The 53,761-nt window shown below is 65.6% G+C and carries 53 protein-coding genes; 26 read left to right on the top strand and 27 right to left on the bottom strand.

The window, feature by feature from the left end:
• The coding region (locus WBB14_RS28745; RefSeq protein ID WP_424242769.1) for an Ig-like domain-containing protein at positions 1-1,907 on the top strand (1,907 nt) is incomplete at its 5' end.
• A 44-nt stretch (positions 1,908-1,951) separates the two neighbouring features.
• On the opposite strand, the gene WBB14_RS28740 is transcribed toward WBB14_RS28745, so the two are convergent.
• The 6 genes from WBB14_RS28740 to WBB14_RS28715 form a co-directional block, all read right to left on the bottom strand.
• Entirely contained in the window at positions 1,952-2,488 is a 537-nt protein-coding gene (locus WBB14_RS28740) for a peroxiredoxin (protein ID WP_207467568.1), read from the bottom strand.
• 100 nt (positions 2,489-2,588) lie between these two features.
• Positions 2,589-3,959: an adenylate cyclase gene (locus tag WBB14_RS28735; RefSeq protein WP_424242768.1), complete on the bottom strand. Its 1,371-nt coding sequence runs from the start codon at positions 3,957-3,959 to the stop codon at positions 2,589-2,591.
• A 31-nt stretch (positions 3,960-3,990) separates the two neighbouring features.
• Positions 3,991-4,155 (bottom strand): hypothetical protein, encoded by a 165-nt coding sequence (locus WBB14_RS28730; protein ID WP_013393510.1) that lies wholly within the window; start codon positions 4,153-4,155, stop codon positions 3,991-3,993.
• 230 nt (positions 4,156-4,385) lie between these two features.
• Positions 4,386-4,793: a DoxX family protein gene (locus WBB14_RS28725; RefSeq protein WP_424242767.1), complete on the bottom strand. Its 408-nt coding sequence runs from the start codon at positions 4,791-4,793 to the stop codon at positions 4,386-4,388.
• 167 nt (positions 4,794-4,960) lie between these two features.
• Positions 4,961-6,349 carry an ATP-dependent RNA helicase DbpA gene (gene dbpA, locus WBB14_RS28720; protein ID WP_424242766.1) on the bottom strand — a complete coding sequence of 463 codons (1,389 nt, stop codon included), beginning with the start codon at positions 6,347-6,349 and terminating at the stop codon, positions 4,961-4,963.
• A 198-nt stretch (positions 6,350-6,547) separates the two neighbouring features.
• Positions 6,548-7,306: an IclR family transcriptional regulator gene (locus tag WBB14_RS28715; RefSeq protein WP_424242765.1), complete on the bottom strand. Its 759-nt coding sequence runs from the start codon at positions 7,304-7,306 to the stop codon at positions 6,548-6,550.
• 160 nt (positions 7,307-7,466) lie between these two features.
• On the opposite strand from WBB14_RS28715, the gene xsc reads away from it, so the two are divergent.
• The 12 genes from xsc (at position 7,467) to WBB14_RS28655 (ending at position 21,464) form a co-directional block, all read left to right on the top strand.
• The gene (xsc, locus tag WBB14_RS28710) at positions 7,467-9,278 is read left to right on the top strand and encodes a sulfoacetaldehyde acetyltransferase (protein WP_424242764.1); all 1,812 of its coding nucleotides are present in this window, start codon (positions 7,467-7,469) and stop codon (positions 9,276-9,278) included.
• Between the two features lie 83 nt (positions 9,279-9,361).
• Positions 9,362-10,282, top strand: a complete 921-nt coding sequence (locus WBB14_RS28705) for a bifunctional enoyl-CoA hydratase/phosphate acetyltransferase (protein ID WP_424242763.1) — start codon at positions 9,362-9,364, stop codon at positions 10,280-10,282.
• Positions 10,283-10,417: 135 nt separating this feature from the next.
• On the top strand, positions 10,418-11,995 hold the full coding sequence (locus WBB14_RS28700; protein ID WP_424242762.1) for an ABC transporter substrate-binding protein: 1,578 nt from the start codon (positions 10,418-10,420) through the stop codon (positions 11,993-11,995).
• 12 nt (positions 11,996-12,007) lie between these two features.
• Positions 12,008-12,976: an ABC transporter permease gene (locus tag WBB14_RS28695; RefSeq protein ID WP_424242761.1), complete on the top strand. Its 969-nt coding sequence runs from the start codon at positions 12,008-12,010 to the stop codon at positions 12,974-12,976.
• Positions 12,973-13,875 carry an ABC transporter permease gene (locus WBB14_RS28690; RefSeq protein ID WP_424242760.1) on the top strand — a complete coding sequence of 301 codons (903 nt, stop codon included), beginning with the start codon at positions 12,973-12,975 and terminating at the stop codon, positions 13,873-13,875. The genes WBB14_RS28695 and WBB14_RS28690 overlap by 4 nt, the downstream gene beginning before the upstream one ends.
• A complete protein-coding gene (locus tag WBB14_RS28685; protein WP_424242759.1) occupies positions 13,872-14,861 on the top strand; it encodes an ABC transporter ATP-binding protein in 990 nt (329 codons plus the stop codon). Before WBB14_RS28690 ends, WBB14_RS28685 begins: the two co-directional genes overlap by 4 nt.
• Positions 14,858-15,880, top strand: a complete 1,023-nt coding sequence (locus WBB14_RS28680) for an ABC transporter ATP-binding protein (protein ID WP_424242758.1) — start codon at positions 14,858-14,860, stop codon at positions 15,878-15,880. Before WBB14_RS28685 ends, WBB14_RS28680 begins: the two co-directional genes overlap by 4 nt.
• 28 nt (positions 15,881-15,908) lie before the next feature.
• Positions 15,909-17,564, top strand: coding sequence for an amidohydrolase (locus WBB14_RS28675; protein WP_424242757.1), 1,656 nt, complete (start codon positions 15,909-15,911; stop codon positions 17,562-17,564).
• Between the two features lies 1 nt (position 17,565).
• Complete coding sequence (locus WBB14_RS28670) at positions 17,566-18,543, top strand: CobW family GTP-binding protein (protein ID WP_424242756.1); 978 nt, start codon at positions 17,566-17,568, stop codon at positions 18,541-18,543.
• A 150-nt stretch (positions 18,544-18,693) separates the two neighbouring features.
• Positions 18,694-19,434 (top strand): SDR family oxidoreductase, encoded by a 741-nt coding sequence (locus WBB14_RS28665; RefSeq protein WP_424242755.1) that lies wholly within the window; start codon positions 18,694-18,696, stop codon positions 19,432-19,434.
• 187 nt (positions 19,435-19,621) lie between these two features.
• Positions 19,622-20,014 (top strand): nuclear transport factor 2 family protein, encoded by a 393-nt coding sequence (locus WBB14_RS28660; RefSeq protein ID WP_424242754.1) that lies wholly within the window; start codon positions 19,622-19,624, stop codon positions 20,012-20,014.
• A gap of 46 nt (positions 20,015-20,060) precedes the next feature.
• Positions 20,061-21,464 carry an NAD(P)/FAD-dependent oxidoreductase gene (locus tag WBB14_RS28655; protein ID WP_424242753.1) on the top strand — a complete coding sequence of 468 codons (1,404 nt, stop codon included), beginning with the start codon at positions 20,061-20,063 and terminating at the stop codon, positions 21,462-21,464.
• Here WBB14_RS28655 and WBB14_RS28650 read toward each other — a convergent pair.
• The 7 genes from WBB14_RS28650 to WBB14_RS28620 all read right to left on the bottom strand — a co-directional run bounded on the left by WBB14_RS28650 (position 21,444) and on the right by WBB14_RS28620 (position 28,992).
• Positions 21,444-23,021 carry a PLP-dependent aminotransferase family protein gene (locus WBB14_RS28650; RefSeq protein WP_424242752.1) on the bottom strand — a complete coding sequence of 526 codons (1,578 nt, stop codon included), beginning with the start codon at positions 23,019-23,021 and terminating at the stop codon, positions 21,444-21,446. The two genes, WBB14_RS28655 and WBB14_RS28650, sit on opposite strands and share 21 nt — an antisense overlap.
• 107 nt (positions 23,022-23,128) lie before the next feature.
• Complete coding sequence (locus WBB14_RS28645; RefSeq protein ID WP_424242751.1) at positions 23,129-23,956, bottom strand: ABC transporter permease subunit; 828 nt, start codon at positions 23,954-23,956, stop codon at positions 23,129-23,131.
• A complete protein-coding gene (locus tag WBB14_RS28640; protein ID WP_332013829.1) occupies positions 23,949-24,782 on the bottom strand; it encodes a taurine ABC transporter ATP-binding protein in 834 nt (277 codons plus the stop codon). Before WBB14_RS28640 ends, WBB14_RS28645 begins: the two co-directional genes overlap by 8 nt.
• Positions 24,783-24,872: 90 nt before the next feature.
• The gene (gene tauA / locus WBB14_RS28635; protein ID WP_424242750.1) at positions 24,873-25,901 is read right to left on the bottom strand and encodes a taurine ABC transporter substrate-binding protein; all 1,029 of its coding nucleotides are present in this window, start codon (positions 25,899-25,901) and stop codon (positions 24,873-24,875) included.
• A gap of 377 nt (positions 25,902-26,278) precedes the next feature.
• Positions 26,279-26,824, bottom strand: coding sequence for a GTP cyclohydrolase I FolE (folE, locus tag WBB14_RS28630; protein WP_042793382.1), 546 nt, complete (start codon positions 26,822-26,824; stop codon positions 26,279-26,281).
• Positions 26,825-26,929: 105 nt separating this feature from the next.
• A complete protein-coding gene (locus WBB14_RS28625) occupies positions 26,930-27,577 on the bottom strand; it encodes a response regulator (RefSeq protein ID WP_424242749.1) in 648 nt (215 codons plus the stop codon).
• Entirely contained in the window at positions 27,574-28,992 is a 1,419-nt protein-coding gene (locus WBB14_RS28620) for a cache domain-containing protein (protein ID WP_424242748.1), read from the bottom strand. The genes WBB14_RS28625 and WBB14_RS28620 overlap by 4 nt, the downstream gene beginning before the upstream one ends.
• Positions 28,993-29,305: 313 nt before the next feature.
• On the opposite strand from WBB14_RS28620, the gene WBB14_RS28615 reads away from it, so the two are divergent.
• From WBB14_RS28615 to WBB14_RS28590, 6 genes are all read left to right on the top strand, one after another.
• Complete coding sequence (locus tag WBB14_RS28615) at positions 29,306-31,387, top strand: carbon starvation CstA family protein (protein ID WP_424242747.1); 2,082 nt, start codon at positions 29,306-29,308, stop codon at positions 31,385-31,387.
• 20 nt (positions 31,388-31,407) lie between these two features.
• Positions 31,408-31,620, top strand: a complete 213-nt coding sequence (locus WBB14_RS28610; RefSeq protein ID WP_013393534.1) for a YbdD/YjiX family protein — start codon at positions 31,408-31,410, stop codon at positions 31,618-31,620.
• Positions 31,621-31,954: 334 nt separating this feature from the next.
• A complete protein-coding gene (locus tag WBB14_RS28605; protein WP_424242746.1) occupies positions 31,955-32,632 on the top strand; it encodes a calcium-binding protein in 678 nt (225 codons plus the stop codon).
• Positions 32,633-32,668: 36 nt separating this feature from the next.
• Positions 32,669-33,163, top strand: a complete 495-nt coding sequence (locus tag WBB14_RS28600; protein WP_424242745.1) for a hypothetical protein — start codon at positions 32,669-32,671, stop codon at positions 33,161-33,163.
• A 114-nt stretch (positions 33,164-33,277) separates the two neighbouring features.
• Positions 33,278-33,553 (top strand): hypothetical protein, encoded by a 276-nt coding sequence (locus WBB14_RS28595; RefSeq protein WP_424242744.1) that lies wholly within the window; start codon positions 33,278-33,280, stop codon positions 33,551-33,553.
• Positions 33,550-34,317, top strand: coding sequence for a TolC family protein (locus WBB14_RS28590; RefSeq protein WP_424242743.1), 768 nt, complete (start codon positions 33,550-33,552; stop codon positions 34,315-34,317). Before WBB14_RS28595 ends, WBB14_RS28590 begins: the two co-directional genes overlap by 4 nt.
• A 46-nt stretch (positions 34,318-34,363) precedes the next feature.
• Here the strand turns inward: WBB14_RS28590 and WBB14_RS28585 are convergent, their stop codons facing one another.
• Entirely contained in the window at positions 34,364-35,539 is a 1,176-nt protein-coding gene (locus tag WBB14_RS28585) for an MFS transporter (RefSeq protein ID WP_424242742.1), read from the bottom strand.
• Between the two features lie 225 nt (positions 35,540-35,764).
• Here WBB14_RS28585 and WBB14_RS28580 point away from each other — a divergent pair, with 225 nt between their 5' ends.
• From WBB14_RS28580 to WBB14_RS28565, 4 genes are all read left to right on the top strand, one after another.
• Positions 35,765-36,316 carry a DNA starvation/stationary phase protection protein gene (locus WBB14_RS28580; protein ID WP_332016052.1) on the top strand — a complete coding sequence of 184 codons (552 nt, stop codon included), beginning with the start codon at positions 35,765-35,767 and terminating at the stop codon, positions 36,314-36,316.
• A gap of 211 nt (positions 36,317-36,527) precedes the next feature.
• Positions 36,528-37,055, top strand: coding sequence for a sigma-70 family RNA polymerase sigma factor (locus tag WBB14_RS28575; RefSeq protein ID WP_424242741.1), 528 nt, complete (start codon positions 36,528-36,530; stop codon positions 37,053-37,055).
• A gap of 7 nt (positions 37,056-37,062) precedes the next feature.
• Positions 37,063-38,025, top strand: coding sequence for a FecR domain-containing protein (locus WBB14_RS28570; RefSeq protein ID WP_424242740.1), 963 nt, complete (start codon positions 37,063-37,065; stop codon positions 38,023-38,025).
• A 190-nt stretch (positions 38,026-38,215) separates the two neighbouring features.
• Positions 38,216-40,561 carry a TonB-dependent siderophore receptor gene (locus WBB14_RS28565; protein ID WP_424242739.1) on the top strand — a complete coding sequence of 782 codons (2,346 nt, stop codon included), beginning with the start codon at positions 38,216-38,218 and terminating at the stop codon, positions 40,559-40,561.
• 42 nt (positions 40,562-40,603) lie between these two features.
• Here WBB14_RS28565 and WBB14_RS28560 read toward each other — a convergent pair whose 3' ends face one another.
• The 7 genes from WBB14_RS28560 to WBB14_RS28530 all read right to left on the bottom strand — a co-directional run bounded on the left by WBB14_RS28560 (position 40,604) and on the right by WBB14_RS28530 (position 46,744).
• Positions 40,604-41,104, bottom strand: a complete 501-nt coding sequence (locus WBB14_RS28560) for a hypothetical protein (RefSeq protein WP_424242738.1) — start codon at positions 41,102-41,104, stop codon at positions 40,604-40,606.
• 149 nt (positions 41,105-41,253) lie between these two features.
• Positions 41,254-42,186: a carbon-nitrogen hydrolase family protein gene (locus WBB14_RS28555; RefSeq protein WP_424242737.1), complete on the bottom strand. Its 933-nt coding sequence runs from the start codon at positions 42,184-42,186 to the stop codon at positions 41,254-41,256.
• On the bottom strand, positions 42,183-42,854 hold the full coding sequence (locus WBB14_RS28550) for an ABC transporter ATP-binding protein (protein WP_424242736.1): 672 nt from the start codon (positions 42,852-42,854) through the stop codon (positions 42,183-42,185). The genes WBB14_RS28555 and WBB14_RS28550 overlap by 4 nt, the downstream gene beginning before the upstream one ends.
• A complete protein-coding gene (locus WBB14_RS28545; RefSeq protein ID WP_424242735.1) occupies positions 42,851-43,600 on the bottom strand; it encodes an ABC transporter ATP-binding protein in 750 nt (249 codons plus the stop codon). Before WBB14_RS28545 ends, WBB14_RS28550 begins: the two co-directional genes overlap by 4 nt.
• On the bottom strand, positions 43,597-44,547 hold the full coding sequence (locus tag WBB14_RS28540; protein WP_424242734.1) for a branched-chain amino acid ABC transporter permease: 951 nt from the start codon (positions 44,545-44,547) through the stop codon (positions 43,597-43,599). Before WBB14_RS28540 ends, WBB14_RS28545 begins: the two co-directional genes overlap by 4 nt.
• A 2-nt stretch (positions 44,548-44,549) precedes the next feature.
• On the bottom strand, positions 44,550-45,449 hold the full coding sequence (locus WBB14_RS28535; protein WP_424242733.1) for a branched-chain amino acid ABC transporter permease: 900 nt from the start codon (positions 45,447-45,449) through the stop codon (positions 44,550-44,552).
• 11 nt (positions 45,450-45,460) lie between these two features.
• Positions 45,461-46,744, bottom strand: coding sequence for an ABC transporter substrate-binding protein (locus WBB14_RS28530; protein WP_424242732.1), 1,284 nt, complete (start codon positions 46,742-46,744; stop codon positions 45,461-45,463).
• 365 nt (positions 46,745-47,109) lie between these two features.
• Here WBB14_RS28530 and WBB14_RS28525 point away from each other — a divergent pair, with 365 nt between their 5' ends.
• Entirely contained in the window at positions 47,110-47,847 is a 738-nt protein-coding gene (locus WBB14_RS28525) for a TrmB family transcriptional regulator (RefSeq protein ID WP_424242731.1), read from the top strand.
• A gap of 54 nt (positions 47,848-47,901) precedes the next feature.
• Here the strand turns inward: WBB14_RS28525 and msrA are convergent, their stop codons facing one another.
• The 5 genes from msrA to WBB14_RS28500 are packed head-to-tail and all read right to left on the bottom strand — an operon-like array spanning position 47,902 to position 51,014.
• The gene (msrA, locus tag WBB14_RS28520; RefSeq protein ID WP_424242730.1) at positions 47,902-48,606 is read right to left on the bottom strand and encodes a peptide-methionine (S)-S-oxide reductase MsrA; all 705 of its coding nucleotides are present in this window, start codon (positions 48,604-48,606) and stop codon (positions 47,902-47,904) included.
• 44 nt (positions 48,607-48,650) lie between these two features.
• Positions 48,651-49,151 (bottom strand): peptide-methionine (R)-S-oxide reductase MsrB, encoded by a 501-nt coding sequence (msrB, locus tag WBB14_RS28515; protein WP_424242729.1) that lies wholly within the window; start codon positions 49,149-49,151, stop codon positions 48,651-48,653.
• Positions 49,152-49,185: 34 nt separating this feature from the next.
• Positions 49,186-49,545 carry a pentapeptide MXKDX repeat protein gene (locus WBB14_RS28510; RefSeq protein ID WP_424242728.1) on the bottom strand — a complete coding sequence of 120 codons (360 nt, stop codon included), beginning with the start codon at positions 49,543-49,545 and terminating at the stop codon, positions 49,186-49,188.
• A gap of 34 nt (positions 49,546-49,579) precedes the next feature.
• A complete protein-coding gene (locus WBB14_RS28505; protein ID WP_424242727.1) occupies positions 49,580-50,371 on the bottom strand; it encodes a molybdopterin-dependent oxidoreductase in 792 nt (263 codons plus the stop codon).
• Between the two features lie 10 nt (positions 50,372-50,381).
• A complete protein-coding gene (locus tag WBB14_RS28500; protein ID WP_424242726.1) occupies positions 50,382-51,014 on the bottom strand; it encodes a cytochrome b/b6 domain-containing protein in 633 nt (210 codons plus the stop codon).
• Between the two features lie 149 nt (positions 51,015-51,163).
• Here WBB14_RS28500 and WBB14_RS28495 point away from each other — a divergent pair, with 149 nt between their 5' ends.
• Positions 51,164-51,892, top strand: a complete 729-nt coding sequence (locus WBB14_RS28495; RefSeq protein ID WP_332013708.1) for a response regulator transcription factor — start codon at positions 51,164-51,166, stop codon at positions 51,890-51,892.
• Positions 51,889-53,361 carry a sensor histidine kinase gene (locus WBB14_RS28490; protein ID WP_424242725.1) on the top strand — a complete coding sequence of 491 codons (1,473 nt, stop codon included), beginning with the start codon at positions 51,889-51,891 and terminating at the stop codon, positions 53,359-53,361. Before WBB14_RS28495 ends, WBB14_RS28490 begins: the two co-directional genes overlap by 4 nt.
• 25 nt (positions 53,362-53,386) lie before the next feature.
• On the opposite strand, the gene WBB14_RS28485 is transcribed toward WBB14_RS28490, so the two are convergent.
• Positions 53,387-53,761: PEP-utilizing enzyme (locus tag WBB14_RS28485; RefSeq protein ID WP_424242724.1), on the bottom strand; the 375-nt coding region annotated here is incomplete at its 5' end.

Raw genomic sequence — 53,761 nt, 5'->3', positions numbered from 1 at the left:
AGGCCGACCTGCTCCGCGCGCGCGTGGTAGCGCTTAGCCCGAGCAAGACCACGGGGCTGGCCAATGGTACGGACACCGTGACTTTGATGGCGACGGTCGCGGATGCCCGAGGCAATCCGGTGGGGGCTGGCGTTGCCGTCGACTGGAGCAGCAGCGCGGGTGTGCTCGCCAGGGTTGTCAGCGTCACGGACGCCAACAGCCAGGCCACGATCGTGCTGACCGCGCCGGCTTCGGCGGGCGCCGCGACCGTCACCGCCAAATGCGCGGCAACGGCCTCAGCAAAGGGTATAAGGGGCGATCCAGGCAAGACCGCCGCCATTGCCTTCATGGCTGACCCGTCCAGCGCCCGCGTGGTCGAGTTCGGCCCGAGCAAACACACGGCGCTGGCTGACGGCCTGGATACCGTGATCTTGAGGGCATGGGTCGTGGACGCTCAAGGCAATCTGGTAGGCCCGGGCGTCGCGGTCAACTGGACCACCAACCTGGGCACCCTCGTCGCGCCGATCAGCAAGACCGATGCCAACAGCCAGGCCACGGTCGTATTGACCGCGCCGACCGCAGTCGGCACGGCGACCGTCGGCGCCCGGGCTGCGGCCGGCGATGCCGGTCAGACCGCCGCGATAGTCTTCACGGCCGACCTCTCCAGCGCCCGCGTGGTCGCGCTCAGTCCGGGCGAGACCGATGGTGTTGCCAATGGCGCGGATGCGGTGATCCTCACGGCCACGGTCGCGGATGCCAAGGGCAATCCGGTAGGCGCAGGGGTCGAGGTCAATTGGAGTTCCAACCTGGGCAAGCTAGCTGCCAAGGTCAGCAAGACCGATCCCAACAGCCAAGCCTCGGTCGTATTGACCGCGCCCACTACCGCTGGCACGACGACCATCACCGCCCGGGCCGCGGGTGGCGATCCAGGCAAGACTTTCCCGATAGTCTTTGCGGCCGACGCTTCCAGTGCCCGCGTGGTTGAACTCGTGCAAAGCAAGGCCAATGGCATAGCCGACGGCGCAGACACGGTGAGCTTTACGGCCACACTGCAGGACCGATACGGCAATCCGATGATCTCGTGGGACCGTAATGGCAAGCCCAAGCTTGTCGGCGTGACCGTCAATTGGACAGCGTCCGGTGGCGCGCTGGCCGCGGCCGCCAGCAGCACCGACGCGAGCGGCAAGGCTACGATGGTACTGACCGCGCCGAAGGTTGCCGGCAGGGTGAATGTCACCGCCGCGGGCGCAGCGGGGGATGCGGGCAAGACTGCCAGCGTGACCTTTTCAGGCGGTGCGTCCAGCGTCCGCGTGGGCAGCTCCTCCGCCAGCAAGACCAGCATCGTGGCCAACTCCCGCGATGCGGCGATACTCACGGCGCTGGTGCAGGACGGCAATGGCAGTTCCGCAGGCGCGGGCCAGATCGTCAACTGGAGCACCGACCTCGGCACTTTGGATGTGTCATCTAGCAAAACCAACGCCGACGGGGCGGCCACGGTTGTACTGACGGCAGGGAAGGTGGCGGGGCAGGCCTCGGTGATAGCCAGGGCCGGGGCGGGTGATACAGGCAATAGCGTCAAGGTGAGGCTGATCGCCGATCCGATAACCGCTCGCATCGCCTCCTTCGCCAGCAGCAAGACCTCCGCTCCGGCCGACGGCAAGACAAAGCTCACCCTCACGGCGACCGTGAAGGACATCAACGGCAATCTGGAGGGGGCTGGCATCACCGTCAACTGGCGGGCCACCGCCGGCACGCTTGTAGCGCCTACCAGCAGCACCAATGACTACGGTGTTGCCACGATGGAGCTGCGCGCGCCAAGCGCGGCCGGCACTGTCGAACTGAGCGCGCGGGCAGTTGGGGTGGACAAGGGTAAGATCGTACGCGTGGAATTCCTTCCCGCGAAATCGAAATCCGTGCCGCCGCCATAAGCGGCCCAGAACCAGGCTTGCGGTGGCGCAGGCCGCGGCGGCGCCTACTGCCTGGCCTTCCAGTCGCGCAAGGCGCGCATGGTGTTGGCCACGTGGGAATCCGGGTTCATGTCGGTGTATTCGTACAGGATCTTGCCCTGCGGCGAGATCACGTAGGAAATGCGTTGCGCGTATTCCGGGCGCTTGTCGTGGACGGCGTCATAGGCCTTCATGATCTTGCCGTCGCCGTCGGCCGCCACCGCGAATTTGCCGCGGCACTCGCTGACCGAGAACTTGTTCAAGGTGTCGATGTTGTCGGTCGACACGCCGATGACGGTGGCGCCCAGGGACTTGTATTCGTCCGTGGCTTCGGCGAAGTTGTGCGCTTCTATCGTGCAGCCCTGGGTGAATGCGGCGGGAAAGAAATACAGGACCACCGGGCCTTGCTTGAGCGCTTCGCTCAACGAGAACGTGTAGACCTTGCCGCCCAGCGAAGCCTGGGTGCTGAATTCCGGCGCCGGGGCGCCCACGTCCAGCGCGGCCTGGGCCGTAGGGCCGGCCAGCAGGCCGCAGAGCAGTAACCAGGGGGCAATGCGCTTCATCGGAATCTCCAGGAATCTCAAGGGCTTCGTGGCAACAAGTCTACTGTAGCCCTGTGGGGGGCCAGGGTCCAGCACGCGGCCAGGCGGGGGGAGCGCGGCCCTAGTCGCGTCCGGGGCCGCCGCGGCCGTTTCCATCGCCGCGCGGTTGATCGCGCTGTTGTTGCTGACGCGCTTGCTGCTGAGCTTGCTGATCGCGCTGTTGTTGCTGACGCGCTTGCTGCTGAGCTTGCTGATCGCGCTGTTGTTGTTGACGCGCTTGCTGCTGAGCTTGCTGATCGCGCTGTTGTTGCTGACGCGCTTGCTGCTGAGCCTGCTGGTCGCGCTGTTGTTGCTGACGCGCTTGCTGCTGGACCTGCTGGTCGCGTTGCTGCTGCTGGCGCGCCTGCTGCTGGGCTTGCTGATCGCGTTGCTGTTGCTCACGTGTCTGCTGCTGAGCCTGTTGGTCGCGTTGCTGCTGCTGACGCGTCTGCTGCTGCTGCTGCTGCTGACGCGTCTGCTGCTGCTGCTGCTGCTGCTGCTGCTGCTGCTCGCGCGCCTGTTGAGCCTGCGGCGGCTGAGAGCGGCCTTGCTGCCCGGGCGTCATATCGCGTCCGCGCTGCATATCCCCGCGATCCGGGCTGTTGCGGTCGCCGCCGCTACGGTTGTCGCGCCCGTTGTTGTCCCGGCCGTCGCGTCCATTCCCCGGACGCTGGCCTTCAGGCGGCCTGCCGTTGGATTGATGGTCCACGTACGCCTGGGGCGGGCGGCCCTTGTTCTGGTCGTAGAACTGCGCCCGGTTGTTGCCGGCGTCGCGCGCATAGCCGCGCTGCATGTCGGTCTGCTGGGAATGCCGGTCCTTGCGCGCGGCCAGTTCACGCGGGTCCGCGTCGCGCCGGATGCCTGACGGGCCGCCGTGGTAGCTGACGCGGCGGTTGTCGACGTTGTTCACGACCACCGTGTGGTTGTAGACATTGGTCACGCGCGTGATGTTCACGTTCGTGACGGAGCGGTTGTAGTAGAAGCGGTCGCGTTTCCAGTAGCCGCCCACATAGCCCAGGCCCGTGTAGCCGAAGCCGTAGTTGATGCCGCCATAGAAGCCCACGTGAGGGCCCCAGTACCCTGCGTTCCAGAGGTAGATGCCGTTCACGAAGCCCCAGTATCCCGGGGTCCAGAGGGCGCCGGGATAGGGCGCCAGCACCCACGCGCCGGGCACCCAGAAGAAGCCGTAGCGGTTGCGGCTCCAGTAGCCAGGCACCCACATGTAGCCGTCCGCCGGCGCGGCCGGCTGCACGTAAACGGGCAACGCAGGCGGCGGTTCGGGACTGCGATCCACCAGCGCCAGATTGGCGTTGGCCGGATCGCCATCGTCGTAGACGGGCGCGGCGGGGGCGGGTGGCGGCGCATAGGTCTGCGCCGCGGCGCTGGCACAGGCGGCCAGCAGGACGGCCGCGACCAGGGGGCGCGGGCGGAGGATCCGGGAGTAGGTGTTCATGGTCTTTTCCTTTGCGCAATAGGCGCGCGGATCAATAGCCACGATAGTAGTAATGGGGGGCTGGATATGCCGGGTAGTAATAATGCGGCGTGTAATACACCGGCGCCGGGCGGTAGTACGCCGGCCTTGCCGGCACCACCACGCATCCAGTCAAAGCGCTGGACATGGCCAGCATCAGCAACAGACTCTTCTTCATTTGCGGCTCCTGCCGAGCGCCTGGCGTGGCTCACGCCTTTGTTGCGCTCGTCAGGATTAGGCCACAGGGCAGGCCCCAGGGTTCTGCGCTGTAATCGTTCCGAAACAGCTTTCCGGTGACGGATGTTTGCGCCTGCGTGACCGTCGATGTCGTTCGTATCAATCTCCGCGCAAATGAAGAGGGGCCGCCTCGGCGACCCCTGTGTACTGCGTATCGCCGTGTTACGGCTGTTAGTTCCAGCGGCCGCCGTTGCCGGCAAGGCTGAAGCGGCCGGCGCCCATGAAGGCGATGGCCAGGGCGGTGAACAGGAACATGCCTTGCAGTTCCAGCGCCCAGCCGCCGTTGTTGGTCATGCTGCTGATCTGGCCGGAGTGGGCCAGCAGGATGGCGACCAACATGTTGATGGCGATCAGCAGGCCGCCCAGGCGGGTGTAGATGCCGACAATGAGCAGGACGGGCGCGAGGATTTCGCCGACGTAGGCGCCATAGGCGAGGAAGCCCGGCAGGCCATGCGAGGACAGCATCCCGCTGATGCCGCCGACGCCGCCGCCGGTCAGTTTGAACAGGCCATGCAGCAGAATCAGAATACCGAGGGTCAGGCGCAGGATCAGCTTGCCGGTGTCGTCGGATTTGATCATGGTGAGTTTCTCTTCTATTGGTTGAAAGGGGACCGCGGCCGTTGGAACAGGTCGCGAGCCTTTGGTTCCGCGCCCTGGTCGCCGCGGGCAAGGCGGCAGGCAGGGTAGGCCGCGCCATTATTGCAAAACCCGAGCAAAATCATCAAGTTTTTGTCGCCCAACGACACTCAGAACTCTTCCAGATAGCGCATGCGGAAGCGCCGGCCCTTGATATTGCTGTTGGACAGGCGTGAGAACGCCTGTTTGGCGATCTGGCGGTCCAGCGCGACGTAGGAGTTGAACTCGGTGATGTTGATCTTGCCGACCTGCTCGAATGTCAGGCCGCCATCGCCGGTCAGGGCGCCCAGCAGGTCGCCGGGACGCAGCTTGTCCTTCTTGCCGCCCTGGATGCACAGGGTGATCATGGGCGCGCGCAGCGGGCGGTCCGCCTTGGGCCGCAGCGTTTTGATGTCGCCCCACACCAGCGGCGCGCCCTGGTACTGCTCGATCAGGTTGGCCCAGCGCATTTCCTCTGGCGAGCACAGGCTCAGCGCCAGGCCCTTTTGTTCGCCGCGGCCGCTGCGGCCGATGCGGTGCACGTGGACCTCGGTGTCCTTGGTCACGTCCACATTGATGACGGCGCCCAGGTTCTGGATGTCCAGGCCGCGCGCGGCCACGTCGGTGGCCACCAGCACGGCGCAGCTGCGGTTGGCGAACTGGATCAGGATCTCGTCGCGTTCGCGCTGTTCGAGGTCGCCGTTGAGCGCCTGGGCGCTGATGCCCTCGGCCTGCAGGCGTTCGACCAGGTCGTGGCTGCGGATCTTGGTGTTGCAGAAGGCCAGCGTGGACTCGGGGCGGAAATGCGCCAGCAGGCGCGTCACGGCGTCTAGGCGGTCCTTTTCATCGATCTCGTAGAAGATCTGCTCGATGCGGCTGGCGTCATGCTGCGCCTCGACCTTGACCTCGGCGGGATTGCGCAGGAAGCGGGCGCTGAGCTTGCGGATGTTGTCGGGGTAAGTGGCCGAGAACAGCAGGGTCTGGCGCTTGGTCGGACAGTGCGAGGCAATGGCCACGATATCGTCATAGAAACCCATGTCGACCATGCGGTCGGCCTCGTCCAGCACCAGGGTGTTCAGGCCGGACAGGTCCAGGCTGCCGCGTTCCAGGTGGTCCTGGATGCGTCCGGGCGTGCCCACCACCAGGTGGGTGCCGCGCGCCAGCGATTCGGCCTGGGGGCGGGCGGCGGCGCCGCCGCAAAGGGTCAGGATCTTGATGTTGGCGATCTGGCGCGCCAGCCGGCGCAGTTCCTGCGCAACCTGGTCAGCCAATTCGCGCGTGGGGCACACCAGCAGCGCCTGCGGCGTCAAGCGCGTGGGATCGAGCTTTTGCAGCACGCCCAGGCCGAAGGCCGCGGTCTTGCCGCTGCCGGTCTTGGCTTGCGCAATGATGTCGCGGCCCTCCAGGATCAGCGGCAGGCTTTGCGCCTGGATGGGCGTCATCTGCTCGAAACCCAGGCTCTTCAGATTGTCGAGCAGGGCGGGCAGCAGGGGGAGGGAAGTAAAGGAGGTATCGGTCACGATGGAAAAGTCGCTTTCTGCCCGGCGGCGGCCTGGCGGCAAAAGGAAGGGGCGGGGCGGAAAACCGCGTATGCCCGAGAGTGTAATGCCTGCGGCTGTTTGCCATCGAAATTAGGGCCAAAGCACGATGCCCCAAGCCGGGCTGCGCGCGGCGATTTGTGCCGCATGAACAGGCCGGCGCAGCCGGGGAACAGGGAGCTAGGTCTCGGACTCATAGGTGCCGGCGAGCGCCTGGGCGGCCTCCTGCATGCGGGGCAGCCAGGCGCGCGCGCCCTCGATCGACAGCCGCGCCACCGGCGCGTGCAAGGCCACGGCGGCAATGGCGCGCGTGCCGTGCAGGATGGGCACCGCCATGCAGACGATGCCCAGCAGGAATTCCTCGCGGTCGAAGCTGGCGCCTTCCTTCTTGATGGCGCGCAGCTCCTGTTCCAGGGCGGCCACGTCGCACAGCGTGTTGGGCGTGTAGCGCGGCAGCGGCGCCGCGGCCAGCAGGCGCTCGCGCGCCTCGCGCCGCATATGGGCCAGGAACAGCTTGCCGCTGGCCGAGCAATGCAGCGGCACGCGCGAGCCCGATTGCAGGTTCACGCGCAGCGGCCAGGCGGTTTCGACGCGGTCCAGGTAGATGACCTCGTCGCCGTCCAGCATGGTGCAGTTGCAGGTTTCGCCGATCTCGTCGACCAGGCTGTCCAGGATGCGGTGGCGTTCGCCGCGCAGGGGCGAATTCAGCAGGGTGTCGCGCGCCAGCGCGCTCAGGCGCGGGCCGCTGACATAGCTCTTGCCGGCGGGTTCGCGCAGCAGCATGCCGGCGTCCACCAGCCGCGACAGGATGCGCAGCACCGAGGGCTTGGGCAAGCCCGTGGCGTCCGTCAGCGCGGCCAGCGATACCGGCTGCCCGGAGCGGGCGACCTGTTCCAGCAGGGTCAGCGCGCGCAGCGCTGCGGAGGATTCGTCTTTCATCTTTCAATAATTGAAGATTCGGCGGCTTGCTGCCCATCCTCGCACGGATTTTGCAGAAAATGAAACGCCGCGGGCTGGGAACGGCCAGGTTTCTGCTGCAGTATCGGATCATGCCGGCCCAGATGCAATCCGACACCGCCGGCCTGCCAGGAGAGAGACCATGAGCAGCAAGCAACACATGACCCCCAGCGAAGCGTTTGTCGAAACGCTGGTCGCCCAGGGCGTCAAGGACGTATTCGGCATCGTCGGCTCGGCCTTCATGGACGCGCTGGACTTGTTTCCGGCGGCAGGCATCCGCTTCGTGCCCACGGTGCACGAACAGGGCGCCGCGCACATGGCCGACGGCTATTCGCGCGTCACCGGCCGCCACGGCGTGTGCATTGCGCAGAACGGCCCGGGCATCACCAACTTCGTGACCGGCGTGGCGGCCGCCTACTGGGCCCACAGCCCGGTCGTGGCGATCACGCCCGAAACCGGCACTGCGGGCATGGGGCTGGGCGGCTTCCAGGAAACGGAGCAGCTGCCCATCTTTTCGCGCATCACCAAGTACCAGGCCCACGTGAACCGGCCCGACCGCATGGCCGAGTTCACGGCCAAGGCCTTCGACAATGCGCTGGCCGAACGCGGTCCCACGCAGCTGAACATTCCGCGCGACTACTTCTATGGCGAGATCGACGTGGCCATCCCGGAGCCGCGCCGCATCCGCCGCGGTCCGGGCTCGGAAGAGGATCTGGAGGCGGCGGCGCAGATGCTGGCGCAGGCCAAGTTCCCGGTCATCGTGGCGGGCGGCGGCGTGCTGTTCTCGGACGGCCAGGCCGAATGCGTGGCGCTGGCCGAATTGCTGGGCGCGCCGGTGGTCACCAGCTACCTGCATAACGACGCCTTCCCGGCCAGCCACCCGCTGTGGTGCGGCCCGCTGGGCTATCAGGGCGCCAAGGCGGGCATGAAACTGCTGTCGCAGGCCGACGTGGTGCTGGCGCTGGGCACGCGCCTGGGCCCCTTCGGTACCTTGCCGCAGCACGGGCTGGACTACTGGCCGCAGGGCGCGCGCATCATCCAGGTGGACGCCGACCACCGCATGCTGGGTCTGGTGCGGCCGGTGTCGGTCGGCATCTGCGGCGATGCCAAGCCGGCCGCCGCGGCGCTGACCGCCAGGCTGCAAGGGCGCGAGGTCGCGTGCGTGGCCACCAAGGCGGGGCGCGGCGAGCAGATCGCGGCGCAGAAGGCCGAATGGGAAAAGGAACTGGACAGCTGGTCGCACGAACGCGACGACTGGAGCCTGGACATCATCGAGCACGGCGGCGGCCGCATGCATCCGCGGCGCATGCTGCGCGAGCTGGAACGCGCCATGCCCCAGCACGTGATGGTGTCCACCGACATCGGCAATATCTGCTCGGTGTCCAACAGCTACCTGCGTTTTGACGAGCCGAACTCCATGCTCGCCGCCATGAGCTTCGGCAATTGCGGCTACGCCTTGCCGGCGCTGATCGGCGCCAAGCTCGGCAGGCCCGACCGGCCCGCCGTGGCCTACGTCGGCGACGGCGCCTGGTGCATGAGCTTCCAGGAACTGCTGACCTGCGTGCGCGAGAAGATACCGGTCACGGCCGTGGTGTTCCATAACGGCCAATGGGGCGCGGAAAAGAAGAACCAGGTGGACTTCTATGGCCGTCGCTTCGTCGGCAGCAACCTGCTGAACCCGAACTTCGCCGAACTGGCGCGGGCCATGGGCGCGGAAGGCATACGGGTGGAGCACGCCGATCAGGTGGGCGCCGCCTTGCAGGCCGCCTGCAAGGCCCAGTCCGAGGGCAAGACCACTGTGCTGGAGATGATGGTCAGCCAGGAACTGGGCGACCCGTTCCGCCGCGACGCCCTCAAGCAGCCGGTGCGCTTCCTCGACAAGTACAAGCCGTACGTGAACCAGCCGTTCCATCCGGGCGAGGTGCCGCTGCCGATCGATCCCGCCAGGCGCTGATCGCGACGCGTCCGGCGCGGCGGCGGCCGCGCCGGATTTCTTCCGCCAGGCGCCGCGGATTTCCGCGGCAGGAGCAGACAGAAATGGAAAGCGATCGATTGTTCGAGCCGCTGCGCAATGCTGCGCTGTCGGCGGGACGCTTGCGCACCGCGGTGGCGTATCCGCTGTGTCCGACCAGCCTGGGCGCGGCCGTGCAGGCGCGTGACGCGGGCTATATCGAACCGGTGCTGGTCGGCCCGGCACACCGGTTGCACGCCCTGATGGCGGACCTGGGGCTGCGCGCAGATGAGCTGGAAGTGGTCGATACGCCCGACGACGAATCGCAGGCGGCGCGCGCAGCGGCGTCGCTCGCGCGCGATGGCACGGTGCGCATGCTGATGAAAGGCAGCCTGCATACCGACCACTTCATGTCGGCCGTGGTCGCGCGCGACGCGGGCCTGCGCACGGCCAGGCGCATCAGCCACGCCTTCGTGATGGCGGTGGCGGCCTATCCCAAGCTCTTCATCCTGACCGACGCGGCAGTCAACATCGCGCCGACCCTGCAGGAAAAGGCCGATATCGCACAGAACGCCATCGACTTGGCGCGCGCGCTTGGCGTGGAAAGGCCCAAGCTGGCGGTGCTGTGCGCCACCGAGTCCGTCAATCCTGCCATGCCCGCCACGCTGGATGCGGCGGCCCTGTCGAAGATGGCGGATCGGCAGCAGATTCGCGGCGGCGACATCGACGGCCCGCTGGCGTTCGATAACGCCATCTCGCGCGAGGCGGCCGATCAGAAGGGCATTGTTTCGCGCGTGGCGGGCGATGCCGACATCCTGCTGGTCCCCGATATCGAGGCCGGCAACATGCTCTACAAGGAGCTGACCTGGCTGGCCGGCGCCGGCACGGCCGGGCTGGTGCTGGGCACGCGCGTGCCCGTGCTGCTGACCAGCCGCTCCGATTCTATGCAGGCCCGCGTCAACAGCTGCGCGGTGGCCTCGCTGTATGCGCGGGCGTTGGCAGCCTGAATTCCAGCCCTCTGCGCGGCTGGTTCCAAAAAGTCCGGCGGTTTGGTACTAAGCCTGGACCCGCAGCCTGGATACGCTACCCCCAAGGCCATCCGTTGAATGGTTCGCGACACACAAGACATCAAGGGGTAGAACATGCGCAGCGCAAAAAAATGCCTGACCACGATTCTGACGGCGCTGGCCCTGGCGGGCGGGGCCATGGCCGCGGACGCGCCCAAGCCGGGCGGCACGCTGGTGATCGGTTCGACGCAGGTGCCGCGTCACCTGAACGGCGCGGTGCAGTCGGGCATCGCCACCGCCTTGCCCAGCACGCAGCTGTTCGCCAGCCTGCTGCGCTACGACGCCGACTGGAAGCCGCAACCCTATCTGGCGCAGTCCTGGGAATTGGCGCCGGACGGCAAGTCGCTGACCCTGCATCTGCGCAAGGACGCCTTGTTCCATGACGGCAAGCCGGTGACCTCGGCCGACGTGGCGTTCTCCGTCATGGCAGTCAAGAAGAACCACCCGTTCCAGACCATGTTCGCGCCCGTGGAGGCCGTGGACACGCCGGATCCCTACACGGTGGTGCTGCGCATGAACAAGCCGCATCCGGCCATCCTGCTGGCGTTGTCGCCGGCCTTGATGCCGGTGCTGCCCAAGCACATCTATGACGACGGCCAGGACTTGAAGAACCACCCGCGCAATTCGGCCGACGTGGTCGGGTCGGGGCCGTTCAAATTCAAGGAATTCAAGCCCGGCCAGGAAATCGTGCTGGAGAAGTTCGACAAGTTCTTCCTGCCCGGCAAGCCCCACCTGGACCGGATCGTGGTGAAGATCAATCCGGACGCCACCAATCTGCTGATCGGATTGGAACGCGGCGATATCGGCGTGCTGCCGTTCATGACCGAGCCGACCATCCTGCGGCGCGCCAAGGATAATCCCGCCATTGTCATGACCAGCAAGGGCTATGAAGGCATAGGCGCGCTCAGCTGGCTGGCCTTCAACACGGCGCGCAAGCCGCTGAACGACGTGCGGGTGCGGCAGGCCATCGCCTACGCCACCGACAAGGGTTTCATCACCAAGGCCCTGAACGCCGGCTTTGCCCAGCCTGCCGACGGCCCCATCATCGGCACCAGCCCATTCGCCACGCAGGACGTCGCGAAATATCCGCTGGACCTGAAGAAGTCCGAACAACTGCTGGAAGAAGCGGGCTTCAAGAAGGATGCCAAGGGCGAACGCCTGTCGCTGACCGTGGACTACATGCCGGGATCCGACGTGCAGGGCAAGAACGTGGCGGAATACCTGCGCAGCCAGTTGAAGAAGGTCGGCATCGCGGTGCAGGTGCGGGCGTCGCCAGACTTCCCGACCTGGGCCAAGCGCATCGCCAGCAAGGATTTCGACATGACCACCGACATCGTCTTCAACTGGGGCGATCCGGTGATCGGCGTGCACCGCACCTATCTGTCCAGCAACATCCGCGACATCATCTGGACCAACACGCAGTCGTACGCCAATCCCAAGGTGGACGAGCTGCTGGAGCAGGCTGGCACGGAGACCGACGCGGACAAGCGCCGGGCGCTGTATGCCGAGTTCCAGCGCCTGGTCACCGTGGACGTGCCCATCGACTTCCTCACGGTCATTCCGTACCACACCTTGTCCTCGAAGAAGGTGCACGGCTTGCCGGATGGGATCTGGGGCGTCATCTCGCCCATGGACGATACCTACTTGCAGTAGGGTGGAGCTGCCATGACGCGCTATCTTCTGCGCCGCCTGGCCTATGCGCTGGTGCCGCTGCTGGCCGTGGTGACGCTGAACTTCCTGCTGATCCACATTTCGCCGGGCGATCCGGTCGAGACCATTGCGGGCTCCATGGGCGGCATCAGCGAAGAACTGCGGGCGCAGTTGCGCACGCAGTACGGGCTGGATAAACCCTTCCTGACGCAGCTGGGCATCTACCTGATGCAGGTGTTGCGCGGCGACCTGGGCTATTCCTACTTCTTCAACGTGCCGGTGGCGCAGCTGATCTGGGACCGCGTGCCGGCCACGCTGCTGCTGGTGGTGACCTCGGTGCTCAGCGCCTTCCTGGCGGGCACGCTGCTGGGCACGCTGGCCGCGCGCAAGCCCAACGGGCCGCTGTCGCAGGGCATCACGCTGCTGTCGGTGGTCGGCTATTCCGCGCCGGTATTCTGGACCGGCATCATCCTGATCATCCTGTTCGCCTCGGTGCTGCCGATCTTCCCGGTGTCCGACATGCGCTCTGCCGGCGGTCCGCAAGACGGCTGGGCCGGCGTGCTGGACGTGCTGCACCATCTGGTGCTGCCGGCCTTCACCCTGGCGTTCGTGTACCTGGCGCAGTACAGCCGGCTGGCGCGCGCCAGCGTCATGGAGGCGTTGTCGGCGGATTACATCCGCACGGCGCGTGCCAAGGGCTTGCCGGAACGCACGGTGCTGTACAAGCACGCGCTGCGCAACGGCGTGCTGCCGGTGGTGACCATGCTGGGGCTGCAGTTCGGCAACGTGCTGGCGGGCGCGATTCTGGTCGAGACGGTCTTCAACTGGCCCGGGCTGGGCCGGCTGGCGTTCGATTCCGTGCTCAGGCGCGACTATCCCACGCTGCTGGGCATCCTGCTGTTTGCCTCGCTGCTGGTGGTCGTGATGAATCAGCTTACCGATCTGGCCTACCGCCTGATCGATCCCAGGATCAAGACCTCATGAGCCAGACTCCTTCCGCCGTTCCGGTTGCCGCCTTGCCGGCCCAGGTGGCGCGGCCGCCGGCCCGCCCGTCTTACGAGGCCTTGCGGGTGTTCGCGCGCAATCCCTCAGCGCTAGCCGGCGTGCTGTTGCTGGCCATCATTCTGGCGGTGACGATCTTCGGACCCATGGTCATGCAGGCGGACCCCTTCGAGATCGCCGGCGCCCCGATGACGCCGCCGGGCGCGGACGCATTGATGGGCACGGACTATCTGGGCCGCGACGTGCTGACCGGCATGGTCTACGGCGGCCGCGCCACGCTGCTGGTGGGCGTGGTGGCGGCGGTGCTGTCCATGGCCATCGGGCTGACGGTGGGGGCGCTGGCGGGCTATTACGGCGGCTGGATCGACGAAACCCTGATGCGCATCACCGAGTTCTTCCAGGTGCTGCCCACCTTGCTGTTCGCCATGGTGCTGGTGACGCTGTTCTCGCCTTCGCTCGCGACCATCGCGGTGGCGATCGGCGTCGTGAGCTGGACGGGTACGGCGCGGCTGGCGCGCGGCGAATTCCTGCGGCTCAAACGCCGCGAGTACGTGCTGGCGGAACGGGTGATAGGCGCGGGCGACGCCCGTATCATCTGGCGCGTGATCCTGCCCAACGCGCTGGCGCCGCTGATCGTGTCGGCGACGCTGGCGATAGGCATGGCGATCCTGTTCGAGGCCGGCCTGTCGTTCCTGGGCCTGGGCGATCCCAACATCATGAGCTGGGGCTTGATGATAGGCAGCAATCGGCCCTACATCCTGACCGCGTGGTGGGCGGTGACCCTGCCGGGCGCCGCCATCTTCGTGACCGTGCTGGCCGTCAGCCTGATCGGCGACGGGCTGAACGACGCGCTCAATCCCAACTCGCGGGGGCGGGCATGAACGCCCCGGTGCTGGAGGTGGATCGCCTGAGCCTGGAATTCCAGACGCGCGGACGCGCGGCCGAGGTGCTGAGCGCGGTGAGCTTCGCCCTGAACCCCGGCGAGACCCTGTGCCTGGTGGGTGAATCCGGCTGCGGCAAGAGCATGACGGCGCTGGCCATCATGCGCCTGATTCCCGCGCCGGGGCGTATCGGCGGGGGCAGCGTGCGCCTGCGCGGCGACGACCTGGCCGGCCACGACGAAGAGGCCATGCGCCGGGTGCGGGGCAACAAGATCTCCATGATCTTCCAGGAACCCATGACGGCGCTCAATCCCGTGTACACCGTCGGCGACCAGATCGCGGAGCCCTTGCGCTTGCATCAGGGCCTGAGCAAGCGCCAGGCCCGCGAGCGCGCCATCGAGATGCTGAAATCCGTCGGCATCCCCTTGCCCGAGCGGCGGGTGGACGACTATCCGCACCAGATGTCAGGCGGCATGCGGCAGCGCGTGATGATCGCGATCGCGCTGGCCTGCGATCCGGACGTGCTGATCGCCGACGAACCCACCACCGCGCTGGACGTGACAGTCCAGGCGCAGATCTTCGACCTGCTGCGCGAGCAGCAGGCCCGGCGAGGCACCGCGGTGCTGCTGATCACGCATGACATGGGCGCGGTGTCGGAAATGGCCGACCGCGTAGTGGTCATGTACGGCGGGCGGGTGGTGGAGCAGGGCGGCGTGCGCGAGATCCTGGCGCAGCCGCGCCATCCCTATACCCAGGGCTTGATCGCGTGCTTGCCGGAACTGGACCGCGAGCCCGACGACATCCGCCCGGACCTGCCGGAGATTCCCGGCGTGGTGCCATCGATCTGGGAGCGCGGCGCGGGCTGTCCCTTCATGGAGCGCTGCGGGCAGGCCATGGCCCGGTGCCGTGACGCGTTTCCGCCGCTGGTCCAAGTGGGCGAGGGCCATGAAGTGGCCTGTTGGCTGTATCCGGAGGCCGCGCGATGACATCACCGCAATCCCCCGCCTTGCTGTCGGTACGCGATTTGGCCGTGCATTTCCCCATCGGCGGCCGCGGCCGCGACGGCAAGCCCGTCGTCGTGAAAGCCGTGGACGGCGTGTCCTTCGAGCTGCAGCGCGGCCGCACCCTGGCGATCGTCGGCGAGTCCGGTTCGGGCAAGACCACCACTGCCTTGTCGGTGCTGCGCCTGGCGGATCCGACTGCCGGCTCCATCCACTTCGACGGCACCGACCTGACGGCGTTGAGCGGTTCGGCCCTGCGCCGCATGCGCCGCCGCGTGCAGCTGGTGTTTCAGGATCCCTATTCCTCGCTCAATCCGCGCCAGCGCGCGGGCGACATCGTGCGCTCGCCGCTGGACCTGATGGATATCGATCCGCCCGGCGGCCGCGAGGCGCGCGTGGCCCGCATGTTCGAGCTGGTGGGCTTGCGCCCGGAACAGCGGCAGCTGTTTCCGCATCAGTTCTCCGGCGGCCAGCGGCAGCGGCTGAACGTGGCCCGGGCGCTGGCCAGCGCGCCGGACCTGATCGTCTGCGACGAGCCGGTGTCCGCCCTGGACATCGCCATCCGCGCGCAGATCCTCAATCTGCTGCGGCGCATCCAGCGCGAGCAGGGGCAGTCCTTCCTGTTCATCTCGCACGACATGGCGGTGGTAGAGCACATCTGCGACGACATCGCCGTCATGTATCTGGGCAAGATCATCGAGCAGGCCTCGCGCAATGCCTTCTTCACGCGGCCGTTGCATCCCTACAGCGTCGCCCTGATGTCGGCGGTGCCGACGGTGAAGGGCGGGCGCGAACTTGCGGCCCGCCGGGTGCGGCTGGCGGGTGATCCGCCCAGCCCGGTCGATCCGCCGCCGGGCTGCCGCTTCGCCGGGCGCTGCCCGGCCGCGCAGCCGCTCTGCGCCACGCGCGAGCCGACCCTGCGCGAAGTCGCGCCGGGCCACCGCGTGGCCTGCCATTTTGTCGAATCCCGCGACGGCGTCCTGGTGTCGCCGTTGCAGGGATGAGCCCACCCTCCATCAGAAGGACAGACCGATGACCCAGACCCGCGCCCGAACCACGATTTATGCCGCGCGCAGCATCCTGACCATGAATCCGATGCAGCCTCGCGCCACCCATGTGGCGGTGCGCGAGGGCCGCATCCTGGGCGTCGGCAGCCGCGAAGACCTGGCGGGCTGGGGGCCAGCCGACCTTGACGAGCGCTATGCGGACAAGGTGCTCATGCCCGGCCTGGTGGAAGGGCATTGCCATCTGCCGGAAGGCGGCATGTGGAAGTTCGTGTATGTGGGCTTCTACGACCGGCGCGGGCCCGACGGCCGGCTTTGGGAAGGTCTGAAGAGCTTTGACGCGGTGGCTGCCCGCCTGCGCGAGGCCGAGCGTGCCTTGCCAGACGGCGAAACGCTGATCGGCTGGGGCTTCGATCCGATCTTCTTTGACGGGGCGCGCATGCGCGTGCAGGACCTCGACGCGGTGTCCGCCGAACGGCCCGTGGTGGTCATGCACGCCAGCATGCACCTGATGAACGTGAATACCCCGATGCTGGCGCGTGCCGGCATTGACCGCGATACCGACATCGAAGGCATTACCCGCATGGACGATGGGCGCCCCAGCGGCGAACTCTGCGAATTCGCGGCCATGTTTCCCGTCATGCGCCTGATCGGCAGTCCGTTCCGCACCGTGGGCGTGTCCGAAGAGGGCCTGCGCATGTTCGGCAAGGTGGCGCAATGGGCTGGCGTCACCACCGCCACGGACCTGGTCAACGAATTGGGCGACGACGGCCTGGCGACGCTGGCCCGCATCACCGCGGAGCCGGACTTTCCGGTGCGTATCGTGCCAGCCGCGTCCGCGCTGACGTATGCGGGCGATCCGGGACGCTGCCTGAGCAAATTGGCGGAAGCCCGGCGTCTCAACAACGACAAGCTGCATCTAGGCATGGTCAAGCTGGTGGTGGACGGCTCGATCCAGGGCTTTACGGCCAGGCTGCGCTGGCCGGGCTATTACAACGGCGCGCCCAACGGCATCTGGGTGATCGCGCCATCCGAGCTGGACGCCATGGTTCAGACGTATCACGACGCCGGCGTGCAGCTGCATATCCATACCAATGGCGACGAAGCCACCGAGCTGGCCATCGACGCGGTCGGCCGCGCCCTGTGCCGCAGTCCGCGGCGGGACCACCGGCACACCCTGCAGCATTGCCAGATGGCCGACGCGGCGCAGTTCCGGCGCATGGCCAGCCTGGGCATGTGCGCCAATCTTTTCGCCAACCACATCTTCTACTGGGGCGATGCGCACCATGCCCTGACCATGGGGCCGGACCGCGCCAACCGCATGGACGCCTGCGCTTCGGCGGCGCGCGCCGGCGTGCCGTTCTCGATCCACTCGGATGCGCCCATCACGCCGCTGGGGCCGTTGTTCACGGCCTGGTGCGCGGTGAACCGGCAGACCTCCTCGGGCAAGGTGCTGGGGGAGTCGGAGCGCATCGGCGTGGAGGCGGCCCTGCACGCGGTGACGCTGGGCGCGGCCTACACCCTGCACCTGGACCATCTGGTGGGGTCCATCGAGATCGGCAAATATGCCGATTTCTGCGTGCTGCAGGACGACCCCCTGGAAGTGCCGCCGGAGCAACTGAAGGACGTGCGCGTGCTGGGCACGGTGATCGGCGGCAGGCCGCTGGCGTTGCGGGAGGCTTGAGATGGCGCCGCGGGGCGGAACGCGCATCGCGCTGACGGTGGTGGGCGGCTTCCTAGGCGCGGGCAAGACGACCCTGCTCAATCATGTGTTATCCACGACCCGCCGCCGTGCGGCGGTTCTGGTCAACGACTTCGGCCCGGTGGACATCGACGCCGGGCTGATCGCGCAGCGCAGCGATCAGGTGATCAGGCTGGCCAACGGCTGCGTCTGCTGTTCGATGGCGGGCGGTTTGGACGACGCCCTGGCGCGGGTGCTGGCGCTGGACCCCTTGCCCGAATGGATCGTGATCGAGGCCAGCGGCGTGTCCGATCCGGGCCGCATCGCGCAGGTCGGCATGTCCGATCCCATGCTGCAGTTGGAGGGCGTGGTGGTGCTGGTCGACGCCGCCCACGTGCGCGCGCTGGCGGCGGATCCCTTGCTGGCCGATACGCTGGAACGCCAGTTCAAGGCGGCCGATCTGCTGGTGCTGAACAAGACCGACCTGGCGCCTGCCGAAGAGCTGCCGTCGCTGCGCCTATGGTTGCACGCGGCGACGGGTGGGGTCGCGATGGTCGAGGCGCGCGAGGGTCGCGTGGACCTGCGCCATCTGCTGGGCGAGGTGGAGGGCGAGACGCGCGGCCTCGTGCATGAATGCGCCAGCGGCGCTTGCGGGCACCCGGGACACGTTCACGCCGCAACGTCCGATGATCCCGACCATCCGTTCCAGAGCTGGCTTTGGCGCGCGCCCGCGCTGCTCCACGCCGACAGGCTCGCCAGCAGGCTGCGCGAGGCGCCGCGGCAATTGCTGCGCGCCAAGGGTTGGGTGCGCACCGACCGGCACGGCCTGGTGCTGGTGCAACTGGCGGGCCGGCGTGTGCGCTACGACACGCAGGCCAGGCCGCCCGCGGATCTGGACGGGCCATCGCTGGTGCTGATCGGCTTGCGCGGGGCGATCAAGCCCGTGGAGGTCGCTGCATGGCTGGCGCCGGCGGCGGTTTGAGGGACGGGCGTAGAGAAATATAAATTTATTGGATTGCCTGTCAATTTTTTTGTCATTGATCGACTCGATGCAAACGGGAGAATCCGCCGGTTCGATAGCCGGCCTTTTGCCGGCTGCAATTTGACCCATCGGTCTACCAAGGAGCGAATCATGACAGGCATTTCCAACGGCTTGCGCAAGGCCGCAATCGTATTCGGCGGTTCGCGCGGCATCGGCGCCGCCATTGCCCGGCGGCTGGCGGCCGACGGCGCGGACGTGGCGTTCACCTACGTTTCGGCGCCCGAGCGGGCGCGCGAGACCGCCGCCGCGATCGAGGCGAGCGGGGCGAAGGCGCTGGCCATCCATGCCGACAGCGCGAACGCGGAGGCGATCCGGCTGGCCGCCGCGCGGGCGGCCGAGCATTTCGGGCGGCTCGACGTCGTCGTGGTCAACGCGGGCATTCTGAAGCTGGGTGGCGTGGCCGACGTGAGCGTGGCAGACCTAGACCAGATGCTGGCCGTCAACGTGCGGGGCGTGTTCCTGGCGATCCAGGCGGGCGCTGAGCACCTCGAGCGCGGCGGCCGGATTGTGACGATCGGCAGCAACGTGGCCGCGCGCATCGGCGGGCCGGCCGTGAGCGTTTATGCGATGACGAAGGCGGCGGTGGCGACGATGGTCAAGGGCATCGCCCTCGACCTTGCGCCGCGCGGCATTACGATCAACAACGTGCAGCCCGGGCCTATCCAGACCGACATGACGGTCAACCATCTGGACGCGGTCGTTCCGCTGATTCCGCTGCAGCGCGCCGGCAGCGCCGACGAAATCGCGTCGCTGGTGGCATGGCTTGCAAGCGCGGAATCCGGATACATGACGGGCGCCAGCTTGACAGCCGATGGCGGGATGACGCTGTAGCCCGCAATCCGGGAACACCGCAAGGCATGGCAGCGGGGGACGGGGCGCGCATTGCGCGGCTCGCCCCCCGATGTCGCTTCTGGTGCAAGCGATTTCCCGCTTCTGGTTCTAGACCCTGCCTGGGGGCTCACTTACCTTTGATCTGAATGCTGGCGCACATTGCGCTGGCGTCTATCGGAGGTATGCAATGCAGAAGACCGTCACCGCCGACATGCTGGCCGAATTCGCGGCGGCCTGGAACCGCCACGATATCGACGCCCTGATGTCCTTCATGAGCGAGGACTGCGTGTTCGAGACCGTGGCCGGCCCGGAGCGATGGGGCGCGCGCCATGAAGGGCGCGACGCGGTGCGCGCGGCCTTCGCGGCGGCCTGGGCGAATTTTCCCGATGCGCAGTGGCGCAACGGCACGCATTGGGTCGCGGGCGACCGCGGCGTATCCGAGTCCACCTTTACGGGCACCGCCGCTGACGGTTCCCGCGTGGAGGCGGACATGGTGGATGTCTTCACCTTCCACGACGGCAAGATCCGCGTGAAGAACGCCTACCGCAAGCAGCGCCCGGCCCTGCCGGCGCGCGGCTGAGGACGCCTCCCGCACCCAGCAACCGGAACGCAGCATGGATACTCAAATGTCCTTCCAACCTGTAGGTCCGGCCCCTGCTGGCCGGACGGCGATCAGCGCCTATAACCCGGCCTACGATCCGCTGGTGTCGCCGCCCGGCCGCGGTCAGGACTACGCGCCCACCTACTGGGTCGCGACCGCCGGCCAGCCGCCCGAGGACGACGGTCCCGTCGACGGCGACATCGACGCCGACGTGGTGATCGTGGGCTCGGGCTTCACCGGCCTGTCGGCGGCCCTGACGCTGGCGCGCGATTTCGGCGTGAAGGCCGTGGTGCTGGAAGCCAACCGCGCGGTCTGGGGCTGCACCAGCCGCAACGGCGGCCAGGGGCAGAACGCATCCGGGCGCCTGTACCGCTCGCAATGGATCGAGCGCTGGGGCCTGGCGACCGCCAAGCGCCTGGACGCGGAAATCCGCGAAGGCTTCGAGTACTGGAAGAGCCTGGTGGCCCAGGTGGATTGCGACGCGCAGCCGGGCGGCCATCTTTACACGGCACATCGCCAGAAGAAGATGGCCTTCCTGGAGAACGAAGCCCGCGTGATGCGCGAAGTGTTCGGCTACGACGCCAAGATGCTGAGCAAGGAGGAATTGCGCGAACGCTACGTGTACGACCGCGAGGCGGTGGGCGCGATGCACGAACCCGACGGCGTCGGCGTGCATCCCTTGAAGCTCGCCTATGGCTACATGCGGCAGGCGCGGGCGCTGGGCGTGCGCATCCATCCGGGCAGCCCCGTGCTGGGCTGGCGCGCCGAGAACGGCGGCGTGCGGCTGCAGACGCCGGGCGGATATGTGCGCGCCCGGCGGGTGGCGTTCGCGACCGGAGGCTACACCGCGCAAGGCGTCAACCGCCTGCTGGACAACCGCATCATGCCGGTGCTGTCGAACTCGCTGGTGACGCGGGTGTTGACGCCGGCGGAGCGCGACGCCGCAGGCCTGAAAAGCACGGTGTTCATCACCGACACGCGGACCTTGCGCTTCTATTACCGCCTGCTGCCTGACGGCCGCATGCAGATAGGCAGCCGCAGCGCCTTGCGCGGCGCCGATGCCCAGCATCCGCGCCATCTGGCGCTGCTGCGCGAAGGACTGGCGCGCAAGTTTCCCACGCTGGCGGGCGTGGACGTGGACTATTCCTGGTGGGGCTGGGTGGACGTGAGCCACGACATGATGCCGCGGGTGACGCAGCCCGATCCGGCGCAGCCGGTCTATTACGCCTTTGGCTACGGCGGCAACGGCGTGGCGTTCTCGGCCCACGCGGGCAAGCGCCTGGCGCAGCGCATGATGGGCAAGGACGGCGTGGCCTGGGACTTGCCGATCTACGATTCGCCCTTGCCTGGGCATATGTTCGCGCCGTTCCGCAGGCTGGGCCAGGGCCTGCTGTACCGCTGGTACTACCTACGAGACGAAATGCTCTAGCGTGTGCAGGTCGGGGCCCTCAGGGGCCGTTTTGCCGCTGGCGGCGGCACGGCGGTAGCGCTCGACCACCTTGGCCAGTCTGGCGATGCCGGGCTCGATGTGTTCCGGCCGGATCGAGGTGAAGCCGACCCGCAGGAAGTTGCGCGGCGCGTCGGCGCCGTTCATGAAGAAGACGTCGCCCGGCTCGACCACCACGCCTTCGGCCAGCGCCGCCTCGGACAGCTCGACGGCGTTGAGCCAGGGCGGCCCTTGCAGCCAGCAGAACGACGATCCGGTAATGGGGATGGACTTGAAATCAGGCAAGTGCCGCGCCAGCGCGCGGGCCAGCTCGGTGCCGCGCTCTTGGTAGGCCTGGGATTGCCTGCGCAGCAGCGAGTGATGGTGGCCCAGCGAGATGAACAGCGAAAACGCGCGCTGGATGTAGGCCGAGGGGTGGCGCAGCATCAGGCGGCGCAGGGCGCGCAGTTCGGCGGTGAGCTCGCGCGGGGCCACGATGTAGCCGATGCGCAATCCCGGGGCGAAGGACTTGGCCAGGCTGCCCACGTAGATCACGCGGCCGTCGCGGTCCAGGCTCTTCAGCGCGGGAATCGCGCCTTCGCCCCAGCGGCTCTCGCTTTCGAAGTCGTCCTCGATGATCAGGCTGTCGGCCTGGCGCGCCAGCGTCAGCAGGTTCTGGCGGCGCTCTGGCGACAGCGTGACCGTGGTGGGGCATTGGTGGCCGGGCGTGACGAAGATGTAGTCGCAGCCCAGCAGATGGGTGCCGCTGCACAGCCCCTGTTCGTCCACCGGCAGGGGCAGCAGGTTGCGCGTGTGGCTGGCGAAGATGTTGCGGGCGTCGGGGTAGCCGGGGTCTTCCATGCCGACCACGGTGTCTTCGTTGACCAGCAGGTCGGCCAGCAGATAGAGCGCATGCTGCGCGCCCACGGTGATGACGATTTCCTCGGCGTCCGCCCAGACGCCGCGGCGCGGCAGGACCTGGGTGCGGATCTGTTCGATCAGCGCGGGATCGTCGTGCGTGATCAGGTCGGGCGCCCAGCTGCGGATGTCCAGCACCGACAGGGCCTTGATGCAGCACTCGCGCCATTCCGCAGTGGGAAACAGGTCCTGGTCGAACTGGGCGTAGACGAAGGGATAGGGCTGCTTCTGCCAGTCGCGCGGCTTGGTGATGTTGCGCTGGCGGGATGGGCGGAAACGCAGCCTTTCGTCCCAGCGCACGTCCGGCTCGCCGCCGTCGGCGGGCGGGGCATCGGACGCAGGGCCGGAGTGGCCCCGCATGACCGTGTCGCTGACGAAGTGGCCGCTGCGTTCGCGCGACACCAGATAGCCCTCGCTGACCAGTTGTTGATAGGCGAACACGACGGTGTTGCGCGCAATGCGCAGCTGGTCGGCCAGATGCCGGCTGGACGGCACCGGCGTGCCGGGCGGCAAGTGGCCGCTGAGGATGGCGGACACCAGCATCTGGCGCACGCAGCCCTGCAGGCTGAGGTTGGGCGCGCTTTCGCGTTCGAACAGGCGCTCCCACAACACAGGCTTGAGCATCGAGGCCTGGCTGGACATGACGGCTCCTTGTATCGGCCGCGCAGCCGGTAGCCGCTGCGCAGGCGTCGTTCTTGAGGATAGAGGAGCCGGATGGGGGAAGGAATGAGGGATTGCCCGGGCGGCGTTCAGACCCGTCCCTTCCAGGGGATGGCGAACTTCTCCAGATAGCGGACCAGCAGGTCGAAGGCGAAGGCGAACACGCCGATCACGATGATGCCCATGATGACCGTGTCGCTGGCCAGGAACTGGGCGGCGTTCAGCACCATGAAACCCAGGCCGCGGTCGGCGGCCACCATTTCGGCGGCCACCAGCGTGGTCCAGCCCACGCCGATGCCGATGCGCATGCCCGTGAAGATTTCCGGCATGGCGGCCTTCAGGATCACGTGCCAGACGATTTGCGCGGGCGTGCCGCCCATGGCGTAGGCGGCGTGGATCTGTTCGATCGAGACCGAGCGCACGCCGGCGCGGGCCGCGATCGCCATGGGCGCGAAGATCGCCAGGTAGATCAGCAGGACCTTGGGGAATTCGCCGATGCCGAACCAGATGATGATGAGCGGCAGATAGGCCAGCGGCGGCAGCGGGCGGTAGAACTCGATGGGCGGATCGAAGATGCCGCGCGCGTAGCGGTTCACGCCCATCAGGATGCCGACGGGAATGGCGGTCACGCAGGCCAGGAAGAAGGCGCCGAACACCCGCGACAGGCTGGCCAGCGCATGTTCGGTAAGCGTGGAGTTGGCCACGCCGTCGGTCATGGCCGAGACGAACTTGTCGTACACCGCCAAGGGCGAGGGCAGGAACAATGGCCGCACCCAGCCGGCGCTGGTCACCAGGAACCACAACCCGATGAGCGCCAGGCTGGTGATCAGGCTGATGTGGCCGCTGTAGCCCGCGCCCGGCGCGCCGTAGACCCTGCCAGGCGCCGCGGGCTTGTGTCCCTTGCGGCTGCTAGCCATGGAAGCCTTGGGGGGAGGAGGCTCGCTCGTCGCCGTAGATGATGCCAAGGACTTGTTCGCGCATGGCGATGAAGTCGGGGCTGGATTTGATGCTGCGGCCATCGCGGGTCTCCAGGTAGCGCCGGTTGAAGTCCGGCGTGAAGGTGTGCGTGATGCGGCCCGGGCGGGGCGACATGACGATCAGCCGCGAACCCAGAAATAGCGCTTCTTCCACGCTGTGCGTGATGAAGAAGAACATCTTGTTGGTCTGGCGCCAGATATCCAGCAGCAGCTCCTGGATGGTCTCGCGGGTCAGCGCGTCCAGCGCCGCCATGGGCTCGTCCATCAGCAGCATGGCGGGGTTGCAGGTCAGCGCGCGCGCAATGCCCACGCGCTGCTGCATGCCGCCGGACAGCTGGTAGATCATGTGGCGGTGGAACTCCTGCAGGCCCACCAGTTCCAGGTTGCGGCGGGCGCGGGCGCGGCGGGTTTCCTTGTCCACGCCTTGCAGCTTGAGGCCGAACTCGGTGTTCTCCAGCACGTTCAGCCAGGGCAGCAGGGCATGCTTCTGGAACACCACGCCGCGGTCGGCGCCTGGCCCCAGGATGGGCCTGCCGCCCAGCGTGATCTCGCCTTCTGTGGGCGACAGAAATCCGGCCAGCAGGCTGAGCAGGGTGGTCTTGCCGCAGCCCGAAGCGCCCAGGGCCACCACGAACTCGCCTGGCTGGATGGTCAGGTTGACGTTCTGCAGCGCGATGACCGGACCGCTGTCGTGCAGGCCGGGGTAGGTGACGCTGACTTTCTCCGCGCACAGGCTTTGCGTGGCGGACGTGGACTGCATGGTCATGCCGGGTCCCCTTGGTGCGACGGGCTGCGCGCAGCCCTGCGGGGCGCGAGGCAGGCGGCGCCGGACGGCCCGCCTTGCCGGGCGCGCCGCTTACTTCTCTGCCGCCTTGGCGTACTTGTCCGTGACGTGCGGGCTGTAGTCGGCCAGGGCCTTGTCGATCTGCTTCTGGTCCTTCAGGAAGGTGGCGCTGGCGGCGAAGGCGCGCGCGGCGCCCGAATCCTTGCCGCCGCCCAGCCAGACATTGGAGGCCTGTTCCTGCACGGTCGGGAAGACCAGCAGCTTGAGCGCCTCGACCATGTCCTCGGGCTTGCCGCCGATCAGCTTGACGATGCTCTTGACCTGCGGCGAATCGGCGGTCCATTTGGCGCTGTTGGCGCGGTAGTCGGCGTAGGACTTGGCCAGCACGCTGGTGAAGGCGGCCATGAACTTGGGATTCTTGGCGGCCCAGGCGCGGTCGACCACGATGCCGTCGAAGGTCGGCACGCTGGCTGCGCCGATCTGTTCCGAGTCGGCGATGATCTTGCCGGACTTGGCGATTTCGGTCAGGGCGGGCGGCCAGACGTAGGCGGCGTCGATGTCGCCGCGCTGCCAGGCGGCCACGATCTGCGGCGGCTGCATGTTCAGGATGCGCACGTCGCGCGGATTGATCTTCCAGACCTGCTCCAGGCCCACCAACAGGTGGAAGTGGGACGTGGACACGAAGGGCGTGGCGACGCGCTTACCCTTCAGGTCGGCGGTGCTGTTGATGCCGGAGCCGTTGCGCGCCACCAGCGCTTCGGACTTGCCGATGTTGTCCAGGATCCAGAACAGCTCCATGTCCACGCCGCGGGTGGCGGCGGCGGTGATGCCGGTGGATCCCAGCACGCCGACCGGCACGTTGCCGGAGGCCAGGGCGGTGGAAATATCGCCGCCGGAGGTGAACTGGCGCCAGTCCACCTGGTAGCCGGCATCCTTCAGGGCTTTGTCGAAACTGCCGTCGGCGATCGCCGACAGGAACGGCCCCACGATCAGTTGGTAGCCCACCACCAGCTTGGTCTGGGCATAGGCGGGAGCGGCCAGCAGCGCGGCGGCCAGGCCGGCCAGGGTGCAGCGGCGGATGAGGCGGAATATCGCGTTCATGGAGATCTCCGGGAGGGAACGGCCGCGCTCCGGCGCGACCGGCATGCTGGTGTCCTGTCCCGCAGATACGCCCGCACGAAATCCACCCATAGCCGCCCGTGCGTCGTTGCAAATCCTCGCGATACCTACGGGTATCGCTGCGGTTTGCGCCTAGCCCTGACGACTATGGATGAATTTCGTCATGCGGACGCATCTGCGGGACAGGACACTGAAGCCAGTTTGCCCGGATGGGGCCAGAACGCTAGGTCCAGATGCCCTAATCAGTAGGAGCCAAAAAGATCCAGGCCCGCCCGCCTCGCCGGCAACGCCAGGACTGGCGCGGCCGGCGCGGCGGGGCGGGCCCGCGACATGCGCCAAAAGGGGGAGGGGGGATCCTGCTAGCGGATGAGGCTGAGGAACTCGGCCCGGGTCGAGGGGTTGTCGTGGAATTCGCCCAGCATGACGGAGGTCACCATGGACGAATTCTGCTTTTCCACGCCGCGCATCATCATGCACATGTGCTGGGCTTCGATGACCACGGCCACGCCGGCGGCGCCGGTCACGGACTGCACCGCCTCTGCCACCTGGCGGCTGAGGTTTTCCTGGATCTGCAGGCGGCGCGCGTACATCTCGACGATGCGCGCGACCTTGGACAGGCCCAGCACCTTGCCGTTGGGCAGGTAGGCCACGTGCGCCTTGCCGATGAACGGCAGCATGTGGTGCTCACAGAGCGAATACAGCTCGATGTTCTTGACCAGCACGATCTCGCGCGTGTCGGAGGTGAACAGCGCGCCGTTGACGATTTCGTCCAGGTTCTGTCCGTAGCCGCGGCACAGGTGGCGCATGGCCTTGGCCGCGCGGGCGGGCGTGTCGGCCAGCCCTTCGCGGGACGGATCTTCCCCTAGTTGTTCGAGAATGGCGGTGTAGTGCTTTTCCAATGACATCGGGGACTCCTGGGGGCGGCGCTGGTTGCGGCGCTTTACTGTGTAGCTTGGTGACGCAAGTCTACCGCAGCGCGGGAAAAGGGTCAGACCGGGACCGGACCCGGTTCAGACCCCTCTGTTTTCCACTGCATACTTGATCAATTCCGCCTGCCCATCTATGCCCAGCTTGCGCTTGATGTTCAGGCGATGGGTCTCCACCGTGCGCACCGACAACCCCAGCGCCTGCGCGATCTGCTTGTTGGCTTCACCGCTGGCGATGTGGCGCAGCACGTCGCGTTCGCGCTGCGTCAGCATCGTGGCCGGCGCCGTGGCCTGCGACAGGCGCACCGCCACCGCGGCGCTGAAATAGTTGCGGCCCGCCATGACGGCGTCGATGGCGGTGACGATCTCCTGCGCCGGCTCGTCCTTCAGCAGATAGCCGCGCGCACCGGCCTTGACGGCCTGCACCATGTATTCGGGGTTGTCGTGCATGGACAGCACCAGCACGGCGATCTGGGGGTAGCGTTCATGCAGCAGGGCGGTCAGTTCCAGTCCGCCGACGCCGGGCATGTTGAGGTCCATCAGCGCCAGGTGCGGCAAGGTGCCGCCCTGCGGATCCTCGGCCAGGCAGGCGGCCAGGAAGGCCTGGGCGGCGGCGGCATTGCCGGCTTCGCCCACCACCCGCAGCTGCGGCACGGTTTCCAGGCGCAGGCGCAGCCCGTCCCGCACCAGGGGATGGTCGTCGATCAACAGCAGTCGGATGGCGTCAGTCATGCTTCGGGGCTCGCGGGAACGGGGGCGGCGGGCAGCGGCAGCCAGGCTTGCAGGACCGTGCCGTGGGTAGTGGAATGGAACGTCAGCGTGCCGGCCAGCGCATTCATGCGTTCGCGCATATTGCGCAGGCCGATGCCGCGGCGCGGATCCTGCTGCACCTCGGCGTAGTCGAAACCGCGGCCGTCATCGGCAATGGTCAGGCGCAGGTCGCGCGAAGAATAGGCCAGCGTCATGTCGGCGCGGGTGGCACCGGCGTGGCGGATGACGTTGGTCAGGGCTTCCTGGGTGACGCGGAACAGGGCCGTGGCGTAGGTCTCGGGCAGCTTCACCGGCTGCCCGGCGGTATGCAGGCGCACGGCCAGCGGCGGGGCGCCGTCCTCGCTGGGAATGGCGAACTCCCGGCCCAGGTGTTCCAGCGCGGCCGGCAGGCCCAGGTCGTCCAGCAGCGTGGGCCGCAGGTTGTGCGAAATGCGCCGGACCTCGCCCACTGCGGTATTCAGCCGGTCCAGCGCGCCGCCCAGCGGGGTATCGATGTGGGCCAGTGCGCGCGGCTCCGCCGGCAGCGTCTGCCGCAGCCGTTCCCGCGCCGCTTCCAAGGACAGCTTGATGGACACCAGCACCTGGCTGATGCCGTCGTGAAGCTCGCGCGACAGGCGCGCGCGCTCGTCTTCCTGGGAACGGACCAGCTGCCGCGCCATCAGCCGCAGCTTGGCGTCGGACTGGCGGTGGTCGCTGATGTTCAGGGCCAGGCCGCAGGCGGCCACGCCGAGGATGGAAACGGCGGCGATGCCGGCCACCCAGGCAAACATGCTGCGGATATTGGCCTGCGCGGCGGCGTCGATGCGTTCCAGCGCCTGCTGCACATCGTCCAGGTAGATGCCGGTGCCCAGCATCCAGCCCCAGCGCTCCAGCACCACCACGTAGCCCAGCTTTTCCTCGGTCTGGAGGGTGGACGGCTTTTCCCACAGGTAATGCACCGCTTCGCCATCCTGGCCGCCGCGCCGGGCGGCCGTCAGCAGGTTTTGGATGACGGGCTGGCCCTTGGTATCGCGCAGCTCCCAGAGCTCCTGGCCGACCAGTTCCGGCTGGCGCGGGTGCATCAGGTTCTTGCCCTGCAGGTCATAGACGAAAAAGTAGCCGTCGTGGCCGAATTCCATCTGCGCCAGCAGGTCGAGCGCGCGCTGCCGGGTGGCGTCGTCGTCGGCCGCCGCCTGCAGCGGCGCGATGGCGCTGTAGGCCAGGTTGACGTAATGGCGCAGCTCGCCTTCCTTGCTGGCCAGCCAGGCGCTTTCCACGACTTGCTTTTCGCGTTGCGCCAACTGCAGGCCCTGCACGTAGACGGCCACCGTGATGGCGGCGACGGCCACCAGCAGGGGCACCGCGGCAAGCAGCAGGATTTTGAGGCGCAGCTTCATGAAGGATTTGTATCAGCGCGAATGCGTTTATTGCGGTGCAGCATTTTACGTTCCGCAATCAGGGTCGGGAAATTTCAGCATGGATTTTACGGTTTCCGCCAAATCATGCTGCGGCGCATTGCGTAGTAACACGTAGCGGACTTGCGTAGTTTCGCGCTTGTTGCTGCATGGTCAAAACGAAATACTAGCGTCCGCGTCGACACGGCGCTGCGTGGACGCGCGCGTCCACCACCCCACAACAACGAGTCTGCCTTCCGCGGGACGATAAAAGCGTTTCACGCCAAAAGCATGGCGGGAGGCAAGAGGAGCACTTATGCAAACCAGCAGTAAGGGACTGGGTCAGCACCTGGTCTGGCTGGCGGTTGCGGTACTGGGCGCGTTCGCGCTGGGCACCGTGGCGCTGGCCAGAGGGGAGACCATCAATGCGCTATGGGTGGTGATCGCCGCCGTATGCGTGTATTTGATCGCATACCGTTACTACAGCCGCTTCATCGCCAAGAACGTCTTCCAGCTGGATCCGACGCGCATGACGCCGGCATGGAAGCACAACGACGGCCTGGACTACGTGCCTACCAACAAGCACGTGCTGTTCGGCCACCACTTCGCCGCCATTGCCGGCGCCGGTCCGCTGGTGGGTCCGGTGCTGGCCGCGCAGATGGGCTATCTGCCGGGCATGCTGTGGATCCTGGCCGGCGTGGTGTTCGCCGGCGCCGTGCAGGACTTCACCATCCTCTTCATCTCGACCCGCCGCGACGGCCGTTCGCTGGGTGACCTGGTCAAGTCCGAGCTGGGCAAGATCCCGGGCGTGATCGCGCTGTTCGGCGCCTTCATGATCATGGTCATCATCCTGGCCGTGCTGGCGCTGATCGTGGTCAAGGCGCTGACGCACTCGCCCTGGGGCACCTTCACGGTGGCCGCGACCATACCCATCGCGTTGTTCATGGGCGTGTACCTGCGCTACATCCGTCCGGGCAAGATCGGCGAAGTGTCCATCATCGGCTTCGTCGGCCTGATGGCCGCCATCACCTTCGGCCAGGACGTGGCCGCGCACCCGGTGATCGGCCCCATGTTCGACTTCGACGGCAAGGGCCTGACCTGGATCCTGATCATCTACGGTTTCATCGCCTCGGTGCTGCCGGTGTGGCTGCTGCTGGCCCCGCGCGACTACCTGTCGACCTTCCTCAAGATCGGCACCATCGTCGGCCTGGCCATCGGCATCGTCGTGGTCGCGCCCGAGCTGAAAATGCCGGCGCTGACCCAGTTTGTCGACGGTTCCGGCCCGGTGTGGTCGGGCAACCTGTTCCCGTTCCTCTTCATCACCATCGCCTGCGGCGCCGTGTCGGGCTTCCACGCCCTGATCTCCTCGGGCACCACGCCCAAGCTGATCGAGAACGAAACCCAGGCCCGCTACATTGGTTACGGCGGCATGCTGATGGAATCCTTCGTGGCCATCATGGCGCTGGTGGCGGCTTGCGTGATCGAGCCGGGCATCTACTACGCCATGAACAGTCCGGCGGCCGTGATCGGCACCACCCCCGACCAGGTCGCCCAGGTGGTGTCCAGCTGGGGCTTCGTGGTGACGCCCGCCGACCTGATCCAGACCGCCAAGGACGTGGGCGAAAGCACCATCATCTCCCGCGCGGGCGGCGCGCCCACGCTGGCCGTGGGCATGGCGCACATCCTGCACCAGGCCATCGGCGGCCCGGGCATGATGGCGTTCTGGTACCACTTCGCCATCCTGTTCGAAGCGCTCTTCATTCTGACGGCTGTCGACGCCGGCACCCGCGCTGGCCGCTTCATGCTGCAGGACCTGCTGGGCACCTTCGCCCCGTCGCTCAAGCGCACCGATTCGCTGCCCGCCAACCTGATCGCCACCGGCCTGTGCGTGGCGGCCTGGGGCTACTTCCTGTACCAGGGCGTGGTCGATCCGCTGGGCGGCATCAACACGCTGTGGCCGCTGTTCGGCATCGCCAACCAGATGCTGGCCGCGATCGCGCTGACCCTGGGCACCGTGGTGCTGTTCAAGATGAAGCGCGACCGCTACGCCTGGGTGACGGTGCTGCCGACGTTGTGGCTGCTGGCATGCACGCTGACCGCCGGCTGGCAGAAGCTGTTCCACGCCGACCCGCGCGTCAGCTTCCTGGCGCACGCCGACAAGTACAACGCGGCCATCGCCGAAGGCAAGGTCCTGGCTCCGGCCAAGTCCCTGGGCGAAATGTCGCGCGTGGTCCTCAACGACTACATCAACGCCGGCCTGTGCGCGATCTTCATCTTCGTGGTGGTGAGCATCGTGGTGTTCGGCCTGCGTTCGGTGCAGCGCGCGCGCAACGAAAACAAGCCCACCTCGCGCGAAATGCCGTACGAAACGCTGCCGGCGGCCGCCGGCGCGGACTGAGCGCAACAGGGAGACGACGCATGCTGTTCACCAACATGAGTTCCGCGGCCGGAGCCGCCGGCCGCTACCTGGGGCAGACGCTCCGGCTGATGGTCGGCGTACCGGATTACGAAACGTATGTGGCGCACATGCGGCGCACGCACCCTGACCAGGAGCCGATGACTTACGAAGCCTTTTTCCGAGAGCGCCAGGATGCGCGCTATGGCGGGAAGAAACGGATCGGCTGCTGCTGACGATCGACGGCCTCGCCTGCGAGAGCTGGATTGATGATGAACCCTCCCGTAAAACGGAGGGTTTTTTCGTGGGCGGGAGATTTCAAAGCGACCGTTCGTCTGCCAGCAGGAATTGCAGCAGGCGACGCTCTGGGTCCTGTCATCGGTGACGCGAAATCATGCTGAAGCCACCAGCGGCTGTGGATTCGCACTCCGGTGAATTTTCTGCCATATAAAAAAATTAGTGAAGTGCATAAAAAACTGTCTTCTCCTGAATGTGAGGTCGATGTTATTTTTTTCGCGCGCCAACTCCTCAATTTCGGCGTTTTATGGTTCTGTTCAACTGGAGAAAATCATGAGAATTTCAAGTGGCGGGCATCATGACGACGTATCGTCAGCTTCCGGAGTTTTCAATAGGGAAGGAGGTTGGCGGAATGAAACCATTTATGGGAGCGGCGGCTACGACATTCTCGATGGCGAGGAAGGTGACGATACGCTGTACGGATTTGGAGGCGATGATGTACTCATTGGTGGTTATGGCAACGATACGCTGTATGGCGGAGATGGGAATGATCTTCTAGTTGGCGACAACACATTTGACGGCGTAGGCGGAAACGATAGTTTGTACGGTGGTGAGGGAAACGACAGGCTATACGGCGGCTATGGAAATGACCTGTACATCTACACGGCGAATACAGGTATGGACACCATCAACGATGGGCGTACCGCTGCGGAAATGCCTGGGTCCGGAGGGGGCGTCGATACGCTCAGATTCAATGGCGCGATTTTGTCCGATATTCATCTGCAGAAGATGGCGGGCAGCGATAATCTCTTGATATATTCTTCAGCGGGAGTGGTGAAAGGAGCTTTGCAGCATGGAGTAATTATTCAGGATTTCTTTTTGAAGAGTCAAAATACCAATATCGAATATCTTGAGGATGGCAGAGGGAATACTTTATCTCTATCCGTAATGTTCATGTCCGACGATTTTTCACATGGTGAATTCTCTGCGTCTGACTTGGCGATGGCTTGAGATTTCTAGTGGTTGATATCAATGTAAGGAGGTGCTATGGAAGTTCTCTTTAACGGTCAGCGTTACGCCGGTGACCCTATTTCTACTGAAGGACTGTGGAATTTGCCGATTCCTGAATCGGATCGGGCAATACTGAAAGAAGCTCGAGAGCGGGAGGCGGAATTCCAGGAAACGCTAGAGAAATTTAAAAGGGGGGAGCTTGTTGCCGACAATTCGCCTGAAAGAGCTTTCAAGAATATTGTCGTGAATGGGGAGGTTCTGGCCACCGTATACGTAACCGGCGTTACGTCGATGTCCATTGACGCAGTTCAAAAACTGGCAAGCTTGGGTTTGAAGCTTCCAAGCGGCGGGCAGGGAACTCCCATGCAAGCTGCAATTGCTCGTGTGGAGTTTCTGGCCAAGGCGTTGGGAGGGGAAATCAAGGACGCAGTCAAGCCCAAGGCCTCGTCTTCCAAATCGTCGCCTCCTGCTTTTTCCACATTTTCTTCTTTTTCCCCTTCGATTCGGCATAGCTATGTGATTGGGACATAATCCGGTCCGGTTCTAATCTGCAAATTAAAGGCTGTGGTCTGCTGAGCTCCGCTTCGGCGAGATTTTTTTGGTTCTTCTTTTTTTGGCGAGAAGGTTGCACAGGAAAACGATGCTATGAGCATGAGACAGCTCAAGCCGCACAAGGGGGAGGGGGGCGGGCTGGCGCACGCTCTATTGTCGTATCGGCGCGCGTTCGTTAATGCAGGAATTTTTTCTGGCGTGATCGCGATAGCCATGCTGGCACCGACCATTTACATGCTGCAAATCTATGATCGCGTGCTGGTTTCCAGCAACGAAGACACCATGAAGACATGTTGCATGACAACGAACGGAAGAATGCGCAAGGCGAGGGTAGCCGGATTGAGATTCTGGAAACTCGGGCGCAGTTGAGCGCCCTGCGCGCGCAGATGGTGGCGCATGAGAACGATCTCGCGGATCGGCTGGGCGACTTATCGACGCTCGTGGGTGAGCGGGTGCTGACGGCCCAACTGACCGCGATCGACTTGAATTCCAGGCAGCCGTTGCTGCAGGATATGGAGGATCAATCGGCATTGCGGGATTCTGCGTTGCAACAGAACCCGGAAGTGCAAGCGGCGCGACTCACAGAACGTTATAACGACTTGGCCATCGAGCGCGAGAAAGGGCGATTCATGCCTCGTGTCTCACTTTATGCTGCGCACGAACGCATCGATTCGGACAGTGTCAACAATCGGGGCCGAGACTACAGGACCAATACCATAGGCCTGCAGGTTTTCATCCCGATCTTCAATGGCGGTTCAAGTTACTACGCGACACGTCAGGCCTATAGCCAGCGCGTTCAGGCGAGTCACGAGTTGCAGGATATGACTAATAACGCCGCCAATCTGGTTCGAAAGTACTACTTGCTGTGCCTGTCCAGTACTCAACGCATACACATTTTGCGCGAGAGTGTAGAGGACGGCAGATCCCTGGTCGTTGCGTTGGACCGCAGCGTAAACGGTGGTGAACGAATTAATGCCGACGTTTTGACTGCTGAGCATCGACTCTATCAAGCGCGTCAGGAGCTGCTGCGCGCTATTGTGGAACGACTCCAGGCCTATTCGAAGCTGCGGTTTCACGCGGGAAAGTTTTCGGAGCACGATGTGCAAATGTTGAGCCAGCAGTTGGCGATGTAGCAGTCAGCCTCCGAGCGTATCCATGGCATGGGTTTCAGCCCGAGCGCTAGGCGGCCTTTCGGCGCAGCTTCTCCGCATATATCACCAGCGGCACCGCCCCAATGGCGCACAACGACATCACCAGGAATCCCCCCGGCGCATAGCTGCGGTACAGCGCGCCGCCCAGCTGAATGCTGGCGAACATGAAGACCCCGCCCGACAACAGTGCATAGAGCGCAATGGCCGACGTCTTGATCGCCGCGGGCACGTGGCGCGTGATGTACCACATGATGGCGGCGTTGTTGCCGGCCAGGGTGAAGCACTGCAGTAGGTGCAGTCCGGCGATCAGGGCGGGGTCGGTGGTGGCGGACAACCCGGCCCAGCGGATGGCGGTCATGACGGCGGACGCCAGGATCAGCCATTGCGCGCCCGTGCGGGCCAGGATGCGGGGCGCCAGGAAGAAGAACAGGACCTCGCTGGCCACGCCCACCACCCACAGCATCGAAATCATTGCGGTCGATAGCCCGCTGGCGGTCCAGTACAGCGTGGAATAGGAATAGAGGAAGCCGTTGCTGGCCTGGACCAGCGAGGCCGCCGCGATGCACATCAGCAGGGGGCGGTCGCGCAGGACCTCGAGCATGGGCAGGCGCACAGGCGCCGCTGGCGTTTCCTCGGGGGACGGGCGCGCCGCCCGGGGCAGCAGCCGTACGCAGGCCAGGCAGGCGACGATGAGCACGATCGACAGCCACATGACCCAGTCGGCGTCGAAGGTCTTGATCAGGTAGCCGCCGGCCACGGTGACCACGGCGAAGCCCAGCGAACCGCAGGCGCGCATGACGGTGTAGGAATTGCCCTGGCCCCGGCCGCTGGCGATGGCCATGCGGTCCATCAGCGGCAGCACCGCCGGGAAGACGGCGTTGAGCAGCAGGGTGATGGCCAGCAGCCAGGCGGGCGTGCTGCCGAACGGGTAGCAGACGAACAGCACCAGCGAGGCCGCCAGCGCCGCGGCGATCAGGGCGTGCGCGCGCCCGGTCTGGTCGGCCACGTGCGCGACGACCGGGGTGGACAGGATCTTGGGTAGGAAGGACGTGGCGACGATCAGGCCGATGACGGCGGGATCCAGGCCGCGGCTGGCAAACCACAGGGGCAGAAACGGAATGCTGACCCCCTGCAGGCCGTAATACAGGAAGTAAAACCCGTGCAGGGCGATGGCGCCTTGCCTGGCGTCGGGATTGCCGCGCATAGCGATGAATGGATCCGGCTGAATTGACGCGGCGTAGCATACTCCTAGCCGGACCGGATTTCAGAAGGGGCGGAACCCTGACGCAGGGCAGACTCAAAGAAGCGGCGGCGCCTTGATCCAGGACATTGGCAAAAATGCACGGGCGGAACTACGCTAGCGGAGTCGTGGCGTGCATGAGCTGCGCCGCGCGTGCGTTTTCACCATCATTCCTAGGAGTTGCGACCCATGGCCAAGAAACTGGATGAGAAGACCACCAAAACCCTGAAAGAGCGGCGCAAGCGCCCGCTGGCGACGCCGACCGACCTGGCGGCAGCGGCCACCAGGGATATTTCCGCCGCGCTGAACCAGATACTGGCCGACGTGTTCGCGCTGTATCTCAAGACCAAGAACTTCCACTGGCATGTCAGCGGGCCCCATTTCCGCGACTACCACCTGCTGCTGGACGAGCAGGGCGACCAGTTGTTCGCGATGACGGATCCCATCGCGGAACGCATCCGCAAGATCGGCGGCACCACGCTGCGGTCCATCGGGCATATCGCGCGCTCGCAGCGCATCTCGGACAACGATGCGGATTACGTGCAGCCGCTGGACATGCTCGCCGAGCTGCGCGAAGACAACAAGGTCCTGGCCGCGGCGCTGCGCGAAGCGCACAACATCACCGACGAGCATCGCGACATTGCCAGCTCCAGCTTGATCGAGAACTGGATCGACGAGACCGAGCGGCGCACTTGGTTCCTGTTCGAAGCCAGCCGGGAAGGGGATTCGACGGGGCATTGAGGTGGCCGCTGCTGCGCGCCGTTGTCCGGCCGCAGCAGATGCCTGGACCAGAGGAAGGCAGACCGCAGGTCTGCCTTTTTTTTGCCGGTGCGGACGCCTATGCGAAAAGCCCCATGGTTTTCTGATGAATTTCGCGCGAAATTGCGCTTCGCCATCAATAATGATTACAATTCCCATTCTTAAAAGTTCATGAAGCGGTCGCGCTACGGCCATGTCGTCCCTGCAATCCTTGGAGCACCGCGAGCTTGGCTTGCTGTACCGCGAGCATCACGGTTGGCTGCGCGGTTGGCTGATGCGACGCTTGAGCGTGCCCGCCGAAGCCGCCGACCTGACTCAGGACACGTTTCTGCGCTTGCTGGCCTCGCCTGCATCCATGGCGCAGTTGCAGGGCGTAAGGCAGCCTCGCAGTTTCCTCGCCACGGTGGCGCAACGCACGCTGGTGGACCATATCCGCCGCCAGGTGCTGGAGCGCGCCTGGCTGGAGACCTTGGCTCAGCAGCCCGAGGCCCATGCGATCTCGCCCGAATCTCAAGCCATCCTGCTGGAAACGATCCGCGAGATCGACGCCATGCTGCACGGCCTGGGCGAGAAGGTGCGGCGCGCCTTCCTCATGTCCCAACTTGAAGGCGCAAGCTACGCCGACATCGCGGCCAAGCTGGGCGTGACGGTCAGTTCGGTGAAGAAGTACATGGCGCGCGCGACCGAGCATTGCCTGGTCTACGCCCTGGAACGGCAATAGGCGCGCGATGGCGGACAAGACTATCGCCGCGGCGGCGCAATGGTATGCGCGGCTGTGCGCCGATGACGTCAGCGCGGCCGATGTGACGGCCCATGGCCGCTGGCTGGCGGCCGATCCCGAACATGCCCGCATCTGGAGCCAGGTGGAACGCCTGCGCGGGACCTTGAATGCGGCGCCCGCGCGGCTTGCTGCAGATGCGCTCAGCCGGGCAGACCTTCACTTTGCACGCCGGCGTACCGCGCTGCGGTCCGGCCTGGGGGCGGCGGCGCTGTTCGGCGCCGGTGGCTTGTTGGCCTGGCGCACCCTGCCGGTCGAGCGGATGGCGGCGAGTTATCTGGCCGACTACCGCATGGGCACGGGCGAACGGCGCGAACTGTTGCTGGCGGACGGCACGTTGCTGTGGCTGGACAGCGCCAGCGCGGTAGACGTGACGATGGATGCGCGCGGCCGGCACATCACCGTCCATGCGGGCGAGATCCTGATCGACACCGAACACGCCGGTCCGGAGTTGCCGCCCTTGCGGGTGACGACGCGGCACGGCACGGTGCGCCCGCTGGGGACGCGCTTTATCGTCAACCGGCAGGACGCGTACACGCGGGTCGCGGTGCTGCGGCATGCGGTGGAACTGCAACCCGCTGGAGCAGGGGAGCCGTTGGTGTTGAACGCAGGCGAACAGGGCGTGCTGGAAATATCGGCAGCCCGTCATGAAGGCGCCGTCACCGGCGAACCCGACGCCTGGACTCGCGGCTTGCTGATCGTGGACGGTGTGCGGCTGGGCGACCTCGTTGCGCAGCTGGACCGCTACCGTCCTGGCCGCCTGAGCTGTGACGAGGCGGTGGCGGCGCTACGCGTATCGGGCGCCTATCCGATCGACGACACCGACCGCGCGCTGGCCGCGGTGGAACGCGCGCTGCCCGTGCGTATCTCGCGGTTTACGCGCTACTACACCCGGGTCGTCGCCCGCGGCTGATTTATTTTCACGTGGCATTGTCCTTTTTCCGTGCTCATCCGACTTAGCAGGGATTACGTCGGATTTGATACACGGAAAACCTGAGCATATGCCTTTCGCTACCTCCTTCCATCGCCATCCAGGTTCCTCGGCGCCGATTGCGTGCGCCGTCTTAGCTGCATTGGTGGCGTTGGCGTCGACCCCGCCTGCAATGGCGCAGGCCGCGCCGCCGGCCGTTGCGGCCCGTTCCTACGATGTGCCGGCCGGCCCCTTGGGCTTGGCGCTTGGCCGATTTGCCGCCCAGGCGGGCGTGGTGCTGTCTTTCGATTCCCAATTGACGCAAGGCAGGCAAAGCGCGGGCCTGCGGGGGCAGTACAGCATTGCCTCGGGGCTGACAGCCATGTTGTCGGGTACCGGGCTGGAGGCTGTCAGCCAGGGCGGCAATAACTATGGACTGCGCCTTGTCAGCGCGCAGACGCTCGCGCCCGTCGAGGTGCTGGGCTCGCGCGAACCCGCGCCCAGCGAAGGCTCAGGCTCGTACACCGTGGGCCTGTCCACCACCGCCACCAAGCTGCCGATGACGCTGCGCGAGACGCCGCAATCGGTATCGGTGATGACGCGCGAACGCTTGTCGGACCAGGGACTCAACACGCTGGAGGACGCCATCGCCAACACGCCGGGCCTGACTTTCAAGAAGAAAGGGTCGGCCGACGACAACGAAAAAGGTTTGTACGCGCGCGGCATGGAAGTCACCAACATGCAGGTGGACGGCGTGCCCGTGCACAAGGATTTCAATGCGCTGGGGCTGGATACCGCGCTGTATGACCGGATCGAAGTGGTGCGCGGTTCGACCGGCCTGTTGAACGGCGCCGGCAACCCCGCGGCGTCTATCAATCTGGTGCGCAAGCGTCCGACCCGCGAGTTCGAGGCCGGCGTGGGTGCGGCCGTCGGTTCCTGGGACTACCGGCGCGCGGAATTCGATCTGGGCAGCCCGCTGGACGAAGCCGGCAAGCTTCGGGGCCGGCTGGTCGGCGCGTGGCAGGAGGGCGGTTCATTCATCGATCGCGTCAAGCAGGATTCGCAGTTGCTGTATGGGGTGATCGAAGCCGATCTGGCCGAACGCACGCTGCTCACCGTGGGTGCGGAGTATCAGCGCAAGAAGTGCACGGCATGCTCGTACTTTGGCTTTCCTGCCGCCTACGCGGATGGTTCGAAAACGGATTTCCCCCAGCGCTTCAATTCGGCGACCAACTGGAGCCGCCAGGAGCGCACGCGCTACAACGTGTTCGCCACGCTGGACCATGAGTTCGCGCCGCTGTGGAAAGGGTCGGTGACCGTATCGCGCACCGGAGACGACAATGACCGCACCTATGGCTGGTTCAGCAGCAACGGCTGGGCAGACCCGACCACGGGCCGCGGCGCCTCGGTGTGGGTCGCCAAATGGCCCATCCCCAAGACGCAGAACGCGGTCGACGCAAGCCTGAGCGGCGCATTCGACGCCTTTGGCCGCCAACATGACCTGGTCGTGGGCGCGAGCGCTTCGCGCACGAGGGGCGACTACGACACGTATCCGCTTTGGACGGCGCCGGGCTATGACGCGAAGATTCCAGACATTCGCGACTGGAATGGCGACATGCCCGAGCCCGACTGGCAGTCCACCGGCAGGCGCTACTACACCGAGAAGCAGGCGTCGATCTACGGCGCCTTGCGTCTGCGCCCCACCGATGCCTTGTCCGTGGTGCTGGGATCGCGCGTGAGCTGGTGGGACCAGCAGGCCTCGTACAACTACAACGATGGTACGTCCTACCCGGACAATATGCGGGAGCAGGGCGTCTACACCCCCTATGCCGGCGTGGTCTACGACCTGACCAGCACGGTGTCCGCCTATGCCAGCTACACCAGCATCTTCCAGCCGCAGCAGGCGCAGAGCGCGTCGGGCAGCGTGCTGGCGCCCATCAAAGGCAATACTTACGAAATCGGCCTGAAGTCGGCCATGCTGGACGGCCGCTTGAACGCGGCGCTGGCCCTGTTCCGTACCCGCCAGGACAACTACGCCATGCTGGATGGCGACCGCCTGGCGCCGAATGGCGACAACGCCTACGTCGCCGCCGACGGCGCGGTGATGCGCGGCGTGGAAGCCGAGATCAGCGGCGAACTGACGCCGGGCTGGCAGATGCAATTGTCCTATGCGTACGTGGACCGCCGCCTGCCGCAAGGGTTCATCACGCAAGTCGGCCTGCCGCGCCACATCGCTAAGCTGTACACCACCTATCGCCTGCCTGGCGACTTGAGCGCCCTGACGGTGGGCGGCGGCTTGCGCTGGGAAAGCGGAAGCGAGTATTCCAGCCGAGGCCCCGGTGGAAAGCCGTTCGAGTCGTCGCAAAGCGGCTATGCACTGGTGGACTTGATGGCGCGCTATCAGTTCAGCCGGCAGTGGTCGGCGACCTTGAACCTGAACAACGTGCTCGACAAGAAGTACTACGCAAGCACGAACGTATACAGCAACTACTACGGCGCGCCGTTCAGCGCCATGCTGGGCGTGAATTACAGGTATTGAGGCGCCAGGTCGGGAATCAGGCGGATTTTGACGGGCGGCGTGTCAGCCGTGCTTGCCGAAACCGCCGCTGGCCCATTCCGCTGCGCGCTGCACGCTCAGTTTGTACGTCGGCGCGACCTGGGTCCGGGCCAGTTGTTCGCCGGATTCATCGTAGGCGCTCAGCACGGCATACGGCTCGTCTTCATCCGGAACGATATCCAGCTTGATGGTCAGCCGGCCGGCGGCGGCGTCGATCTTCACGCTCTTGTGTAGCGTCGCATGCAATTGCTGTTCGTGGCGGCGCAGGACTTCCCGGGCGGTTTTGACCAGGGTGATGAAGGCGGGCGAGTCGAGCGGCTTGGGGTTCTTCTTGTCGCGGCCCATGGTCCAGGGACCGACCAGGGCAGGCTCGGCCTCTCCATCCATGGTCATCTCCACGGCCCAGCCGTCGTCCTCTTCGTTCTTGATGATGCGGGCGGTCCAGCCGTCATCGCGCCACAGCGTGGCTTGCTGTTCCTTGCGGTCTTCGGGGGCTTCAACATCGGATATGCGGGTGTCGTTCACTGCTGTACTTCTCCAGGACTCGTTTGCCGGCAACGCCGGTCTTGGCGAGCATGATACCGCCCAGCGTCGCGCCGCAGCCGATCGCGGCATTGAGCAGGGCGGTATCCCCGGCGGCGGCCGACGTGGTCGCGTTGCCGGCCGGCCCTCGCTCAGGCCTGACCGATGGTCACCACGGGAGGCTTCGGCGTTTCATCGACGACGAGCTTGAAGATGTCCGGACGGGCGTAGTGCCCGACTACATCGAAGTCATACTTGCCGCGCGTGACGTCATCCAGATCGATATCGGCCGTGAGGATGCATTCGCCCTCGTAGTCCGGGCCGGCCAGCAACTGCCCGGCGGGACTGATGATGGCGCTGCCGCCTCGCATCAGGACGGTGTCGGCCGAATTGCCCTGGATGGCATCGTAGTCCTCGGGGTAATCGCCCCGGGTGATGTATTGGCAGGCTGAAAAGACAAAACAGCGCCCCTCCATGGCGATGTGCCGCATGCTGGTGATCCACTCGTCGCGGTCGTCCGCCGTCGGGGCGCAATAGAGCTGGATGCCTTTGCCATACATCGCCATGCGCAGCAGCGGCATGTAGTTTTCCCAGCAGATCACGGTGCCCATCTTTCCGTGGGGCGTGTTGAACACGGGCAGGGTAGAGCCATCGCCGTAACCCCAGATCAGCCGCTCCACGGCGGTCGGCATCAGCTTGCGGTGCTTGCCGATCATTTCGCCGCTGGGCGAGAAGTGCAGCGCGGTGCAATAGAGCGTGCCGATCTCCTGCTCCATGACCCCGACCACGACATAGGCCTGGGCCTCGCGGGCGGCCGCGGCGATCTCGTCCACCTCGGGGCCCGGCACCGTAATCGCGCCATTGAAGTAGCGCAGAAACTCTTCCCGTCCCCGCGGCAGCCGGCCTCCCACGCGCGCGCCAAAATCGCTGCCCTTGGGATAGCCGGAGATGGTGGCCTCCGGAAACACGATCAGCTTGGCGCCCAGTTCGGCCGCCTCACGGATCTTGGCGACCACTTTCTCCACCGTGGCCTGCTTGTTGAACGGGATCGATGCGGTCTGTACGACTGCCGCCTTGAATGTCATTGCGAGGACTCCTCAGAGATGATTTCGCCACGTTCAATGGTGACGACGCGGTCGGCCATCGGCTGCAGCAGCTTGGGGTTGGATTCGGTGATGAGAACGGCAAGGTCGGGCTTGCGCGCGCGCAGGGTCTTCAGGCTGTCGGCATAGCGCAGGGCCAGCGCAGGGGCCAGGCCCTGGAAGGGTTCGTCCAACAGCACCAGGTTTTCGCCGGCCATCAGCGCGCGGCCCAGCGCCACCATCTTCTGTTGCCCGCCCGAAAGCAGGCCCCCCAGGCGATGATTGAGCTGCGCGAGCTCCGGCGCCACGGAATAGATCAGATCCAGCCGTTCTCGTACCTGGACCGCGCTGAGCTTGCAGGCCCAGGCTGGCACCATCATGTTCTCGATGACGGTGAACTTGCCGATCAGGCGGCGCTCTTCGGGCGCAAATCCGATCCCCAGGCCGGCGCGCGCATGGGCCTCCCGCGCTGTCAGGCTCTGCCCTTGGAATAGAAGCCTGCCCTGGGCCAGCGGCAGCGTACCCATGATGCCGCGCAAGAGTGAAGTCTTGCCAGCTCCGTTGCGACCGATCAGGGCCACGGTCTCTCCGGCGCGTATATCGAGATCGACGTCGCGCAGCACCTTCGCGCCTTCGATGTACGCGACCAGCTTGCTTGCCTGCAACATCATTGGGCGCCTCCGATCACATTGCGCAAGACCTCTTCGTTCTGGAGGATCTCGGCGGGCGGGCCATCGGCGGCGACCTGGCCGGCATTCCAGACGATGACGCGATCCATATAGCGCTCGACCAATTCCATATCGTGTTCGACCAGCAGTGCGGCGATACCGCGCTGCCGCAAGACCGGCATCAACATGTCCATGATCTCGAACTTCTCCTGGGAGCTGACCCCGCTGGTGGGCTCGTCCATCAACAGCAGGCTGGGTGACAAGGCCAACGCCACGGCGATGTCCACCAGCTTGCGCACGCCTTCGGGTAAGGAGCCGATCTGCCGCCCGGCCTGGCCGAGCAGGCCGAAAATGGCCAGCAGTTCTTCAGCCTCGGCGCGAGCCGCCTGGCGATGCAGGGAGGACAGCGTCCAGAAACCGTCGCGGGCCGCCAGCGCCAGCAGCAGGTTTTCGAGCACGGACTGCTCGGAAAACAGCTGCGGCAGCTGGAAGGTGCGGGCGATTCCCAGGCGCGTGATAGCGCGGGGCTTCAGCCGGGTAAGGTCCTTGTCGCCGAATAGCACGCTGCCCTGCGTGGGCCGCACGTAACCGGTGCACAGATTCAGGAAAGTGGTCTTGCCCGAGCCATTGGGCCCGATGATGGACGCGATCTGTCCGCGGTAGATATGCAGGTTCACGCCATTGGCGGCCTTGACGCCGCCGAACTCGACATGCAGATCCTTGGAGCTGATGATGACCTGACCTTTCATTGCCGGGCCTCCTTGCGGCCAAGCAGGCGCAGGCCCAGGCCGAACAATCCGGTCGGCGCGAACAATACGATCGCCACCAGCACCGCGCCCATGATCAGCTGCCACGAATTGGCCGCATACGCGCTCGCGGTACTGCGCAGCGCCTCAAAGGACACGGCGCCCAGCAAGGCGCCGAGCACATTGCCTATGCCTCCCAGCACCGCGATGAACACGAACTCGGCCGAACGGCTCCAGTAGGCCATTTCCGGCGTGACGTGGCCCGTGCCCATCGCCGCGATGGCGCCGCCCAGGCCGGCGAGCGCGGCGGAAAGGACGTGCCCGACGTAGAGCACCTGGCGTCCCGAGATGCCCAGGTATTCCAGGCGCGTCTCGTTGGTCTTGAGAGCCGCCAGCGCCTGGCCGGGGGGCGAATCCAGGTAGCGCGTCACGGCGAAAAGCGCGACGGCCAGCATGACCAGGGCGGTGTAGAACAAGGCCCAGCCGAAAACCTCGACCTCCAGAGGCACGCCAGCCAGGGACCGTATCCGCACGGGCAGGCCATCGCTCCCTCCGGTCAGGCCATACAGCTTGAGCACCAGCGTAAATCCCACCATGGAAAAGGCCAGATTCAGCATGGCGTAGAAGATGTCGCGATAGCGCGACAGGATCAGGCCCAGGATGGCGCCCAGCGCCGCGCTCGACAGCACCGCCATGACGATGACGGCCAGCGCGTCGGCGCTCAAGTGGCGCGAGCCGAAGGCGGTTGCATAGGCGCCGCAGGCGAAATACAGCGCGTGGCCAAAAGAGACCTGGCCGGCGCGCAGCAGCAACAACAACCCCAGCGCGCAGAACGATATCGCCATGGCCATGGTCGCCAGCGGCCGCAGCGACGGCGCTATCAGCGGCAAGGCCGCGAGCAGGAGCAACGGCAGGCAGGCGAGCGCCGTCGTTTTCAAATAGGTTTTCATCTTCAGATCCGACGGACTTGGGGCTTGCCGAAAAGGCCGTAAGGCTTGACCAGCAGAATGGCGGTCATGACCAGGTACGGCACAACGGAGGACAAAGCGGGCAGCAGATGCACGCACAACGCCTGCGCCAGCCCGACAATCACGGCAGTCACCGCCGTGCCCTGGAAATGGCCGAGTCCGGCGGTGGCCACGATCGCAAAGGAAATCACGATGGAATCGGCGCCTATTCCCGGCACCAGCGAGGTCGTGGGCGAGGCCAGCGCCCCGCCCAGGGCGGCCAGGGCAGTGCCCAGCATGAAAGTGATCGTGTAGACCCGCTTGGCGTTGATGCCCAGCAAGCGCGCCACCTCGTAGTCCTCGATGACCGTCGCGATCAGTTTTCCTTGCCGCGTCTTGTTGAAATAGAAGGTCAGGGCGAGCATCACGGCGATCGCCGACAGCGGCAAGACGAACAGCTGGTAGGCGGTGTAGTAGATGCCGCCCACCTCGACCATCCCCAGCATGGCAAGCGGCGCGTCATTGAACAGCGGCTCCACCCCGAACATCATCTTCTGCACGTCCTCCAGGATCATGAAGACCCCGAAGGTCAGCAGGAGCTGGAGCGCGTGCTCCTTGCCATAGATGCGGCGCAGAAGAAAGCGCTCGATGAGCGGACCCAAGGCCACGCCGATGGCGACTGCCGCCAGCAGCAGGGCCGGATAGGTCCAGATGCCCCCATCGGGGCCCGCCAGCCAGAGCCCCAGCGTCACGGCGCCATAGGCGCCGAGCGCGTAGAAGCTGCCGTGGGCGACATTCAGGATGCGCATGATGCCGAAGATCAGGCTCAGGCCCACGGCCACCATGAACAGCACCGAGGCCTGCGCCAACCCGTCCAGCGTGGCCAGTAGAAGCGTTTGTTGCATGATGGCGCCGCTTATTCCGAAGGGGTGCCGACCCGCTGCATGACTTCCGGCGAGAGCGTCTTGAACCAGTCGTCGCTCTTCACGCCCACGGGCGGAGAGGTCAGTTCGGGAGGGATCACAAGCAGCTGCTTGAGCGTCTTGAAGTTCTGCCCGCTTTTCTCCGTGGCGATGCCCAGCAGCTGGCCTTCCATTGCCTGGTTGTCTTCCCGGATTTTCAGCTGGCCCGTGAAATCATTGAGCTCCAGCCCCTTCCAACCCTTGAGCAGCGCGGCTTGCAGCGATTTGCGATCGCCGTCCCATGAGGCCTCGAGCGACTGCTGGACGGCGCGCACGGCCTGCGCCATGTGGTACGAGGGGAAACTCGGATAGGCGCCCGTGCTCTTCTCGATATCCGTCACGAAGGCCTGGTGCTCGGCGTTGCCGGCCATGGCGGGATTGAATGCCCAGCTATCGCCGCGCATGCCCACGATCGCCCCTTCCGGAAAGGCCTTGCCCAACTGCTGCATGGAACTTTCGCCGTTGGCTGCCACCAGGCGGGAATTGCGGAACAGCGCGCGTGACGAAGCCTGCTTGACGAAAGTGTTCATGTCGCCACCCCACAGCGTCGTGAAGATGACGTCCGGACGCAGGGCTGACAGGCGGGAAATCTCGGTTGAGTAGTCCGACGTCCCGAGTTTGGGGAACATTTCGGCAACGATCTTCACGTCCGGACGCAGGGCTTGGACCGCGCCCCGGAACGCGGCCCAGTTGTCGCGGCCGAACGCGTAATCCTGGTTGATGCCGGCGATGGTCTTGACTTCGGGCATCAGCTTGAGCATGTACAGCGCCGTCGCAACGTTGTTCGACGGGGTGTAGTCAGACGTCCGGTACACGTACTCGTACTTGGCATCGGTGTAGATGCGCTCGGTGCCGCAGTCCCACAGCATGGTCGGCATTTTCAGTTGCTCGGCGACCGGCGCGACCGCCAGGCAGATCGAACTCGACAGCCCGATGATCATCGCATCCACCTTGCCCGACTCGACCAGGCTGCGGTACTCCACGACGACGTTGTCCACGCCGTGGTTCTCGTCGATGAAGACCAGCTCGATGGGCGCGCCCTTAATGCCGCCGGCGCTATTGATCTTTTCCACCTGTAAACGGGCGGCCTGCTGGGCGGGCACGCCGAAAACGGCGCCGGCGCCGGACAGATAGGTCGACACGCCGATGCGTATGGGCTCAGCCGCCTGGGCGGGTTGCCATAACGCGAAAGCAGCGCCCAGAACAGCCGAAAACAAGCTCTTGTCTATCAATTTCATTGCTTCCCCTCGTTCGTATGCACAAGTTTCGTCTGCAGGCGCGCGACCTGCGCGTTGCGGGTGCTGCTCCTCGACGCGGTCCTGCCTGGCGAGTGGGAAGTGTATTTATAACGGTTTTGACCGTCAATTGAATCGCGCGACGGGTTAACCCTATATCAAATATAAGCTATTGTTTTAATGGATATTTGTTGAAATAGATTCCCCGAGCCCTTACGGATACAACCATCAAAAGGAAATTATGTCGGACAAATCCGACATTAAAATTCATGGACACCGGCTGCGCCGTTTGATACTGTCTAGCCGCTTCAGACATACCGCCAACGGGCCGCGTACCCGTCGGCCCACCAAAAGGAGACGCGTCAGGGATGGATCTGGAAGAGAAGCTCGGGCGGCTGGGTATTAGCGGCAATCTCTACCGGGTGTACAGGGCCGCCATCGAGTTGGGCGAAGTACCGGTATCCGAACTGGCGGCGAGCGCCGGCCTGCCGCGCACCACGACCTACGACGCGGTGCTGAGACTGGAAGAGGAAGGCTTGCTGAGGATCGAAGGCGCCGACCGCAAGCGCCACGTGGTGGCGCATGACCCCTCCGTACTGCTCGAATACGTGGCGGCCAGGCGCGTCATGGTCACGGAAATGATGCCTGAACTCCGGTCCATGTATAACCAGGCCAAAGGCAAGCCCAAGACGCGTTTTTACGAAGGCGCCGAGGGCATCCGCACCGTGCTGTGGGACAGCCTGAACGCATCGGTTTCCCTGCGGGCCACTTTCTCGATGTCCGAACTGCGTGAAGTTCCGGGCCTGGAAGAAATCAATCGCTACCGCGACGCGCGCATCGCCAAGGGCATCAGCATGCGCGTGATCCGTTCGCGCAGCCGCGATACCGACGACATCTGGCCCGCCAGCCAATCCGAACTGCGCGAGTTGCGATGGGCGCCGGCCGAGGCCAGCGTGGCAATGACCACGCTGATCTACGGCAATTGCGTCGCAATGATCTCATCCAAGCGCGAAAACTACGGCCTCATCATCGAAAGCGAAGAACACGCCCAGCACCAGAGCATGCTGTTCGATGCCTTCTGGGCCTCATGCCAGCCAGCGGCCTGAGCAGGATCGAACGGCCCGCGCGCTGCGTCGCGTGCTTGCTTCGGCGCCACGGACTCACTTCTCCGTTTTCATCACCAACACCGGCTTATCCCGATACCGCTGCGGAAAGGTCTTGGCCAGGTTCTCGACCTTGGGCACGTCGTTCACCATGATGTACATGCTGTACGGATGGCGCACGAGATAGTCCTGGTGGTAGTCCTCGGCGGGATAGAAGGCCTTCAGCGGTTCTATCGTCGTGGCCAGCGCCTTGGGATAGGCGCCGGCCTTGTTCAACTGCGCGATATAGGCTTCGGCCACCTTGCGCTGGCTGTCGTCGGCGGGGAAGACCGCGGACCGGTACTGAGTGCCGCTGTCCGGACCCTGGCGGTTGAGCTGGGTCGGGTCGTGGGCCACCGAGAAATAAATCTGCAGCAATTGGCCGTAGCTGACCTGGGCGGGATCGTAGGTGATCTCGACCGCTTCGGCGTGGCCGCTGCGCCCGCCGCTGACGGTGTCGTAGTCGGCGGTGGAAGCTTGGCCGCCGGCGTAGCCGGAGACGGCCGAGGTCACGCCCTTGACGTGCTGGAATACGGCCTGCACGCCCCAGAAGCAGCCGCCGGCGATGACGGCTTTCTGCGGCGCGGCGGCCGCGGGCTGGTCCAGGGCCGGGGGCGGAATGATGAAGGCCTGTTCGGCGGCGCTGGCCGCGGCGGCTCCCAGCAGGCCGCAGGCAGCGGCCAGCGCGGCGCAGAGTTTGTGGGGCAGGCGGGTGGCGGACATGGTGTCTCCTGATGGCGGAAGGCCGGAAGGTGGTGGCCGGATACTCAGGCCTGGGGGGTGAACGCCAGGGCCACGCCATTCATGCAATAGCGTAGTCCCGTTGGGCGCGGGCCGTCATCGAAGACGTGGCCCAGGTGGCCGCCGCAGTTGGCGCAATGCACGGCGACGCGCGTCATGCCGAAACTGCGGTCCTTGGTCTCGCCGACGGCGCCGTCCAGCGGTTGCCAGAAGCTGGGCCAGCCGGTGCCGCTGTCGAATTTGGTGGCCGAGGAGAACAGCGGATGGGCACAACCGGCGCAGGCGTAGGCGCCTTTGCGATGCTCCTTGTCCAGCGGGCTGGAGTAGGGACGCTCGGTCGCTTCGCGGCGCAGAACGTCATATTGCTCGCGCGATAGCCGTTCACGCCATTGCGCGTCGCTCAGCGTGTAGGGAAAGGTCTGGGCGGCGGCGGCCGGGCCGCCGCGCGCGGCCAGGACCGGGGCCAGGCCGGCGGCTATGGCCGCCGCGCCGCCCAGGCCCAGGAAATGCCTGCGGTCTAGTCTCATGACATGCTCCGGATCAGGGCTGCTCGGGTGGGTGCTATTTGCTCATGCCGTCCTTGGACATACCGCCTTTCGACATGCCGTCCTTGGACATCGAATCCTTGGACATGCCGTCTTTCGACATGCCGTCCTTGGACATGGAATCCTTGGACATGCCGTCTTTCGACATGCCGTCCTTGGACATGGAATCCTTGGACATGCCATCTTTCGACATGCCGTCCTTGGACATGGAATCCTTGGACATGCCGCCTTTCGACATGCCGTCCTTGGACATCGAATCCTTGGCCATCGAGCCGCCGCCCGTGGCGTCCTTGCTCATGTTGTCGGCGGCGTGGACGGCCGCGGCACCGAAGGCCAGGCACAGGGACAGCGCGGCGGTGGTAGCGATTTTCTTCATGATGCGTTCCTTTATGGACAGTGAAAGATTCCACCTAGCTGCCGCCGAACCAGTTGTAGCCCTGGTCCTCCCAGTAACCGCCCGGGTAGGTGTTGGTGACGAAAATTGCCTGTATGTGCTTGGGGTTCTTGTAGCCAAGCTTGGTGGGCATGCGCAGCTTCATGGGGAAGCCGTACTCTGGTGGCAGCGTCTGGCCGTCGTAGGTCAGCGCCAGGATGGTCTGGGGATGCAGCGCCGTGGGCATGTCTATGCTGGTGTAGTAGTCGTCGGCGCACTTGAAGCCCACGTACTTGGCGCTCAAGTCCGCGCCCACGCGCTTGAGGAAGGCGGAAAACGGCACGCCGCCCCATTTGCCGATGGCGCTCCAGCCTTCCACGCAGATGTGCCGCGTCACCTGGTCGATCTGCGCCATGGCGCGCAGTTCCTCCAGCCGCCAGCGGCGCTTGTCGGCGACCAGGCCGCTGACTTCCAGCCGGAACGATTCCTCGTCCACGTGCCGCACCTCGTCGATGCCGTAGTAGGCGTTGAACGGAAAGGGCCGCGTGATCATCGATTCGGCATAGGTCGGCGCCAGCTTGTTGGGGTCGAAGATCCAGCCTTGCACCCGGTCGTTGAAGCGCGAAACCGCCGTCAGCGCCTTTTCCACGCTTTCGTCGTCCGACAGCGAGCAACCCGACAGCATGGCCAGCCCGCCCAGGGTCAGGCTGCTGCGCAGGAAGGCGCGGCGCGAGGGCTGTTCGATCCGTTTCTCCAGGATTTTCCCGGCTTCCTTGAGGATGGCCGGGCCGTCCAGGCCGGGCAGGGAGGGGCGCTTGTGCTTGTTCACGGAGGGCTCCTTATTTGCCGCGGATCATGGCGATCAGGCTGCGCGGCACCAATGCCACCATCACCAGATGGACCGCCACGAAAGCCGTCAACAAGGCCATGGCGACGAAATGCACGCGGCGCGCGGTCTCATACCCGCCCATCAGCTCGCGCAGCAGATCGAATTGCACCGACTTCCACAGCACCAGCCCGGACAGCACCAGCACGGCGATATCGGCCATCACGAACAGATAGGCCAGGCGCTGCACCTGGTTGTAGCGGCGCGGGTCGGCATGGGCGAGCTTGCCGCGCAGCGCCGCGCCCAGGTCGGCCGCCAGGCCACGGGCGCTCAGCGGGAAGAACTTGCGCCACAGGCGGCCGGTGGCGAGGTTCAGCGCCAGGTACAGGACGCCGTTGAAGAACAGCAGCCACATGCCGGCGAAGTGCCATTGCAGGGCGCCGCCCAGCCAGCCGCCCAGCGTGATCTCGCGGGGAAACACGAAGTCGAACAGGGGCGAGGCGTTGTAGATGCGCCAGCCGCTGGTGACCATGATGACCACGGCCAGGGCGTTGAGCCAGTGCATGATGCGCAGCCAGCCCGGATGGATGGGGGCGTTTTCCGGCGGCATGGGCGGCGCGTCGTGGCTTGCGGGAGTGGCCAGCATGGCGGGGCTCCAGGAGGGCTTGTTGTCGTTGGAGCCATTCTTCTCCGGGGCCGATACCGAAGTCCTCACGCAAACTTAAATTAATTGTGATAACTCCGGGGCGCGGATTGGCGACAATAGGCGCATAGCCCCTTTAGAGTTACCCGCCCATGGACACGCCCCGACGCGTACTCATCGTCGAAGACGACGCCCACATTGCCGAATTGCTGCGCCTGCATCTGCGGGACGAAGGTTATGCGGTCGAGCATGCCGCCGACGGCCATGAAGGCATGCGGCGGCTGGAGGAAGGCAGCTGGGACGCCCTGGTGCTGGACCTGATGCTGCCCGGCATAGACGGCCTGGAAATCTGCAAGCGGGCGCGCGCCATGGCGCGCTACACCCCCATCATCATCACCAGCGCGCGCTCCAGCGAGGTGCATCGCATCCTGGGTCTGGAGCTGGGCGCGGACGACTACCTGGCCAAGCCGTTCTCGATGCTGGAACTGGTGGCGCGGGTGCGGGCACTGCTGCGCCGCAGCGAGGCGCTGGAGCGCAATGCCCGCATCGATGCGGGCAGCCTGGCCCTGCATGGCGTATCCATCGATCCGGTGGCGCGCACGGCCGAGGTCGACGGCCGCCGGCTGGACCTGACGCCGCGCGAATTCGACCTGCTGCATTTCTTCGCGCGGCATCCGGACAAGGTTTTCTCGCGCATGGACCTGCTGAACCAGGTGTGGGGCTACCAGCACGAAGGCTATGAACACACGGTCAACACCCACATCAACCGGCTGCGCACCAAGATCGAGGCGGACCCGTCCGATCCGCAACGCATCCTGACGGTCTGGGGCAAAGGCTATAAATTCGCCGCGGGGCCGGCCGGCGCGGGAGGCGCATCATGAAGCGGTTCACGCTCACCCAACGGCTGTCCGCCGTGTTCGCGCTGTTGCTGCTGGCCTGCTGCGGCGCCTCGGCCTGGCTGCAGATCGCAGCCAATTCCCGCTACGAGCAGGAGGTGGTGCAGCGCCTGTCCAGCGGCCTGGCGCAGCACATCGCGGGCGCCAACGAATTGATGGACACCAACGGCTGGAAGCCTGGCGCGGTGCGTTCGCTGTTCGACATGCTGATGGCGGTGAACCCGGCAGTGGAGGTCTATCTGCTGTCAAACGACGGACGCATCGTGGGCGATGCGGCCCCGGCCGGCCAGATCAAGCGCGACCGCGTCGACCTGGGACCGGTCAAGCGCCTGCTGGCCGGCGACATGCTGCCCATCACGGGCGACGATCCGCGCAGCCTGGACGCGCGCAAGGTGTTCAGCGCCGCGCCGGTGCGCGTGGGCGGACAGGAAAAGGGCTACGTTTACGTGGTGCTACAAGGCCAGGCGCACGACGCCCTGGCGATGGCGGTGTCGCGCAGCTCCGTGTTGCGCACGACTTTATGGTCCATCGCGCTGGTAGCGTTGTTGGGGCTGGTGGCGGGCCTGGCGGCCTTCGCGCTGATCACGCGCCCGCTGCGCGGGCTGACGCGGGCCGTGCGCGCCTTCGACGGCGACGACGGGCAGGCCCTGGCCGCGCTGGAGCGTCCGGGCGACGCCTCGGACCGCAACGGCGACGAGATCGCGGTGCTGCGCCGCAGCTTCGTGCAGATGGGCAAGCGCATTTCGGACCAGTGGCGCGAATTGACGCGCCAGGACCAGCAGCGGCGCGATCTGGTGGCCAACATCTCGCACGATTTGCGCACGCCGCTGACTTCGCTGCATGGCTATCTGGAAACCCTGAGGCTGAAGGACCAGACGTTGGATCCGGACGAACGCCGCCGCTACCTGGACATTGCGCTGGCGCAGAGCCGCAAGGTCGGCCGCCTGGCGCAGGAACTCTTCGAACTGGCGCGGCTGGAGTCCGGGCTGGTGCGGCTGGAACCCGAAACCTTTTCGCTGCCGGAACTGGTGCAGGACGTGATGCAGAAGTTCGAACTGGCGGCCGAGGCCCGCCAGCAGCGCCTGACCACTGACATTCCGCAGGAGCTGCCGCCGGTGCGGGCGGACCTGGGCCTGATCGAGCGCGTGCTGACCAACCTGCTGGACAACGCCATCCGCCACAGCCCGCCGGGCGGGCTCATCGAATTGCGGCTGGGCAGCGCGCAGAACCTGGTGCAGGTGCAGGTCAGCGATACCGGCGAAGGCATTCCGCAAGCCTTGCGCGCCGGCCTGTTCACGCGGGCCAGCGCCTTGAATCGCGGTCCGGGCGATGGCGGTGGCCTGGGGCTGGTGATCGTGCAGCGCATCCTGCAGTTGCATCACAGCGAGATCCGGTTGGTGGACCGCGCCGGGTCGGGCGCGGTATTCCAGTTCGATCTGTCCGCGGCGCGCTAACGGCCAGGTCCCGCGGCACGGGATGCTAGGAGTCGGTGCGCGGCATGTCCTCGCCGCGAGCGCCAACGCTGCCAGCGCGAGCTAGCCGCCGCACCGTGCCGCGGGACGCATCCACCTCCAGGACGTCGCCCGTGGCGATCTGCCGCATGATTCCCTGCACATTGACGACTGCCGGAATGCCGAATTCGCGCGCCACGATGGCGCCATGCGACAGGTAGCCGCCTGCCTCCATGACCAGGGCGCCTGCCTGCAGGAATAGCGGCGTCCAGGCCGGGTCGGTGGACGCGGCGACGAGGATGCCGCCCGCTGGCATGGCCAGACCCTCGGAGGGGGTGCGGGCAACGAAGGCGCTTGCCTGCGCCTGGCCGCCGGCGGCGGGCGTGCCGCGCCAGGTATCGGC

This window comes from Achromobacter sp. (assembly GCF_049647645.1).
Classification (GTDB): domain Bacteria; phylum Pseudomonadota; class Gammaproteobacteria; order Burkholderiales; family Burkholderiaceae_B; genus Achromobacter.
The sequence above is the reverse complement of the archived record's forward strand: the minus strand, read 5'-3'. Positions and strand labels throughout refer to the sequence as shown.

Bases quoted from the DNA above. Each gene is read 5' to 3' on its own strand.
- folE (WP_042793382.1), bottom strand. From the start codon at position 26,824: ATGTCATTGGAAAAGCACTACACCGCCATTCTCGAACAACTAGGGGAA.
- WBB14_RS28660 (WP_424242754.1), top strand. From the start codon at position 19,622: ATGCAGAAGACCGTCACCGCCGACATGCTGGCCGAATTCGCGGCGGCC.
- WBB14_RS28725 (WP_424242767.1), bottom strand. From the start codon at position 4,793: ATGATCAAATCCGACGACACCGGCAAGCTGATCCTGCGCCTGACCCTC.
- WBB14_RS28685 (WP_424242759.1), top strand. From the start codon at position 13,872: ATGAACGCCCCGGTGCTGGAGGTGGATCGCCTGAGCCTGGAATTCCAG.
- WBB14_RS28600 (WP_424242745.1), top strand. From the start codon at position 32,669: ATGGAAGTTCTCTTTAACGGTCAGCGTTACGCCGGTGACCCTATTTCT.
- WBB14_RS28640 (WP_332013829.1), bottom strand. From the start codon at position 24,782: ATGACCATGCAGTCCACGTCCGCCACGCAAAGCCTGTGCGCGGAGAAA.
- WBB14_RS28595 (WP_424242744.1), top strand. From the start codon at position 33,278: ATGAGCATGAGACAGCTCAAGCCGCACAAGGGGGAGGGGGGCGGGCTG.
- msrB (WP_424242729.1), bottom strand. From the start codon at position 49,151: ATGAGACTAGACCGCAGGCATTTCCTGGGCCTGGGCGGCGCGGCGGCC.
- xsc (WP_424242764.1), top strand. From the start codon at position 7,467: ATGAGCAGCAAGCAACACATGACCCCCAGCGAAGCGTTTGTCGAAACG.
- WBB14_RS28550 (WP_424242736.1), bottom strand. From the start codon at position 42,854: ATGATGTTGCAGGCAAGCAAGCTGGTCGCGTACATCGAAGGCGCGAAG.
- tauA (WP_424242750.1), bottom strand. From the start codon at position 25,901: ATGAACGCGATATTCCGCCTCATCCGCCGCTGCACCCTGGCCGGCCTG.
- WBB14_RS28565 (WP_424242739.1), top strand. From the start codon at position 38,216: ATGGCGCAGGCCGCGCCGCCGGCCGTTGCGGCCCGTTCCTACGATGTG.
- WBB14_RS28620 (WP_424242748.1), bottom strand. From the start codon at position 28,992: ATGAAGCTGCGCCTCAAAATCCTGCTGCTTGCCGCGGTGCCCCTGCTG.
- WBB14_RS28680 (WP_424242758.1), top strand. From the start codon at position 14,858: ATGACATCACCGCAATCCCCCGCCTTGCTGTCGGTACGCGATTTGGCC.
- WBB14_RS28665 (WP_424242755.1), top strand. From the start codon at position 18,694: ATGACAGGCATTTCCAACGGCTTGCGCAAGGCCGCAATCGTATTCGGC.
- WBB14_RS28705 (WP_424242763.1), top strand. From the start codon at position 9,362: ATGGAAAGCGATCGATTGTTCGAGCCGCTGCGCAATGCTGCGCTGTCG.
- WBB14_RS28510 (WP_424242728.1), bottom strand. From the start codon at position 49,545: ATGAAGAAAATCGCTACCACCGCCGCGCTGTCCCTGTGCCTGGCCTTC.
- WBB14_RS28525 (WP_424242731.1), top strand. From the start codon at position 47,110: ATGGATCTGGAAGAGAAGCTCGGGCGGCTGGGTATTAGCGGCAATCTC.
- WBB14_RS28735 (WP_424242768.1), bottom strand. From the start codon at position 3,959: ATGAACACCTACTCCCGGATCCTCCGCCCGCGCCCCCTGGTCGCGGCC.
- WBB14_RS28530 (WP_424242732.1), bottom strand. From the start codon at position 46,744: ATGAAATTGATAGACAAGAGCTTGTTTTCGGCTGTTCTGGGCGCTGCT.
- msrA (WP_424242730.1), bottom strand. From the start codon at position 48,606: ATGTCCGCCACCCGCCTGCCCCACAAACTCTGCGCCGCGCTGGCCGCT.
- WBB14_RS28650 (WP_424242752.1), bottom strand. From the start codon at position 23,021: ATGTCCAGCCAGGCCTCGATGCTCAAGCCTGTGTTGTGGGAGCGCCTG.
- WBB14_RS28715 (WP_424242765.1), bottom strand. From the start codon at position 7,306: ATGAAAGACGAATCCTCCGCAGCGCTGCGCGCGCTGACCCTGCTGGAA.
- WBB14_RS28500 (WP_424242726.1), bottom strand. From the start codon at position 51,014: ATGCTGGCCACTCCCGCAAGCCACGACGCGCCGCCCATGCCGCCGGAA.
- WBB14_RS28740 (WP_207467568.1), bottom strand. From the start codon at position 2,488: ATGAAGCGCATTGCCCCCTGGTTACTGCTCTGCGGCCTGCTGGCCGGC.
- WBB14_RS28555 (WP_424242737.1), bottom strand. From the start codon at position 42,186: ATGACATTCAAGGCGGCAGTCGTACAGACCGCATCGATCCCGTTCAAC.
- WBB14_RS28645 (WP_424242751.1), bottom strand. From the start codon at position 23,956: ATGGCTAGCAGCCGCAAGGGACACAAGCCCGCGGCGCCTGGCAGGGTC.
- WBB14_RS28580 (WP_332016052.1), top strand. From the start codon at position 35,765: ATGGCCAAGAAACTGGATGAGAAGACCACCAAAACCCTGAAAGAGCGG.
- WBB14_RS28545 (WP_424242735.1), bottom strand. From the start codon at position 43,600: ATGAAAGGTCAGGTCATCATCAGCTCCAAGGATCTGCATGTCGAGTTC.
- WBB14_RS28570 (WP_424242740.1), top strand. From the start codon at position 37,063: ATGGCGGACAAGACTATCGCCGCGGCGGCGCAATGGTATGCGCGGCTG.
- WBB14_RS28700 (WP_424242762.1), top strand. From the start codon at position 10,418: ATGCGCAGCGCAAAAAAATGCCTGACCACGATTCTGACGGCGCTGGCC.
- WBB14_RS28540 (WP_424242734.1), bottom strand. From the start codon at position 44,547: ATGAAAACCTATTTGAAAACGACGGCGCTCGCCTGCCTGCCGTTGCTC.
- WBB14_RS28675 (WP_424242757.1), top strand. From the start codon at position 15,909: ATGACCCAGACCCGCGCCCGAACCACGATTTATGCCGCGCGCAGCATC.
- WBB14_RS28605 (WP_424242746.1), top strand. From the start codon at position 31,955: ATGAGAATTTCAAGTGGCGGGCATCATGACGACGTATCGTCAGCTTCC.
- WBB14_RS28610 (WP_013393534.1), top strand. From the start codon at position 31,408: ATGCTGTTCACCAACATGAGTTCCGCGGCCGGAGCCGCCGGCCGCTAC.
- WBB14_RS28690 (WP_424242760.1), top strand. From the start codon at position 12,973: ATGAGCCAGACTCCTTCCGCCGTTCCGGTTGCCGCCTTGCCGGCCCAG.
- WBB14_RS28535 (WP_424242733.1), bottom strand. From the start codon at position 45,449: ATGCAACAAACGCTTCTACTGGCCACGCTGGACGGGTTGGCGCAGGCC.
- WBB14_RS28695 (WP_424242761.1), top strand. From the start codon at position 12,008: ATGACGCGCTATCTTCTGCGCCGCCTGGCCTATGCGCTGGTGCCGCTG.
- WBB14_RS28495 (WP_332013708.1), top strand. From the start codon at position 51,164: ATGGACACGCCCCGACGCGTACTCATCGTCGAAGACGACGCCCACATT.
- WBB14_RS28490 (WP_424242725.1), top strand. From the start codon at position 51,889: ATGAAGCGGTTCACGCTCACCCAACGGCTGTCCGCCGTGTTCGCGCTG.
- WBB14_RS28585 (WP_424242742.1), bottom strand. From the start codon at position 35,539: ATGCGCGGCAATCCCGACGCCAGGCAAGGCGCCATCGCCCTGCACGGG.
- WBB14_RS28670 (WP_424242756.1), top strand. From the start codon at position 17,566: ATGGCGCCGCGGGGCGGAACGCGCATCGCGCTGACGGTGGTGGGCGGC.
- WBB14_RS28730 (WP_013393510.1), bottom strand. From the start codon at position 4,155: ATGAAGAAGAGTCTGTTGCTGATGCTGGCCATGTCCAGCGCTTTGACT.
- WBB14_RS28615 (WP_424242747.1), top strand. From the start codon at position 29,306: ATGCAAACCAGCAGTAAGGGACTGGGTCAGCACCTGGTCTGGCTGGCG.
- WBB14_RS28625 (WP_424242749.1), bottom strand. From the start codon at position 27,577: ATGACTGACGCCATCCGACTGCTGTTGATCGACGACCATCCCCTGGTG.
- WBB14_RS28575 (WP_424242741.1), top strand. From the start codon at position 36,528: ATGTCGTCCCTGCAATCCTTGGAGCACCGCGAGCTTGGCTTGCTGTAC.
- WBB14_RS28655 (WP_424242753.1), top strand. From the start codon at position 20,061: ATGTCCTTCCAACCTGTAGGTCCGGCCCCTGCTGGCCGGACGGCGATC.